Source organism: Streptomyces sp. CG 926 (assembly GCF_003148825.1).
Classification (GTDB): Bacteria; Actinomycetota; Actinomycetes; order Streptomycetales; family Streptomycetaceae; genus Streptomyces.
The window spans coordinates 57,672-114,163 of sequence record NZ_QGGZ01000009.1 but is presented as its reverse complement, the minus strand read 5'-3'; the positions used below and the strand labels follow the sequence as shown (position 1 = coordinate 114,163).

Genomic DNA, 56,492 nt, shown 5'->3' with positions numbered 1-56,492 from the left:
CATCGCCGACGTCCTCGACGCCCCCATGGACGCCTTCGTCAAGGCGGCCGCGTGATCGCCAAGGACGCCCGGCCGATGACCGACGCCGAGCGCCGGCGCCTCATCCGCCTCATCTTCGGCCCTCGGCCGACCCCCACCGACTGACCTCCGGACATGACTCGACCCCGCCGGGGACCAGCCGACGGGGCCGTCAGAGATGAGCTGCTGCATGACCATCGAAACATCCGCTTTGGATGCCCAGCAAGTACCCCCCTACGACGGAGACCGAGCCGCGTACTTCGCGGACCTCGGGTTCGGCGTGCTGCCCATGCCGACCAACCGCAAGAAGCCCACCTTCAAGGGTTGGCCGGACCTCGCGATGACCTCGGCCGAAGAGGTCGAGATCTACTGGCGCTCGTTCACTCCGGTCGGCTGGCAGAACATTGCGCTGACCCTGGCCGGGTGGGTTGTCGTGGACGTCGACCCGAAGAACGGCGGCACCGCGTCGCTGGCCAAGCTCGAAGACGAGTACGGGCCGCTTCCGTCGACCCGGACGCACCACACCGCGTCGGGTCCGGACAGCCTCCACTTCATCTACCGCGCCGAGTCGGCCCGGCCGCTCAAGGCAGCGCCGCTCAACCCGAGCCGGTTCCCCGGCATCGACATCAAGACCGGCCGGGGGTCGCTGATCGTCGCCCCGGGGTCGGTGATCGCCGGCCGGCGTTACGAGGTGGTCGACGGGCGAGAGCCCTCCGTGGCCCCTCCGTGGCTCTCGGAGATCCAGCAGGCCGCCCGGCCCCCGGCCACCACCCTCGTGGCGCCCCGTACCCCGTCCGTGGCTCCGGCCGGCCACTCCGGAGGCTCCGGTCTGGCCGCCCTCCGTGCGCTGCCCCCGGACCATCCCGGCCGTGACAACTCGTGGCTGTGCCAGGTCGCCGGGAAGCTCGCCCACCTGCACCGCAACGACCACTCCGCCTACCTCCGCGAGCTGCGCGCGATCGACGGCGAATCCGACACGCCCCACCCGGAGGAACGCTTCATGAAGACCGCCGAATCCATCTGGCAGCGCGAGCAGGCCAAGCCCGCATCGCCGGCCGACGAGATCATCTCGGACGGCCGATACGAGGCGAGCCACCTCGGCGAGGCGCGGCGGCTGCGCGACTGGTACGGGGCCGACCTCAGGTTCGTGATCGGTCGCGGCTGGCTCGGCTGGGATGGGCGGCGCTGGGTCCAGAGCAACTCGCTCGTCTACCGGTCGGTCCACGAGATGACCGACCGGATGATGATCGAGGCCAAGGCCGACCCGGACGAGGAGAGCCGATCCAAGCGCGTCAAATACGTGCGCAATCAGCAGGGCTCGGCCAACATCCGAGGAATCATCGAGCAGGCCGGCCACCTGGCGGACGTCCAGGTCTCGGGAGCGGTGTTCGATGCCGACCCTCACAAGCTGCTCGTCGGAAACGGCGTGGTCGACCTCAAGACCGGCGAGCTGCTGGCCAACCGGCGCGAGTACCTGATCACCAAGGGAACTCGGATCGACTATGACCCGAATGCCGCGTGCCCGAGGTGGGAGGAATTCCTCGTGTGGGCATTCGGTGGCGACGTCGAACTCGTCGACTACGTTCAGCGCATGGTGGGCGAGATTCTCATCGGCCACAACAACGGTCAGCGGGCCTATTTCCTGTACGGGCCCGGCGGTAACGGTAAATCGCAGCTGATCGAGGTCATCGGTGGAGTGGTCGGTGATTATTACACGCAGGCTCTCCCCGACCTGCTGACGGCACAGGCCGCCGCCACTCACAGCGAGGCAGAGGCTAATCTCGCCGGGTCGCGAATGGTGTCGATATCGGAAACCCGAAAGGGTCAGGTGCTGGACGAGTCGAGATTCAACCGGCTTTCCGGCGACAAGATCCAGCGGGCTTCCCACAAGGGCGAGAAGTCGTTCGAGTTCCCGACCACCTTCACGATGGTCATGTACGGCAACGTTCGGCCGACCATCCCGTTTACGGAAGGCGTCCGCCGACGCGTCAAGGTCATCAAGATGGATGCCAAGGTCGATCCGGCGAAGCGTGTGGACGACCTGTCGGGCCTGCTGCTTCGACAGGAAGGCCCGGCCATCTTGGCCTGGGCGGTCCGAGGCGCCATGCGGGCGGCGGCCGGTGAGCGGGCGGAAGACCCGCCGGTCGTGGCCAACGCGGTCAAGGCGTGGCAGCAGGAGAACAACCCCTTCGGCGAATTCGCCGCCGACTACCTGGTCGTCGACCAGGACAGCAAGGTCTCGAACGACGACCTCTGGACCACGTACGAGAACTGGCGCTGCCACGGCGGGCGCGATTTCGCGAAGAACGTGACGCAACTCGGCGACCGGCTCATGGAATGGGCGAGCGTCGAGCAGGTCGACGGAATCGAGCGCCCCAAGAACGCCATGAAGTTTGGTGGAGTGCGAAAGCGTGGCTTCAAGGGAATCCGAACCACTCTGCACACGGCCTGACCCAGAGGCAGGGGGGGGTACACAGTACACATCCGGTGCACGGTTTTTCCCGGTGAATTCCAAAAGAAATTTTTCTGGGATCTACCCCCGGAAGACTGTGTACGGACCGTGCACTGTGTACCCCCCTGGCCTTCGATAACGACGAGTTTCAAGCAATCACGACGAGTTAAGCCGCGGGAGGGTTCGAATGGAATTTTTCAAGGCGCACGCGGGGGCCGAGTTGGGATACCGGTGGTCGATGATCCGCAGGCATGGCCTGTACGACCCGGATTGGTGCCTGGCCAAGGTCACGGATGGATACGGGCATGGCCAACTCGACCAACTTCTCCGGGCCGAGTTCGCGCGGCCCGGTTTCAACTGCGTTCTGGAGTGGACGGTCATATTCAAATTCGACGCCCAGGCGGTGATCGACCGGTTCATCGAAATCGGACACGGGGAGCGGGTGGCCCTCAAGTTGCTGCCACCTGCGCCCCGGATCATGCGTCGGTCCTGAAGCCAGGACTTGCGTACACGTCAACTTGTCCCCCTGCTAATTATGCGCATGCGCACACGCATGGTGGGATTGAGATATGGACGGAGGGAGGATTCAGATGTTCATCGGGACGGCTCTGCGGAAGTTGCGCACTGAGCGAGAGATGAGCCAAACGGAACTGGGCGCAGAAATTCAGATGTCAGCGACAACGGTAAGTCGGTGGGAATCGGATCAGATGCGGCCGAATGTCGAATCACTGCTCAAGCTGGCGGCCTTCTTCGGGGTGCCGCTGGAGCAGCTGGCAAACGGGAGGGTGGCCCGGTGAGCGAGTCGCAGTTCATGAAGGCGGGCGCGGGGTGGTGGTCGGTCACCGACCGAATCGACCGGCTGAGGTGGTGGCAGATCGATGAGAACGGGGTCGCGGCCCTCGTGAAGAACGCGGATGGCCAGCTGCTCGAAGCCGCCGACGCCGACGTGTTCAAGCACTGCGGTGGCGCCGAGGACATCGCCAAGACGGCGTGGCTGCTGCGGCTGGCACAGCTGGTCGACACCGCCACGCCCGACCAGCTCGACCAGATCAGCAAGGCCCGACGCGTGGTGCTGGGGGAGGTCGGCGAGTAATGGCAAACGAGCCGGGCGAGATAAGCGAGGTCGAAGGGGACGGTGGCGGTGCCCCGGTACAGGGTCGCGCGTGGGAAGTGGTACGCCTCATTGGCCAGGGCCTTGGCCGAAATGAAATCGCCAAGCTGACCGGAGTTTCGACGGCGACCGTCACCCGCATTGCCAAGCGAAACGGCCTGACTTTCGACCGAACCCAGACTGAGAAGGCGCTCAAGGCTCGAATTTCAGACCTTAACCTTCGGCAAGCTGGTCTCGCCGAGGCCCTGGCTGATCGAGTGGCCGTGGCAATCGCGTATGCCGACGCGGCCGCCAACTATCGCGACTGGGCCTTTGCCTGGAAGGCCATCAGCGACGCCACCCAGGCTTACCGGCGAATGAAGCCCGAGCTGACCCAGGACGACGAGAACGAGAACGCCAAGTCGATGCTTGGCGACATGTTGGCGGGACTCAAGCTCGTCAATGCTGAATTGGAAGCCCGCGAAGCGCGCGGCGAAACACAGGAGGAAAACCCCCATGACGAATCGTGAATTCGGCGAGACCACCTACGGCCCGGCCACCCCCGAGGGCCCGAGCGTGGACGACCTGCGCCGGCACGGCCGGTCGACCCCCGGTTCCAGCTTCACCCACCGAGAGAAGGCCCGAGTCACCGACCACGCCGTCACGGCGGGCGAGGTGGTCAACGACGCCACGCGGGGCGAGGTCTCCGAGGCCGACATGGCCGAGTGGCTGGAGGCCGCGACCGCCCGCCAGCGAGAGAACGCGCCCGACCTCCGCAGCTTCGTGGAGCGACGCGACCCGATGACGGGCGAGGTGATCCGGACCTACATGGCCGACGGGCGGTCCGAGGCCATGGCGGAGCAGGACCGGGGCCGCCGCAGCCGGCCCCTGTAGCCCGCCCCGGGCTCCGGCGGTATCTCCCGCCGCATGCCGGGGCGCACAGGGCACCGAGCACCAGCCCGACGGCCCGAGGGCCCCGGCATGCGGCGGGAGGCCGGAGCCCGACCGGCACCCGCAATGGGTGTCAGCACCCCCACACCGCGCACCACCCGAGACATGGATCAGGGCCGCCCCGAACAAGCCAGCAAGCAGGCGGGGCGGCCCCTCACACAGACAAGGAAAACATGCCATGGACGCCATGGAGAAGGCCCGTCAGACACGCCGGACGATCATCGAGCAGCGCCGGCACGAGGCCGCCGCCAAGGTCACCGAGAAGGCCGGCAAGCGCGACCGCTTCAAGGCCACCGGCGCCACCGCCCTCATCAACGGCGTGGTGTTCGTCGTGAGTGCGTTGATGTTCTCGGCCGCCGCGTGGTCGGCGGGCCACTTGGTCGCCTCGATCCCGGGCGTTCCGCCGATGTACGCCTGGGGTGCGTTCAGCGCTGTGGAGGGCGCGTGGCTGGCGTGCGTGCTGCTGATGGTCAAGTGGCAGAACGACACCGACAACCTGTACCGCGTGAACAAGGCCGAGGCCCTCGCCCGGAAGGCGTATTGGGGGTCGCTCGCCCTCAACTTCGCCCACGGCTTCGTGCTGACCCGCTCCATCCTCACGGGCGCGTTGGCCGGCCTGGCGCTGTGCATCTTCCCGTACGCCTTCAAGGAGCTGTTCAGCGTCGCCATCACCAACCGGGTTGAGGAGCTGCGGCACATTGGCCTCGGCGAGGTGCTGGCCGAGCGCTACCAGCTGAGCGCCCTGGCCCGGTTCCACGAGGCCGACCAGGACCGAGCGGCCGAGCACGCACCCCGAGCAGCCACGAGCACCGAGCACGAGCACCCCGAGCAGCCGAGCACGCACCCCGAGCACGCTCGTCCGGTGCTCGCCCGGCCCGAGCAGCAGGCGAGCACACCCCTTCTGGCCGGGGACGAGCAGCGAGCAGCCACCCCGAGCATGGCCGAGCTGGCACGCGAGCAGCTCGCGAGCGGCACGAGCAGGCCGGACGTCGTGGCGAGCATCCTCCAGGCCATGCCGAACGCCAAGCCGGAATCCGTAAAGGCTGAGGTTCGCCGTCAGGCCAAGAAGCTCGAAGGCACCGGTCAGTACCTCTAAACACGTTGAGGGCCCCCGCACCCCGGTTCGTGATAACCGGTTGGACCGTCGGGGGCCCTCTGCAACGACGCGGCATGTCCTGTGCCTCGTCCGCCAATGCCCTAACGAAAAAGGAGATGGCACCCCCATGGAAGCATGTACTTTGGGGTGGCCGGAAGGGATGCCCTCATGGGCGCCAAGATATTCCGCCCGGAATTCAAGACTCGCGACGGCAAGAAGGTCTCGTTCGGCGCGAATTACACCCACAACACAAAGGCCAAGCGGCGGGCCGGCCTGACAAAAGCCGGCCGCCCCCGGCTGCTCACGGGCGCCCCGGAGGCCCCGGCCCGGCCGTTCCGGTTCTGGACGTCGCCCTGGCTGTTCTGCGCGAACACGGTGGCCTGCGGCGGGGCCTACGCCTACGCCCGGTTCGGCCCGGTCCTGGGCTCGCTGGCGCTGGCCGGAGGCCTGTACGTCGTCTACCGGGTGGCCCGTTGGGTCGTGGGCGAGGCGGCCCACTGGTCCGTGAAGACCCGGCAGATCCGGGGCGGGGCGGTGGCCAGGTCTGCCGGCGAGGGCCTGCTGCCCGTCGCCCAGATCCCTGCCGACACGGTGAATTACGGGGATCACCGCCGGTAATCGATAGGTGTGACACGAGGTGTGAGTGTGGTGCTGCCACACCCCCTCCCACGGGGTACGTGCCCAGGCACGGGGGGTGTGGGAGGGGGTGTGGCGCTATTCCTGCCACGCTCACACTGATTACGCGTGGTGATAATGGCCGGCGATTACGTGCCGTGAATTCAGGTGCGCGAAAAGGCTTGGTGACGCCCATATTCCGCACCAACTTGTGTCCGGCGCAAATCGGCTGATTTAATTTACCTCAGAATTCCGGACGGGCTGGAATTCGGGGATAAGGGGAGAATGAAATGGCCACCAAGATCACCAAGGGAATCCGGGTCATCACCAAGGACGGCCACGCGGGCACCGTCACCACGGACCCGGCCCTCACCCCGACCGGCCAGGTGGTCAAGGTCCAGTTCGACGACCCCTCGGTCGCGGCGGGCGGCGGCGCCGATTACAGCGTGACCGACCTCAAGCCGGCCCCGGCCGTGCCCGCCCGCTGCGAGTGCAGCCGGTACAGCGTCCTGGTCAACCTGCGCGACGAGGACGGCGACCTCACCTGGGACGAGGAGCTGACCACCGGCTGCACGGCCACCACGGCCCGGGTGTTCGCCCCCGGCCACGACGCCAAGCTCAAGTCGGCTCTGATCCGCTGGGGCGCCGAGGGCCACGAGGTGACCCGGGAGGGCGACGGCGTGAGCACCACCGCCGACGCGGCCACCCTGGCCTCCAAGTTCATCTTCGCCAACATGGTCGCCGCCGGGATCAAGCGCGCCGCCGCCAAGGCCGAGCGGGCGGGGGCCCGAGCCGCCAAGGTGCAGCCGGCGGCCGAGGTTACCGCCAAGGTCGGCCGCTGGGACCGGGTCGGCACCGTGCAGGGCGACACCTTCACCTACACCGACGCCAAGGGCGCCACCAAGACCACCAAGGTCTTCACCCTCATCTGACCCCGCCCAGCCAGCGGCCCGGCGGGGTGGAGCCCCCGCCGGGCCGGATCACCGACAGACAGGGATTCGATCGGCATGACCCAGCGAAACACAGACCTTCTCGCCGTCGCCATGGGAGTCGTAGACAGCGTGTCGCGGCCCATGCTGCGAGCGGTCGACTACCTCCGCGTCAGCACCGAAGAGCAGGCCAAGGGGTACGGCGTTGCCTACTCCGGCAAGAAGACCACGAGGTATATCGCCCGCAAGAGCTGGGACCACGTCGACACCTACACCGACGAGGGGGTGTCCGGGTCGCTGGAGGCCGCGCACCGACCCGGACTCAACCGGTTGATGACCAACGCCCGCCGGACGCCTCGACCTTTCGACATTGTGGTTGTGAATGAAGGTCGCGCCATCGGCCGCGTCGGCCGCGCGTTCTGGCGCTGGGTCTGGGAACTGGAGGACCTCGGGGTCTACGTTGGCGTAGTAGAGGACGACTACGACAACAGCACGTCCGAGGGCCGCAAGAAGATGCGCCGCGATGCCGACTACGCGGAGACCGAATACGAGGTCATCCGCAAGCGCACACAGGGCGGGTTGCAGGAGAAGGCCGAGGACGGCGGGTGGCCGGGCGGCACCCCTCCTTACGGCTACGAAATCGCCTGCCGGGGCCAGAAGGGTAAATCGCACCTCGTGCAGTGCGAGCGCGAGGTCATGATCCTGCGCGCCATGTGGGGGCTCGTGGTCGAGGACGGGATGAACACGAACGAGCTGGCCGAGCGGCTCAACGTCCTGGGTCTGCTCACCCGCTCGGGTGCTCCCTGGTCGGCCGCCAACGCTCGGGCAAAGCTCCTGTCGGAGTCCACGCTCAACGCCCGGGTGATCTTCCGGAACCCGAACCGTACGAAGGCCGGGCACGGCGCCAAGTTCGGCCGGAACGGCAAGCCCCTCAACGGTGACACCGTCATCATCGCCCTGGATCCGATCTTCACCCCCGACGAGGTGATTGCCCTCAACCAGGCCATGGGGCGGCTGGCGAACGGTAAGCCGAAGTCCGCTGCCCAGAGCTACCCCCTGTCCAAGCGGCTGTTCAACACGCACACCGGCTGCAACGCACACCACGTCGGTATGAAGCGCACCGGCCGCGCCGGCCGCTGGTACCGCTGTACCGGCTTGGCGGCCAAATACCCGGGCGGCCCGACCTGCGCTTGCAAGATGGTGGACGCCGACGCCGTGGAGGCGGCGGTCTGGGACGAGGTGGTCGAGTTGCTCGGCGACCCTGACCGGCTCAGGGCCATGGCGGCCGAGTGGGTCGGGATGACCGAGGGAGACCAAGGGCAGCACGCAGACCGCATCGCCGACTTCGACGGGCAGATCGCCAACCTTGACCGAGCCATCACGACCACGGTGAGGGAGTACGCCAAGGCGGGATTGCCCGCGTCGGCCGTCGCCGAGGTGACCGCCTCCCTTATAGACGAGCGGCGGCAGCTCACCGACCTGCGTAATGAGGCGGCGTCGTGGCTGGAGGAGACCGAGGCCACCGCCCAACGCGCCCGCGACCTCGAAGCCCTGGCCACCGTGGCGCGCACCCGGCTCGCCGACATGACCCCGGCCGAACAGTCTGAGGTGTTGGCGTTGCTCGACGTGCGTGTCACCATCACGGGCCCCGTGCCCAAGCCCAAGCTGGGGCTGGCGTGTTCCATGACCGAATGGTTCAAGGCGAACGGGCGCCTCGTCCCGCCGGCCCTGACCGACGAGGCATGGGCCCTGGTCGAACCCATCGTCAAGGCGTGGGAGCCGGCCAACCCGAACCGCAGGCTCGTCCCCGGCCGGCTGATGCTCGACGCCATGTTCTATAAGGCGCGCACCGGGGTGAGGTGGGCAGACCTGCCCGACCGGTTCGGCGGGTGGAACGGCATCCACACCCGTTATAAGACGTGGGCCAACGGCGGGGTGTGGGACCAGGTCATGGCGGCGCTCCCCGACACGGGCACGATTGTCCCCGCCCTCAACTTGGTGCCCCCGCTGCGGGTGGAAGGCCGCGTGGACCCCCGTGTCCTGGCGGGCGGGGCCGAAGCCGAGCCGGTACATGCGGAAACAGGCGTCCCCGGGCCCGCCACCAGCGGTCTCTCCGCCGGGGTGCACGAACTGCTGCGCGGCGAGGCCGCGCTCGTCACCGACGCGGCCGAGGTGGTCGAGCTGGTCGGGGCCATGGGCGAGCTGGCACCCGAGCGGCGAGGCCCGGTGCTCGCCCGGGACCTGCTCGACCCGGACACCACCCGAGTGCTCGAAGCGCTGCCCGCCGGTCGCCCGGCGGACGTGGCCGAGCTGGCACTTGCCTCCGGCACCGGCGTCGATGAAGTCATCGGCAGACTGTACGAACTTCACTCTCTGGGGTTCGTCGAACGGCAGGGCGACGGCTGGCAGTTGAGCAGACGAACGGCTGGATGAGGCACACAAACCGGAGCCGCCCGGCGAGGCGGTCGTTGACCTGGGGTGTTCCGGTGAAAGAGTGAAAGCGATGAGAGACGCGGTCTTCCCGGTGGTGGTCGCCGGGACCGAGCGCCAGGCGCCGGTCCCGGGTCGCCCGCGCGAGTCCGGGCGCCTCCCGGCCCCCGCGCCATCCCGTACTCTTCGCGCACCGCGACAATCCCGTCACGCTACGCTCCCAAGGAATCCGGCTCCGGCAAAGGCGAAGCATGCCCCAGCACACCTCAGGGTCCGACCGCGCTGCGGTGCCCCCCGCTGCCCGCGGCAGCGTGCGGTCCACCGCGCCCTCGTCCCTGGAGGTGCTGTGGCGCTCGTACAAGGAGTCGGGTGACGAGCGGCTGCGGGAGCAGCTGATCCTGCACTACTCGCCCCTGGTGAAGTACGTGGCCGGCCGCGTCAGCGTGGGCCTGCCGCCCAACGTGGAGCAGGCCGACTTCGTCTCCTCGGGGGTCTTCGGGCTGATCGACGCCATCGAGAAGTTCGACATCGAGCGGTCGATCAAGTTCGAGACGTACGCGATCACCCGGATCCGGGGCGCGATGATCGACGAGCTGCGGGCACTGGACTGGATCCCGCGCTCGGTCCGGCAGAAGGCGCGCGCCGTGGAACGGGCCTACGCCACGCTGGAGGCCCAGCTGCGGCGCACCCCGACGGAGAGCGAGGTCGCCGGGGAGATGGGGATCGCGGTCGAGGATCTCCACACCGTCTTCAGCCAGTTGTCGCTGGCCAACGTGGTCGCCCTGGAGGAGCTGCTGCACGTCGGCGGGGAGGGCGGCGACCGCCTCTCGCTGATGGACACCCTGGAGGACACCGCCGCCGACAACCCGGTGGCGGTCGCCGAGGACCGCGAGCTGCGGCGCCTGCTGGCGCGGGCCATCAACACGCTGCCCGAGCGGGAGAAGACCGTGGTGACCCTCTACTACTACGAGGGGCTCACGCTCGCCGAGATCGGCAATGTCCTCGGTGTCACCGAGAGCCGGGTCAGCCAGATCCACACCAAGTCCGTCCTGCAACTGCGCGCGAAGTTGGCAGATGTGGGGAGATGAGCTTGCGCTACCTCCGTAGAGTGGATGTGTGCCCAGGATTCGAGCGGCCTCCGTGGCCGAGCACCGGTCGATGCAGCGCGGCGCCCTCTTGGACGCCGCGCGATCCCTGCTGTCCGAGGGCGGGACGGAGGCGCTGACCTTCCCCGCCCTCGCGGAGCGGACCGGGCTCGCCCGGTCCTCCGTGTACGAGTACTTCCGCTCCCGCGCCGCCGTGGTCGAAGAGCTGTGCGCCGTGGATTTCCCCGTGTGGGCCGCCGAGATCGAAGCGGCGATGGAGCGGGCGGAGGCGCCGGAGGCGAAGATCGAGGCCTACGTGCGCAGCCAGTTGGGTCTTGTGGGCGACCGGCGCCACCGCGCGGTGGTGGCCATCTCGGCCGGCGAGCTCGACGCGGGCGCGCGGGAGAAGATCCGAGCGGCGCACGGCGGGCTCATCGCGATGATCGTCGAGGCGCTGAGCGCCCTGGGACACGCGGAGCCGCGGCTGGCCGCGATGCTGCTCCAGGGCGTCGTGGACGCGGCCGTGCGGCGGATCGAGCTCGGCGCGGCGGAGGACCCCACGGTCGTGACGGAGGCCGCCGTGGCCATGGCCCTGCGGGGCGTCCGGGGCTGAGCCCCCGCGCCTCACGCACCGCTCCCCGCCCCTGTGCCCCGGACCCCGCGCCTCACGTGCCGGTGGACTCGGTCGGGAGCAGCCTGGGGGTCGGGCGGGGGAGCAGGGTGAGCGGGTTGAGGTACACCTCGCCGGCCAGAAGCCCCCAGTGCAGGCAGGGCTCCGGGCAGTGCGAGCCCTCCGTCAGAACAGCCACCACCTGACCGGCCGTGACCTGCTCGCCCTCCGTGACCAGGGGCCGGACCGGCTCGTAGGTGGTGCGCAGCCCGTTCGGCAGGGTCAGCGAGAGCACTCCGCGCCCGGCGACGGGTCCGGCGTGGTGGACCCGGCCGGCCGCGACCGCCCGGAGCTCGGTGCCCACCGGCGCGGACAGGTCCACACCACGGTGACCGGCCGCGTAGGGGGTCGGCGGTGGATCCCACCAGCGAACCACCGACAGCGGGGCGGGCAGCGGGCGGACCCCGGGAAGGGCCGACTGGGCCAGGGCCAGGAGCAGGCTGAGCAGCAAGGTCGTCATGGATCCCAGCCTCCCGCGCGGGTCCGGACCGGTGCCCGGGCCTGTGGACGGCCGGCGCTCTGTGGACGACGGCGTCACCCGGCATACCGCCGGGTCCCGTACACTTCTTGTGGCGATCCGGGTCACCGGGTCGACTTCGCACGCCCCGGCGCCAGGCTGAAACAGCCAGGTGACAGCGTCTCTCGGTCCCTCATGGGGGCAGGGCGCGGTGGGGCGTCAGGAACCAAACCGAGAAACCAAGGAGATGGCCATGGCCGTCGTCACGATGCGGGAGCTGCTGGAAAGCGGCGTCCACTTCGGTCACCAGACCCGCCGTTGGAACCCGAAGATGAAGCGCTTCATCTTCACGGAGCGCAACGGCATCTACATCATCGACCTGCTGCAGTCGCTGTCGTACATCGACCGCGCCTACGAGTTCGTGAAGGAGACCGTCGCGCACGGTGGCTCCATCATGTTCGTCGGTACCAAGAAGCAGGCCCAGGAGGCCATCGCCGAGCAGGCGACGCGCGTTGGTATGCCGTACGTCAACCAGCGGTGGCTGGGTGGCATGCTCACCAACTTCTCCACCGTCTACAAGCGCCTTCAGCGTCTGAAGGAGCTTGAGGCGATCGACTTCGAGGACGTCGCCGCCTCGGGTCTCACCAAGAAGGAGCTCCTGGTCCTCTCCCGCGAGAAGACCAAGCTGGAGAAGACCCTCGGTGGTATCCGCGAGATGTCGAAGGTTCCCAGCGCCGTCTGGATCGTCGACACCAAGAAGGAGCACATCGCCGTCGGTGAGGCGCGCAAGCTCCACATCCCGGTCGTCGCGATCCTCGACACCAACTGCGACCCCGACGAGGTCGACTACAAGATCCCGGGCAACGACGACGCGATCCGTTCCGTCACCCTGCTCACCCGCGTGATCGCCGACGCCGTCGCCGAGGGCCTCATCGCCCGCTCCGGCGCTGCTACCGGTGACTCGAAGCCGGGCGAGAAGGCCGCCGCCGAGCCGCTCGCCGAGTGGGAGCGCGACCTGCTCGAGGGCGAGAAGAAGGCCGACGAGACCGAGGCCGCCCCGGCTGCCGAGGCTGTCGCCGAGGCCCCGGCCGCCGAGGCTCCGGCCACCGAGGCTGTCGAGGCCCCGGCCGCCGACGCCGAGCAGGCCTGACCCACTGAGAGCGCCCGGCGTTCACGCGCCGGGCACTCACAGCACGGACGATGACGGCGGTGGAGCCGCGCCTTGGGCGCGGCGCCTCCGCCGTTCACCCGTAGATCTACGACTTCGAGAGAGAATCACAGACTCATGGCGAACTACACCGCCGCTGACGTCAAGAAGCTCCGCGAGCTCACCGGCGTCGGCATGATGGACTGCAAGAACGCGCTGGTCGAGTCCGACGGCGACGTCGACAAGGCCATCGAGGCCCTCCGCATCAAGGGTCAGAAGGGCGTCGCCAAGCGCGAGGGCCGTTCTGCCGAGAACGGTGCCGTCGCCTCCCTCATCTCCGACGACAACACCTCCGGTGTCCTCGTCGAGCTGAAGTGCGAGACGGACTTCGTCGCCAAGGGCGACAAGTTCCAGGCGGTCACCAACGAGATCGCCGCGCACATCGCCGCGACCTCCCCGGCCGACATCGAGGCGCTGCTCGCGTCCGAGATCGAGCCCGGCAAGACCGTGCAGGCGTTCGTGGACGAGGCCAACGCCAACCTCGGCGAGAAGATCGTCCTGGACCGCTTCGCGCAGTTCACCGGTGGCTACGTCTCCGCGTACATGCACCGCACCATGCCCGACCTGCCGTTCCAGATCGGCGTCCTGGTCGAGCTGGACAAGGAGAACGCCGAGGTCGCCCGCGGCATCGCGCAGCACATCGCCGCGTTCTCCCCGCAGTGGCTGTCCGCCGAGGACGTTCCGGCCGAGAAGGTCGAGTCCGAGCGTCGCGTGGCCGAAGAGGTCACCCGCGCCGAGGGCAAGCCCGAGGCTGCCATCGCGAAGATCGTCGAAGGCCGCGTCAACGGCTTCTTCAAGGAGAACACCCTCCTTGGCCAGGCGTACGCCCTGGACAACAAGAAGTCGGTCCAGAAGGTTCTGGACGAGGCCGGCGTCACCCTGGTGCGCTTCTCGCGCATCAAGGTCGGCATCTGAGTCCGTCCGTACGCGACGGACACCGGACCCCGGTAGGGTCTGAAGCAGTCGCCCGCGCTCGCGCGAGACGACCGCAGATCTGACGAGGAGGCCATTGCCGTAGAGGGAACCGCAAGGACCCACCGGCAATGGCCTTCTTCGTATGTGCACGAGGAGATCTCCATGAATCAGGGCGTGGACCCCCACACCGCATCCGACGACAAGAGCGACCAGGACAAGAAGGGCCGCCGCTTCATGCTGAAGCTGTCGGGCGAGGCCTTCTCCGGTGGCGGAGGACTCGGCGTCGACCCCGACGTCGTCCACGCCATCGCGCGTGAGATCGCCGCGGTGGTCCGCGACGGCGCGGAGATCGCCGTCGTGATCGGCGGCGGCAACTTCTTCCGCGGCGCCGAACTCCAGCAGCGCGGCATGGACCGGGCCCGGTCCGACTACATGGGCATGCTCGGTACGGTCATGAACTGCCTCGCGCTCCAGGACTTCCTGGAGAAGGAGGGCATCGACTCCCGCGTGCAGACCGCCATCACGATGGGCCAGGTCGCGGAGCCGTACATCCCGCTGCGTGCCGTGCGGCACCTGGAGAAGGGCCGCGTCGTCATCTTCGGCGCCGGCATGGGCATGCCCTACTTCTCCACCGACACCACGGCCGCCCAGCGCGCCCTGGAGATCGACGCCGAAGCCCTGCTCATGGGCAAGAACGGTGTCGACGGGGTCTACGACTCCGACCCGAAGAAGAACCCGGACGCGGTGAAGTTCGACGCGCTGGAGTACAGCGAGGTCCTCTCCCGCGACCTCAAGGTCGCCGACGCCACCGCGATCACGCTCTGCCGCGACAACAAGCTGCCGATCCTCGTTTTCGAGCTCCTCGCCGAGGGCAATATCGCCCGCGCCGTCAAGGGTGAGAAGATCGGCACGCTCGTGAGCGACCAGGAAACTCGGGCTTAGCAGTCCGCTGCCGGACCGAGCGAGCCGCAGGCCGGCTCGCTCGGTCCGGCCCGCCCGCCCGCCTGAACCATCCATATCTGACATGCAGGAGCACGTGGTGACCGAAGAGATCCTCCTCGAGGCCGAGGAGAAGATGGAAAAGGCCGTCGTCGTCGCCAAGGAAGACTTCGCCGCGATTCGCACCGGCCGTGCGCACCCGGCGATGTTCAACAAGATCGTGGCGGAGTACTACGGCGCCATCACGCCCATCAACCAGCTCGCCTCCTTCTCGGTGCCCGAGCCGCGCATGGCGATCGTGACCCCGTTCGACAAGAGCGCCCTGCGCAACATCGAGCAGGCCATCCGCGACTCGGACCTCGGTGTCAACCCGAGCAACGACGGCAGCATCATCCGGGTGACCTTCCCCGAGCTGACGCAGGACCGCCGCAAGGAGTACATCAAGGTCGCGCGCACCAAGGCCGAGGACTCGAAGATCTCGCTCCGCGCCGTCCGTCGTAAGGCCAAGGACGCCCTTGACAAGCTGGTCAAGGACAAGGAGGCCGGCGAGGACGAGGTGCGCCGCGCGGAGAAGGAGCTCGACGACACCACCGCGAAGTACGTCGCGCAGGTGGACGAGCTCCTGAAGCACAAGGAAGCCGAGCTCCTCGAAGTCTGATGAACGACACTTCCTGGCAGCCGGAGCCGGTTCCGGCGGGTCCCGCATACGATGCGCAGGTGGGCCCGCACACTCGGCCCATGCCCATCGTGCCCGATGCCGCCGGCCGTGACTTCGACGACCGGGAAGCACGCGATCGGGGGGTCGCCGCCGACAGCGGCCCCCTCTTCCGCGCCGATACGCCGCCGCAGGAGCCCATGCCCAGCCCCCCGCCTCCGCATGCCCCGCAGCCGCAGGACGCCTCGCCCCCGCCGCCGAAGAAGCGCGCGGGCCGGGATCTGCGTGCCGCCATAGGCGTGGGCGTGGGTCTCGGCGCGGTGATCTTCGCTTCGCTGCTGATCGTCAAGGCCGTCTTCGTCGGCGTCATCGTCGTCGCGGTCGTCGTCGGCCTGTGGGAGCTCACCTCCCGACTGCAGGAACAGAAGGGCATCAGGGCCCCGCTGGTCCCGCTCGCGGTCGGTGGCGCCGCCATGGTCATCGCCGGATACGTCCGGGGGGCCGAGGGCGCCTGGGTCGCCATGGCCCTGACCGTGCTGGCGGTCCTGGTGTGGCGGATGACCGAACCGCCCGAGGACTACCTCAAGGACGTCACGGCGGGTGCCTTCGCGGCGTTCTACGTGCCCTTCCTTGCCACGTTCGTCGCGATGCTGCTCACCGCCGACGACGGTCCCCAGCGCGTGATCACCTTCCTGCTCCTGACCGTGGTCAGCGACACCGGGGCCTACGCGGTGGGCTGGCGCTTCGGCAAGACCAAGCTCGCGCCGCGCATCAGCCCCGGCAAGACCCGCGAGGGACTCTTCGGCGCGGTGGCCTTCGCGATGGTGGCCGGCGCGCTCTGCATGGAGTTCCTGATCGACGGCGGCGCCTGGTGGCAGGGCCTGCTGCTGGGCCTCGCGGTCGCGGTCAGCGCCACCCTGGGCGACCTGGGTGAGTCGATGATCAAGCGGGACCTGGGCATCAAGGACATGGGCACCCTGCTGCCGGGACACGGCGGCATCATGGACCGCCTGGACTCCCTGCTGCCGACGGCCCCCGTGGTGTGGCTGTTGCTGGCGGCCTTCGTCGGCACCGGCTGACCTGCGAAAAGGCGTCGCCGGCCGCCGGGCGGTTACTCTTGGAAGGCGCGCTGCTTCTGCGGCGCGCCTTTCGTCTTACAAGGAGTACCTGCCATGGCCCGCCCCGTTCCGGGAGAGCTCACCTTCGTCGCCCCTCGCGGGGCCAAGAAGCCGCCCCGGCACCTCGCCGACATGACCCCGGCCGAGCGCCGTGAGGCGGTCGCCGCGATCGGCGAGAAGCCGTTCCGGGCCAAGCAGCTCTCCCAGCACTACTTCGCCCGGTACGCGCACGACCCGGCCGAGTGGACCGACATCCCGGCGGCCTCGCGGGAGAAGCTCCAGCAGGAGCTGCTGCCGGACCTGATGAACGTCATCCGGCACATCTCCTGCGATGACGACACCACCCGCAAGACCCTGTGGAAGCTGCACGACGGCACGCTCGTCGAGTCCGTGCTCATGCGCTACCCCGACCGGGTCACCATGTGCATCTCCTCGCAGGCCGGCTGCGGCATGAACTGCCCGTTCTGCGCCACCGGCCAGGCGGGCCTGGACCGCAACCTGTCCACCGCCGAGATCGTGCACCAGATCGTCGACGGCATGCGCGCGCTGCGCGACGGCGAGGTCCCCGGTGGCCCGGCCCGGCTGTCGAACATCGTCTTCATGGGCATGGGTGAGCCGCTCGCCAACTACAACCGCGTGGTCGGCGCCATCCGCCGGCTCACCGACCCGGAGCCCGACGGCCTCGGTCTCTCGCAGCGCGGTATCACCGTCTCCACCGTCGGCCTGGTCCCGGCCATGCTGCGCTTCGCCGACGAGGGCTTCAAGTGCCGCCTCGCCGTCTCGCTGCACGCGCCCGACGACGAGCTGCGCGACACCCTGGTCCCCGTGAACACCCGCTGGAACGTCCGCGAGGTGCTCGGCGCCGCCTGGGAGTACGCCGAGAAGTCCGGCCGCCGGATCTCCATCGAGTACGCCCTGATCCGCGACATCAACGACCAGGCCTGGCGCGGTGACCTCCTGGGCAAGCTGCTCAAGGGCAAGCGCGTACACGTCAACCTGATCCCGCTGAACCCGACGCCGGGCTCCAAGTGGACCGCCTCGCGCCCCGAGGACGAGAAGGCCTTCGTGGAGGCCATCGCCCGCCACGGTGTGCCGGTGACCGTACGGGACACCCGGGGCCAGGAGATCGACGGCGCGTGCGGCCAGCTCGCCGCCTCGGAGCGCTAGATTCCGCCTCCGTTCGACGCTATTCGGCCACGGGGTACCCTGTGGCCGAACCAATTTCATATTCCGACAGGGGAGCGCCACAGCGCTGAGAGTGCGGTATCCGTCATCCGCAGACCCTCTGAACCTCGCCCCGGTCATTCGGGGTAGGAAGTTCGGTCACCACTCTTGCTGTTGCGCCCTGCCCGGCGTCCGCTCTCGCAGAGCGCCGGGCAGGGCCGCGTCTTCTCCTGGACATCCCAGGAGGAATTCACCGATGAGCACCACCAAGAAGATCGCGGGCGTCGCGCTCGCGGCCGCGCTGGGCGTCACCACGCTCAGCGCCTGCGGCGGCGGCGACACCAAGGACAAGCCCGCCGGCGCGAGCGACGCCCCGAAGTCCAAGACCGTCACGCTCGTCTCCCACGACTCCTTCAACGTGACCGACACGGTCCTCAAGGAGTTCGAACAGCAGAGCGGCTACACGGTCAAGGTACTGAAGTCCGGGGACGCGGGCGCGGCCCTGAACCAGGAGATCCTCACCAAGGGCTCGCCGCGCGGCGACGTCTTCTTCGGCGTGGACAACACCCTCCTCTCGCGCGCCCTCGACAACGGCATCTTCGCCCCGTACGAGGCCAAGGGCCTCGCCGACGTGAAGCCCGAGTACGTGCTCGACAAGGAGCACCGGGTCACCCCGATCGACTCCGGCGACATCTGCGTCAACTACGACAAGGCGTACTTCGCCGACAAGAAGATCGCCCCGCCGCAGACGCTGGACGACCTGACCAAGCCGGAGTACAAGAACCTGCTGGTGGTCGAGAACGCCGCGACCTCCTCGCCCGGCCTCGGCTTCCTGCTCGCCTCCGTCGGCAAGTACGGCGAGGACGGCTGGAAGGACTACTGGAGCAAGCTCAAGGCCAACGGCGTCGAGGTCGTCGACGGCTGGGAGCAGGCCTACAACGAGCGCTTCTCCGGCTCCGCGGGCGGCAAGAAGGCCAAGGGCGACCGCCCGCTGGTCGTCTCGTACGCCTCCAGCCCGCCGGTCGAGGTCCTGTACGGCGAGCCCCAGCCGGCCGAGGCCCCCACGGGCGTCTCCACCGGCACCTGCTTCCGTCAGATCGAGTTCGCGGGCCTGCTCAAGGGTGCCAAGAACGAGGAGGGCGGCAAGGCCCTCGTGGACTTCCTGGTCAGCAAGAAGTTCCAGGAGGACATGCCGCTCCAGATGTTCGTGAACCCGGTGACGAAGGACGCCGCCCTGCCGGAGCTGTTCACCAAGCACGGTGTGGTGATCGAGAAGCCCGAGAACGTGGCTCCCGAGACCATCGCCAAGAACCGTGAGCAGTGGGTCAAGGCATGGACCGCGCTCGTCGTGAAGTAAGCGGTACCAAGGAGCCGGGCGTGGCGTCGGGGGGCGCCGCGCCGGGCTCCGGCCCCCGCGAGGGGGCGCGGGCGACCGCCGTGCGGCTCGCCCTGATGGTCCTCCCCCTCGCCTTCTTCGGGCTGTTCTTCGCCTACCCCGTCGCCGCGATCGTCGGGCGCGGCCTGAAGACCGACGAGGGGTGGCAGTTCGGCCGGTTCGCGGAGGTGCTGGGCCGCCCCGACATCGCCGACGTGCTGTGGTTCACCACCTGGCAGGCATGCGCCTCCACCCTGCTCACCCTGGTGATCGCACTCCCCGCCGCCTACGTCTTCGCGCGCTTCGAGTTCCCGGGCAAGCAGCTGCTGCGCGCCGTGGTGACGGTGCCCTTCGTCCTGCCCACCGTGGTGGTCGGCACCGCCTTCCTCGCGCTGCTGGGGCGGGGCGGACTGCTGGACGAGCTGGTGGGCGTCCGGCTCGACACCACCGTCTGGGCGATCCTGCTCGCCCACGTCTTCTTCAACTACGCCGTCGTCGTCCGCACGGTCGGCGGGCTGTGGGCGCAGCTGGACCCGCGCCAGGAGGAGGCCGCCCGCGTGCTGGGCGCCGGCCGGTTCACCGCCTGGCGACGGGTGACGCTGCCCGCGCTGGCCCCGGCGGTGGCCGCCGCCTCGCTGATGGTGTTCCTGTTCACCTTCAGCTCCTTCGGCGTCGTCCTGATCCTTGGCGGACCCGCGTACTCCACCTTGGAGGTGGAGGTCTACCGGCAGACCGCGCAGCTCCTGGACCTGCCGACGGCGGCCGTCCTGACGATGGTGCAGTTCGCCGCGATCGGCGCGATCCTCGCCGTGCACGCCTGGACCGTGCGCAAGCGCGAGCGGGCGCTGCGGCTGGTGGACCCGGGCCGCACCACCCACCGCCCGCGCGGCTGGGCGCAGCGCACCCTGCTGGGCGGGGTGCTGCTGACCGTCGCGGTGCTGATCGTGCTGCCGCTGGGCGTGCTGGTCGAGCGGTCCTTCGACACCCCCGGCGGCTACGGCCTCGGCTACTACCGGGCGCTCCAGGACGCGGGCGCCGGTGGCGGGACCTTCCTGGTGGCGCCGCTGGAGGCGATCTGGAACTCCCTGCAGTACGCGCTCGCCGCCACCGCGATCGCCCTGCTCGTCGGCGGACTCGCGGCCGCGGCGCTCACCCGGCGCGGGGGTCGCTTCGTACGCGGCTTCGACGCGCTGTTGATGCTGCCGCTCGGGGTGTCCGCCGTGACCGTGGGCTTCGGCTTCCTGATCACCCTGGACGAGCCGCCGCTGGACCTGCGGACCTCGTGGATCCTGGTGCCGCTGGCGCAGGCCCTGGTGGGCGTGCCCTTCGTCGTACGGACCATGCTGCCGGTGCTGCGCGCGGTGGACGGGCGGCTGCGCGAGGCCGCCGCGGTGCTCGGCGCGTCGCCGCTGCGGGCCTGGCGGGAGGTGGACCTTCCGCTGGTGCGACGGGCGCTGCTGATCGCGGCCGGGTTCGCCTTCGCGGTATCGCTGGGGGAGTTCGGCGCGACCGTGTTCATCGCGCGGGCGGACCGGCCGACCCTGCCGGTGGCCGTGGCGCGGCTGCTGGGGCGGGCCGGAGAGCTGAACTACGGGCAGGCGATGGCCCTGAGCACGATCCTGATGCTGGTGTGCGCGGTGTCCCTGCTGCTGCTGGAGCGCCTGCGACCCGACAAGACCTCCGGAGAATTCTGATGACACTGCTTCAGCTGGAGGGGGTGTCGGTCCGCTTCGGTGAGCGCGCGGCCCAGTACGCCCTGGACGGCGTGGACCTCCAGGTCGCCGAGCACGAGGTCGTGTGCGTGCTGGGGCCGAGCGGCAGCGGCAAGTCCACGCTGCTGCGGGTCGTCGCCGGCCTCCAGCAGATGTCCGCCGGGCGGGTGCTGCTGGGCGGGGCCGACCAGTCCGGCGTCCCCGTGCACCGGCGGGGCGTGGGCCTGATGTTCCAGGACCACCAGCTCTTCCCGCACCGCGACGTCGGCGCGAACGTCTCCTTCGGGCTGAAGATGCGCGGAGCCGGAAAGGCGTCGTCCGCGGACCGGGTCGCGCAGCTGCTGGAACTGGTGGGGCTTCCCGGGGCCCAGGCCCGGGCGGTGGCCTCCCTGTCCGGTGGCGAGCAGCAGCGCGTCGCGCTGGCCCGTGCGCTGGCCCCTTCACCGAGGCTGCTGATGCTCGACGAACCGCTGGGGCAGCTGGACCGGGGGTTGCGCGAGCGGCTGGTGGTGGAGCTGCGGGGGCTGTTCTCCCGGCTGGGCACGACCGTACTGGCCGTCACGCACGACCAGGGCGAGGCCTTCGCCCTGGCCGACCGGGTGGTGGTCATGCGGGACGGCCGGATCGCGCAGATCGGGACCCCGTTGGAGGTGTGGCAGCGGCCCGCGTCGGAGTTCGTGGCGCGCTTCCTCGGCTTCGAGAACGTGGTCCCGGCCGTGGTCTCGGGGGACGCGGCCGCCACCGCGTGGGGCAAGGTTCCGGTACCGGCCGACACCCCGCAGGGGGAGCAGCGACTGCTGATCCGCCCGGCCGGGGTCGTGCTCCGCGCGGCGGGCCTGCGGTGCGAGGTGGTGTCCCGCACCTTCCGCGGCACACACGTCGCCCTGCAGCTGCGGCCGGAGGCGGGGCCGGTGCTGGAGGCCGAGTGCGATCTGGCGGGGGCACCGGCCGTGGGCGACCGGGTCGCGGTGACCTTCACCCCCGCCGAGGTGGTCGTCCTTCCGCCGGAGCCGTCCTAGGCGCGGATGCCGTCGCAGGCGATCTGCAGGTGGCGCGGGCCGCGCAGGACCGAGTTCTGGCGGTACTGCGGCGGGTCCTCCAGCAGCCGAGGGTTCTCCAGCCGGCGGGCCAGCTCGCTCAGCGCCAGCTGCGCCTCCTGCCGAGCCAGCGGCGCCCCGAAGCAGCTGTGGATGCCACTGCCCAGGCCGAGGTGCTGGATGTCCTTGCGGTCGGGGTCGAAGCGGTTGGGGTCCTCGAACCGCCTCGGGTCGCGGTTCCCGGAGGCGAGCATCAGCCACACGGACGCGCCCTTGGGGATCGTGACCCCGGCGACCTCGACGTCGGAGAGGGTGGTCCGCTGGGGCAGCAGCTGCACGGGCGGTTCGTAGCGCAGCAGTTCCTCGACGATCGGGACCGCCAGATCGGGGTCGTTGCGCAGCCGCTCCAGGACCTCCGGGAAGCGCAGCAGCGTCAGCATCCCGTTGGTGATCAGGTTGACCGTGGTCTCGTGGCCCGCGATCAGCAGCAGGGCGGAGGTGCTGAGCGCCTCCATGGTGGTCATCGCGCCGTCCGGGCCGTCGGCCGTCGCCAGCTGGGACAGCATGTCGTCGCCGGGGTTCTTGCGGCGCTCCTCGATCAGCCCGGCCAGGTACATGCCCAGCTCCATACGGGCGTCCATCGAGCCCTGGCCGCGCTGCGTGGGGTCCGCGTCCGGGTCCGGGTCCAGACTGGCGGCCAGGGTCTCGGCCCACACATGGAAGCGCGGCTCGTCCTCACGGGGGATGCCGAGCAGCCGGCAGATGACCGTGACCGGGAAGGGGTACGCGAACTGGTCGACCAGGTCGATCCGGTCCAGCTGCCCGGTCTCCCGGATGCCGTCGATCAGCCCGGTGACGAGGCCGCCGAGTTCGTCGCGCATGTCGTGCACCCGGTGGGGGGCGTGCGGCGGGCCGAACGGCCGGTTCGTCATCCGCCGCAGCCGGTCGTGGTCGGGCGGGTCGAGCTTGAGGAACGAGGGGGGCAGGGTCGCGCCCTCCTCGTCGGACTGCTCACCCAGCAGATCGTCCCCGGTCGCCTTCAGGTTCTTGGCGTCGGAGCTGATCCGCGGGTCGTGCAACAGGCTGTGGATCTCGTAGTACGTGCTGACGACGTACGGGCCGTCCCCGTCGTGGGACACCGGGGTCTTGCGGAGCTCCTCGTACAGCGGGTACGGATTCGCGCGGTTCGCGTAGTCGATGATCTCCCGCAGCAGGGCTTGTGACATGACAGGTCCTCGTGATCCTCGGGGAGGGCGCGGTACGGCGTGGCCGGTGGTGCGCGGGGGCGAAGGTCATCTTCCGGGGGTGAAGGTCATCTTCCGGTCGGCCGGCGAGTAACCGCTCAGCGTGATGGTCGGCCCGTGGGTGGGGACCGACGGGTCCGGGAAGTCGGCCGGCAGCGGCTTGGCCCCGTCGGTCCTGCGGTCCACCGTGGAGAACGGCGGCGGGAACGGGGCGGTGGCCTCGATCTGCTGCTCGTAGAACGGCAGCCACCGACAGTTGTCGAAGGTGACGGCGGCGATCAGACGCCCCTGGTACCCGTAGGCGGCCGCGAAGCGGCGCTCGGCGAGCGAGCCCTGCGTGATGAGGATCTCGGTGCCCATCGGCGGTACCCCGACCGACTTGATGTTCACGCCGAACTGCGAGGACCAGAACGCCGGAACCCACAGGTGGGGGCGGCGGTCGGCGCTCTCGCTGAGCATGTTGTGCGCGGCGGTGTCGGCCTGGGCGACGGCGTTGCCCCAGTGCTCCAGCGACAGGAACTGGTAGCCGAACAGCGCGTGCGGGGAACGTGCCACGTCACCCGCCACGTAGATGTCGTCGGTGACGATGCCTCGGACGTCGAAGGCCCGGCAGCCCGCGTCGCAGGCGATGCCCCGTGGACCCGCGCCCAGCCCGGAGCCGGCCAACCACTCGGTGTTGCGCTGCGCGCCCAGCGAGACGACCACCACCTCCGCCTCGATGGTCGACCCGTCGGAGAGGTGCGCGGCGCGGACCCGCCCGGAGGGGTCGCCCTCCAGCGAGGTCACCATGACTCCGGTCCGCAGGTCGACGCCGTTCTCGCGATGCATCTCGGCCGCCACCGCGCCGATCACCCCGCCCAGCGCACCGACCAGCGGAGCGTCGCCCCGTTCGGCGACGGTGACGTCCAAGCCGCGCTCGCGGCACGCGGAGGCGATCTCGGACCCGGTGAACCCGGCCCCGATCACCAGCACCCGGCGGGGACCGGCGGCCAAGGCCCGTTGCAGCCCTTCGCCGTCGTCGCGGGTGCGCAGGACGAAGACACCCTTGAGGGCGCCTTCCTCCGGGTTGGGCCACGGCCGGGCGCGGACTCCGGTGGCGATCAGCAACCGGTCGTACTCGACCTCGTCGCCGTTGCCGAGCTTGACCCGGCGGGCGGCCATGTCCAGGCCGGTGGCCGGGACCCCGAGGCGCCAGTCGGCATCGATCGCCCGGCGGCGGGGGAGTGCCGTGTGGTCGGCGACCGCGTTGCCCAACAGGACCTGCTTGGACAGCGGGGGACGGTCGTACGGCTCGTACGGTTCGTCGCCGATCAGCGTGAGCGAACCGGCGAAGCCCTTCTCGCGCATCGTCTCGGCGGCCCGCAGACCGGCCAGGGAGGCGCCGACGACGACGATGCGGCCGTCGCGCTTGAGGCGTTCCAACGCCCCGTCGTGTGTTCCTGCACCGGTCACTGGGCGCCTCCGGAACGAGATCCGGTGCCGGCCACGGCATCCGGGGTCACCATGTTCGCCATGTCCTCGTCCGTGATCTCCAGGAGGATGGCTTGCACCGGACAGGCGGCCACGGCGCGCAGGACGTCCTCGCGATGCGCCGGATCCGCCTCCGGGTTGTAGAGCAGCGACTCGTCGCCGTGCATGGCGAAGACATCGGGAGCGAGGAATGCGCACTGGGCGTATCCCTGGCAGCGGTTGAGGTCGACGACAAGCCTCATGACGGTTCTGCCTTTCCCTCGGGCGTTCCTCCCCGTCACCCCCCGGAGCCCCCCGGGTCCTCCCCGTCCCACCAGCATGCACGCGGCGCACACAGGCCGCCTGCCGGAGTGAGGATCCCCAGGTCAGGGGGGTTCGGTGGCGGTCGGAGGGTGGTGGGCGGTACCGCGCCGGACGCGCAGGACGTACAGGCTGAGGATCAGGGCCCAGACCGGGAACAGCATCTCGGACCAGGGCACTCCGGAACCGATCACGAGCAGGAGGAGGCCGACGACCGTGCCCAGCACGGCCAGTGGCTTCGGGAAGACGCCGAGCATCCGCCCGATGGTCGAGGTCGCGAGGACGAAGACGGCCGCCATCCGCATGGCGTAGGTCGCGAGGAGGGTGTAGGCGTAGTGGCGGCCGAAATCGGAGGGCGTTCCCTCGTTCAGCACGGTGCCCGCAGCCGCGGCGGAGGCGAACAGGGTGGCCACGAAGACGAATCCGCTGCCGAGGAACACGGTGGCCACGAACCGGTCCTCGGCCGCGCCCGTGTGCGCGCGCAGGGCGCCCATGAACCAGAGGAAGAAGATGCCCGCGAAGGGCACGATCTCCAGTGCCACTTGGACCGCCCAGCGCTTGTCCTGGTCCACGGGCAGGTCGGCGGTGTTGCCCGACGGGACGGCGATCCGCATCAGGACGATCGCCGCCCCGAGCAGTACGGCGAAGGCGATTCCGGCCATCCCGGCCGCGCGTGGCGTATCGAGCCGATCGGTCGTGGGACTCACGAACCCCTCACTCTCTCCCCCGGTCCAGCAAGCGGCAGACACCGCCGCGCCACCACCGGGGGCGGCCGACCGGGTGAGGGAACCCGGCCGGCCGGTGGGTCAGCCGACCGGCTCCGGCACCGGGGCGTCGGCTCCCTCGTCGGCCCCCTCGTGCTTGCCGTACCAGGCCACCGCCACCGCTCCGGCGACGGCCATCACGAAGCCGAGGACCGCGAGCCAGGCGAGTCCCGGGCGGGAGGCGTCGCCGAGCCACAGGACGCCGATCGCGCCCGGCAGGACCGTCTCGCCGACGACCAGGGCCGCCGTGGCGCCGTTCACCGAGCCGATCTGGAGGGCGACGGTGTGCAGGTACATGCCGCCGATGCCCGCCACCAGGATGGCGTAGAGCGCGGGGTCGGTCAGGAGGGCGGTGAGGTCGAACGGGTCCACGCCGTTCAGGATCCGGACGCCGACGCCGAGCGCGCCGAAGCCGAGACCCGACAGCAGGCCCGCCAGGATCGCGGCGCCGCCGCCGAGGAGGCGTACGGCCACGGTGCCGCCCACCATCAGCAGCACGGTGATGCCCAGCAGCCACCAGTGGGTGGACATCGGGGCGTGGTGGCCGCCCTCGTGGCCCGCGGCCGTGGCCAGCAGCACCAGGGCGGTGCAGACGACCCCGATCGAGGTCCACTCCTTACGGCTCAGCCGGATCCCGAGCATCTTCACGCTCAGCACGGCCGTGATCACCAGGTTGGCGCTGATGACCGTCTGCGACAGGAAGAGCGGCAGCAGGCGCGCGGCCAGCGCCCCGAGTCCGAAGCCCACGAAGTCCAGGATGGTGCCGACGATGAATTCCCAGGTCATCGCCGCTTTCGCGGTGGACGACAGGTTGGGTCCGCCGTGGGCGGTCACCCCCGCGGCGGTCGGGGACATGCGCGCGGCGCGGCGCGAGCCGACGGCTTGCAGCACGGATCCCGTGCCGTAGCAGATGGACGCCGCGACAGCGGTCAGCAGGCCTATGAGCACCAAGGGCTCCGTTCACGTCTGGCAGGTTTTGCGTACCTCTGCCAGACGTGAGAACGGGCCGGAAAGTTGCCTCCCGGGCTCAGCTCATCGACGCGAGGACGTCCGGGACCTCGTCCACCGAGTCGACGAGCGCGATCCGGGACTCCATCGCACGGCCGCGCGCCAGTGCCTGGAGCAGGGGCCAGGCCGGGAGGTGCTCGGTCCAGTGGGTCCGGCCGACCAGCACCATCGGGGCCGGCTCGCCCCGCGACTCGTAATAGTTCGGCGTGGCGTTGTCGAATATCTCCTGGACCGTGCCCGCCGCGCCGGGCAGGAAGACCACTCCCGCGTTCGAGCGGGCCAGCAGACCGTCCTCGCGGGTGGCGTTCGCGAAGTACTTCGCGATGTGTCCGGCGAAGGCGTTCGGCGGCTCGTGCCCGTAGAACCAGGTCGGGATGCCCACCGAGTCCCCGCCCGAGGGGAAGCGCTCGCGGACGGCGAAGGCCGCGCCCGCCCACTCCGACACCGACGGTGCGAAGGAGGGGGCCTTGGCCAGCACCTCCAGGGCCTCCGCGAGCGCCTCGTCCGGCGCGGGTGCCAGGTAGGCGCCGAGGTTGGCGGCCTCCATCGCGCCGGGGCCGCCGCCGGTGGCCACCGTCAGCCCGGACCGGGTCAGCGCCCGGCCCAGCTCGGCCGCACCGCGGTACCGCGTACCGCCGCGGGCCATCGCGTGGCCGCCCATCACGCCCACGACCCGGCGGCCCGCGAGGTGCTCGTCGAGGGCATCGGAGATGGCGTCGTCATGGACCGAGCGGAGCATCGAGGAGAAGACGTCGCCGTCGGACTTGGTCTCCTGGAACCAGGCGTACGCCTCGGCGTCCGGGGTGGCCTCGTACCCGTCGGGCAGCCCGGTGAAGAGCTCCTCCGGCGTGTAGAGCAGGCCCCGGTAGGGGTCGAACGGCAGGTCGGGTACGGGCGGGAAGACCAGCGCGCCGTCGGCGCGGACCTTCGCCGCCGCGTCGGGCTCCATCGCGCAGCCCAGGAACACGGCCGTCGAGGTGTCCGCGGAGAGCAGCGCGAAGGTCCGCTCCAGCAGGTTGACCGACTGGATCCGGTAGCCGCTGAGCGAGCCGCGCGCCACGACCTGATCGAATTCGGCGAGCGTCTCGATCTCGATGTCTGGGGTGACCATTCGGCCCACCCTAAGGGCTGCTCGGGTCAGCGGGTCAAGGCCAGCGACGTCAGCTGCGCCACACCCCAGCTGAGCGGTACGCAGACGGCCAGCAGCGCGGTGGCCCGCAGACTCGCGGCGCTGCGCAGGACGTTGGAGGGGGCGCCCAGGTCGAGCAGGGCCCTGCGTCCGGGCTCCCGGCTCCGTCGGGCCTCCACCACGGATGTGAGCAGGGTCGCCGCGGCGCACAGGGTCACCAGGGCGACGGCCGGCCAGGTCAGCGGGCCCAGCGGGACGGGCAGCCCGCCCCGGTCGCGCAGGGCGAACGCGGTCAGGGTGCCCGCGGCCACCGAGCAGAGCACGCCCAGCGGAGCACCGATCCGAGGGGCCTCCTCCTGGAGGGTCCGCCCGGCCAGCAGCCGCAGCGCTCCCGGCCGCACGGCCTGGACGAGGCTTCCACAGGCGTAGGCGAGCCCCGGTCCGGCGAGGGCGAGCCCGATCGCGGTCAGCGACCAGCCGATGAGCGTCCCGGCGTCGCCCCGGCCCGCGTACGCCGAGGCCGCGAGCCCGCAGGCGGTCAGCGCGATGCCCCAGGGCAGCCCGGTCCGGGGGGCCAGCGGCGGGTGCGGGCGCAGCGTGAGGGCGGTGGCGGCCGAGGCGATCACCGGGATCAGGGCCAGCAGGGTGAGGGCGGCGGCCACCGGCAGCGGCTGGTCCGCGTGGAGCAGCGTGGCCCCGGCCCCGTCGAAGGGCAGCCCCGCCAGTTCCCCGCGCAGGTGGAGGAAGACGGCCAGGGCCAAGGCGCTGCCCAGGGCGCAGGCGACGGCGGTGGAGATCGCGGCGGCCAGCATGAGCCGGACGGGCCCCAGCCCGGCGGCGTCGAGCCCCTCGCGGGGCCGGGTCGCGGGGTCGGCCCGGGCCACGACGACGGCGAAGTGGACGGTGACGGCCAGCGGGATCATGGCCCACAGCAGGCGAGGGAACGATCCGGCGGGCTGGGCCACGGCCCCGGCGAGTACATAGAGGAGCAGGAAGCCGGTTCCGGCCGAGGCCGCGGCGACGAGGAGCCGCCGCAGCTGGACGAGCGGACGGGAACCGCGGGCTAGGCGGAGAGCGAGCACGCGGCCTGGTCCTCCGTGGTGTCGGCGACGGGGGAGTCGGCGGCCGCGGCCCCCGCGAGGCGGCCGTCGAGCAGGGCGATCCGGCGGTCCGCGACGGCCGCGGTGGCCTCGTCGTGGGTGGCCAGCAGCACGGTGATGTCGTGGGAGCGGGCCGCGGTGGTCAACGTACGGAGCAGCAGGGCGCGCTCGGTGCGGTGCAACGGTGCCGTCGGCTCGTCGGCGAAGATCACCGCTGGCTCGTTGACCAGGGCCCGGGCGAGTGCGACCCGTTGGGATTCGGCGCGGGTCAGGGCGCCGGGGCGCTTGCGGGTGAGGCCGGCGATGTCGAGTCGGTCCAGCCACTCGCAGGCGGCCTTGCGGGCGCTGCGGTGGGATGCCCCGGCGAGCAGCAGGGGCAGGGCCGCGTTCTCCCAGACCTTCAGCTCGGGCAGCAGCTGGGGCTCGTGGCCGATCCAGCCGAACCGGTCGCGGCGCAGCCGTTCGCGAAGGACGGCGCCCATCGTGTGCACGGGGAGGCTGTTGAACCAGACCTCGCCCTGCTGGGGCCGTAGCTGCCCGGACAGGCAGCGGAGCAGGGTGGTCTTGCCGGAGCCGCGGGGGCCGGTCAGGGCGAGGATCTCACCCTGGCGGACACCGACGGAGACGTCGACGAGGGCGGGGGAGCCGTCGTGGGAGTAGTGAAGGGACCGAGCCCACAGGACGTCATTGTCAGGCGGGGCAATGTCCGGTGGAGCCACCATGGCGTACACCTCCGTCCGAGGGAACGAAGCGGAACCGGTCGAAGTCACTGGCGCCGCACTGAGATGTAAAGAGATGAACGTCTTGGATGGTGACAGCACACGGCCCGGACCCCCACGTTCTCACTCGAACGGGGGATCCGGGCCGTGTGGTCGGACCAGTGGAGCCGGAACTGTCTACGGCTCGGTTACAGCTTGGTCCATGCCTCGGTGAGCACCGAGCGCAGGATGCCTTCGATCTCGTCGAAGGTGCCCTGGTCGGCGATCAGCGGAGGCGCGAGCTGGATGACCGGGTCACCGCGGTCGTCGGCCCGGCAGTAGAGGCCGTTCTCGAAGAGCGCCTTGGAGAGGAAGCCGTAGAGCACGCGCTCCGTCTCCTCGTCGGTGAAGGACTCCTTGGTGTTCTTGTCCTTGACGAGCTCGATGCCGTAGAAGTAGCCGTTGCCGCGGACGTCGCCGACGATCGGCAGGTCGTGCAGCTTCTTCAGCGTCGAGAAGAAGGCACCCTCGTTGTCCAGCACGTGCTGGTTGAGGCCTTCCTTGTCGAAGATGTCGAGGTTGGCCAGCGCCACCGCCGACGAGACCGGGTGGCCGCCGAAGGTGTAGCCGTGCAGGAAGGTGTTGTCGCCCTTGTAGAAGGGCTCCGCGAGGCGGTCCGAGATGATGCAGGCGCCGATCGGGGAGTAGCCCGAGGTCATGCCCTTGGCGCAGGTGATCATGTCCGGCACGTAGTCGAACTTGTCGCAGGCGAACATCGTGCCCAGGCGGCCGAACGCGCAGATCGTCTCGTCGGAGACGAGCAGGACGTCGTACTCGTCGCAGATCTCGCGGACCCGCTGGAAGTACCCGGGCGGCGGCGGAAAGCAGCCGCCGGCGTTCTGGACCGGCTCGAGGAAGACGGCCGCGACGGTGTCGGCGCCCTCGAAGAGGATCTCCTGCTCGATCTGGTCGGCGCACCAGCGGCCGTAGGCCTCGGGGTCGTCGCCGTAGATCGGGGCGCGGTAGATGTTGGTGTTCGGCACCTTGTGCGCGCCGGGGACCAGCGGCTCGAAGGGGGCCTTCAGGGCCGGCAGGCCGGTGATCGACAGGGCGCCCTGCGGGGTGCCGTGGTAGGCGACCGCACGCGAGATGACCTTGTACTTGGTGTGCTTGCCCTGCAGCTTGAAGTACTGCTTGGCGAGCTTCCACGCGGTCTCGACGGCCTCGCCGCCACCGGTGGTGAAGAAGACCTTGTTCAGGTCGCCCGGGGCGTAGTGGGCGAGGCGCTCGGCGAGCTCGACGGCCTTGGGGTGCGCGTACGACCAGATCGGGAAGAACGCGAGTTCCTGGGCCTGCTTGTAGGCGACCTCGGCCAGTTCCTTGCGGCCGTGACCGGCGTTGACCACGAAGAGGCCGGCGAGCCCGTCGAGGTAGCGCTTGCCCTTGTCGTCCCAGATGTAGGTGCCCTCACCACGCACGATGGTGGGGACGGGGGAGTTCTCGTACGACGACATGCGGGTGAAGTGCATCCACAGGTGGTCGTACGCGGTCTTGGAGAGGTCCTGGCTCACGGGCTATCGAGTTCCCCACATGTAGGTCTGCTTCTTCAGCTTCAGATAAACGAAGCTTTCGGTTGATCGCACGCCGGGGAGCGTGCGGATCTTCTTGTTGATCGTTTCGAGCAGGTGGTCGTCGTCCTCGCAGACGATCTCCACCATCAGGTCGAACGACCCTGCGGTCATGACCACGTATTCGCACTCGGCCATGGCGGTCAGTGCGTCGGCCACCGGGTCGAGGTCGCCCTCGACGTTGATGCCGACCATGGCCTGGCGTCGCAGGCCCACGGTGAGCGGGTCGGTGACGGCGACGATCTGCATGACGCCCTGGTCGAGCAGTTTCTGCACCCGCTGGCGCACGGCCGCCTCGGAGAGGCCTACGGCCTTGCCGATCGACGCGTAGGGACGGCGACCGTCCTCCTGCAGTTGCTCGATGATCGCCAGGGACACAGCATCGACCGAAGGGGACGGTTGTCTGTTCCTGGAATCTGCGCTTCGACTGACCACGACCTCACTGTGCACGAGGGTCGTCTGTTCCGCAAGACGGAATCGATGAAATCCGTTGTTTGGCCACTCGGATCTCACTGATTTCGTAGGTGGTGGCCGCCGGGTCTGTCGAAAGCCTCCGCCGAGGGGCTAGGCTTTGGTAAACGTCTCAATCGTTGGACATGTGATCAGGAGTGTGGCTGTAGTGACCACCGAACTGCGTCGTCTGCGCAACTACATCGGCGGGGAGTTCAAGGACGCCGCCGACGGGCGGACCACCGAGGTGGTCAACCCGGCCACCGGCGAGGTGTACGCCACCGCCCCGCTCTCGGGCCAGGCCGATGTGGATGCCGCCATGGCCGCTGCCGCGGCCGCCTTCCCGGGCTGGCGCGACACCACCCCCGCGGAGCGCCAGAAGGCCCTGCTGAAGATCGCGGACGCCTTCGAGGCGCGCGCGGACGAGCTCGTCGCCGCCGAGTCGGAGAACACCGGCAAGCCGCTGGCCCTCACGGCCAGTGAGGAGCTGCCCCCGATGGTGGACCAGATCCGCTTCTTCGCGGGTGCCGCACGGCTCCTGGAGGGCCGCTCGGCCGGCGAGTACATGGAGGGGATGACCTCGATCATCCGCCGTGAGCCGGTCGGCGTCTGCGCGCAGGTCGCGCCGTGGAACTACCCGATGATGATGGCGGTGTGGAAGTTCGCCCCGGCCATCGCGGCGGGCAACACCGTCGTGCTCAAGCCGTCGGACACCACCCCGGCCTCCACCGTGCTGATGGCGGAGATCATCGACTCGGTGCTGCCCAAGGGTGTCTTCAACGTCATCTGCGGTGACCGCGAGACCGGCAAGGCCATGGTCGAGCACTCCACCCCGGCGATGGCCTCCATCACCGGCTCGGTGCGGGCCGGCATGCAGGTCGCCGAGAGCGCCTCCAAGGACGTCAAGCGCGTCCACCTGGAGCTCGGTGGCAAGGCCCCGGTCGTGGTCTTCGAGGACGCCGACATCGCCAAGGCCGTTGAGGACATCGCGGTCGCCGGCTACTTCAACGCCGGTCAGGACTGCACCGCCGCCACCCGCGTGCTCGTGCACGAGTCGATCCACGACGAGTTCGTGGCCGCGCTCGCCAAGGCCGCCACGGACACGAAGACCGGTCAGCCGGACGACGAGGACGTGCTGTACGGCCCGCTGAACAACCCGAACCAGCTCAAGCAGGTCGCGGGCTTCATCGAGCGCCTCCCCGCCCACGCCAAGGTCGAGGCGGGTGGCCACCAGGTCGGCGAGAAGGGCTACTTCTACGCCCCGACCGTGGTCTCCGGCCTCAAGCAGGACGACGAGATCATCCAGAACGAGGTCTTCGGCCCCGTCATCACCGTCCAGTCCTTCGCGAGCGAGGGTCAGGCCCTGGAGTACGCGAACGGCGTCGAGTTCGCCCTCGCCTCCTCCGTGTGGACCAAGGACCACGGCCGCGCGATGCGGATGTCCAAGAACCTCGACTTCGGCTGCGTGTGGATCAACACCCACATCCCGCTCGTCGCCGAGATGCCGCACGGTGGCTTCAAGAAGTCCGGCTACGGCAAGGACCTCTCCGCCTACGGCTTCGAGGACTACACGCGCATCAAGCACGTGATGACCTCGCTCGACGGCTGATCGGCCGCATCGATCACAGCACAGCGTTGACGGGGCGGGCAGTAGACAACATGTCTATTGCCCGCCCCCTCGCGTTCGCCGAGGCTGTGCCCATGCCTGAACTCGCCTTCTCCCGCCGTTCTGCGCTGTACGGCCTCGGTGCCGCAGGTCTGTCGGCCGCCCTCGCCGGCTGCGGTGTGCCCGCCGCCTACGTTCCCGAGGAGGGGCGCGAAGGTCCGGACCGTTCCGAACGCGACCGTAGCGTCGCCTTCTCCAACTGGCCGCTCTACATCGACACCGACGAGGAGGACGAGGAGCGCCGTCCGACGCTGGAGGCCTTCTCGGAGCGGACCGGTATCGAGGTCCGGTACACCGAGGAGATCAACGACAACGACGAGTTCTTCGGCAAGGTCAGTCCGGCCCTGATGAACCGGCAGGAGACCGGCCACGACCTGATCGTGGTCAGCGACTGGATGGCCGCCCGCTTCGTCCACCTGGGCTGGGCCCAGAAGCTGGACCGGTCGGCCCAGCCCAACGTGACCCGCCACCTCGACCCGCAACTGCGTTCCCCCGCCTTCGACGAGGGCCGGCTGCACACCGTCCCGTGGCAGTCGGGGATCACCGGGATCGCCTACAACCGCAAGGCCCTGGGGCAGGAGATCAAGTCGGTCAAGGACCTGTGGCAGCCGGACCTGGCGGGCAAGGTCACCCTCTTCTCCGGCCTCGACGAGTCCTTCGCCCTGCTGATGCAGGGCGACGGCGTGGACGTCACCCGTTGGACCGAGTCCGACTTCCACCGGATGTGCGACCAGGTCGAGAGCATGGTGAAGAAGAAGCACATCCGCCGCTTCACCGGCAACGACTACACCTCCGATCTGAGCAAGGGCGATGTCCTCGCCTGTCAGGCCTACTCCGGCGACGCCATCCAACTCCAGGCCGACAACCCGGACATCGAGTTCGTCGTCCCCGAGGAGGGGGCCGAACTCTGGGCGGAGAGCCTGCTCGTCCCCAACCTGGCCCGGCACAAGGCCAATGCCGAGGCCCTCATCGACCACTACTACGCCCCCGAGGTGGCCGCCGCCCTCGCCGCCTCCGTCAACTACGTCTGCCCCGTCCCCGCTGCCCGGGACGTCCTGGCCGCCTCCGACGACCCGGAGACCGCCGAACTCGCCGAGAACCCGCTGATCTTCCCGGACGACGACATGCGCAAGCGGCTGGTCGTGGCCAGGGACATCTCCTCGGCCGAGCGCCGGTCCCTCGCCAAGCGCTGGAACGCGATCGTCGGCCTCTGACCGAGCGTCGGACGGTGGCGTTGAACACGTTCAGTATTTTGGCTGAACGTGTTCAGAAATGGGCGTAGGCTTCCTTCCATGAGCGAGAGAAGCGCCCTTCAGCGGCGGATCCGTGCCTGGTTGACCCTGTTCCTGATCTGCCTGGTGCTCAGTGGCCTCACGGCCTTCCCCCTGGTCAGCGAGCTCCACTGGGCCAATGCCCTGATCGACCACGAATGGCTGCGCCGGGTGGGCGACGGACTGGAGCGGGCCGACGCCGACTACCCCTTCCTCCTCTACGGAACCGACTGGCTCGCCTTCGCCCACCTCGTCATCGCCGTCTTCTTCTACGGGGTCCACCGCGACCCGGTACGCAACATCTGGATCGTCGAGGCCGGCATGATCGCCTGCGCCGGAGTGATACCACTGGCCCTGATATGCGGCCCGATCCGGGGCATCCCCTTCTGGTGGAGCGTCATCGACATGTCGTTCGGCGTCTTCGGGGTGATCCCCCTGCTGGTGCTGCGCCGCATGATCAAGCGCCTTGAGGCCATGCCGGCCTGAGGGCTACCGGGCGAAGGCCGCCATCGCGATCCCCAGGGCCACCGGGTTCGTGTCCTGGCTCTTGGCGTCCGTGGAGTTGACCGAGTAGACCAAGGTGCGGGCCAGGTCCCGGGTCGCGCCCATACCGGTGGTGTACCCGTACCGGCTACCGGACTTGCCCCACACCACCGTGCCGTCCGGCAGAGCGAGCCTGGACAGGCCCGCGGTCATCGTGGCGTCCTTCCCGTCGACGAAGCTCTTCACCCGGGGCACCGTGAACATCTCTTCCAACTGCTCCGCCGGCACGACCCGCCCGCTGAACAGGGCCCCGGTGAACCGTTCCAGATCGGCCGTGGTCGAGATGATGTCCCCCGCCGCCCAGCGGTCCGAGGAGTTCCACTCGGTCACGTCCCGCAACTCCCGGGAGCCGTCCGTCCCGACCACCGCCTGGTACCCGCGGTTGTGCGGACCGGGGATCCCCGTCTGCGTCCGGGAGGGGAAGGAGGTCTGCCCCAGACCGAGCGGCCGCAGGATCCGCCGGCCGACCGCCTCCTCGTACGAGGTGCCCGTCACCTTCTCCACGAGCACGCCCAGCAGGGTGTAGTTGATGTTCAGATAGTGCTGGGCCGTGCCCGGGGTGAACTCCGCCTTCTTCGCCAGGGCGTCGGCCAGCTGGTCGTGCGGATCGGTCACGTCGAAGCGGTGCTCCCACTGCGCCTCGAACGAGTCGCCCGGGCCGTCCGCCGCCGGTATCCCGCTCGTGTGGTCGAGCAACTGCCGCACGGTGACCGCGCCGTAGGAATCGGGGACGGTCCCGGGCAGGTACCGCCGGACCGGCCCGTCCAGGTCCACCCGGCCCTCGGCCGCCAGCTGGAGCACCACCGCCGCGGTGAAGACCTTGGTCACCGACCCCGCCCGGAACCGCCCCTGCTCGACCGCCGCCCGCCCCGTGACGATGTCCGCGACGCCGGAACCGCCCCGCCAGCCACCACTCGTCCCGCCGACCCGGACCACCGCGGCGGTCGCGTTCTCGTCCGTCGGCCCGAGACCGGCGATCGCCCGTTCCAGCGCCGCGGCATTCGGCGGGGCGCAGAAGCGGGACGTGGGAGCCGCGGCCCCCGCCGGGACGGGAACCGCCGCCGCGTGTGCGACGACGGGCCCGGACGCGATGCCCAGAACCAGAGCGGCGGCGATCAGTGTGCGCGTGCGTGCCTTCATGTCGGAATCCCCCTGTGAGTTCACCGGGCCACCACGGCCTCGATGACTCAATGCTCCTGCTCACAGGGGTCGTTGCGGATCCCCGACAAGAGGGATCTTCACCGGTACGACAACTCACCGGCGAGAGGGATACGACACGCCGCCCCCTCACTCCCCCGAGGGAGCACCCGCCGCGATCAGGCCCGTCTCGTACGCGCAGATCACCGCCTGGATCCGGTCCCGCAGCCCAAGCTTCGCCAGCACGTTCCCCACATGCGACTTCACCGTGTGCTCGCTCACCACCAGCGCCGCCGCGATCTCCGCGTTCGAGCGCCCCCGACCCAGATGCAGCAAGGTCTCCCGCTCCCGCGCCGTCAGCACCCCCAGCCGCTCCGCCGACAGCTCGGGCCGTGCCGCCGCCCCCGTCACCGCCGTGTACTCCTCGATCAGCCGACGCGCCACCGAGGGCGCCAGCAGCGACTCGCCCGCCGCCACCACCCGTACCGCGTGCACCAGGTCGTCCCGCCGCACGTCCTTCAGCAGGAACCCGCTCGCCCCCGCGTGCAGCGCCTCGTACACGTACTCGTCCGAGTCGAAGGTCGTCAGCATCACCGTGCGGCACGCGCTCCCGGCGGAGATCTTCCGGCACGCCTCGATCCCGTCCAGCACCGGCATCCGGATGTCCAGCAGGGCCACGTCCGGCGCGAGCCGGGCCACCGCCTCCACCGCCGCCGCACCGTCCCCGACCTCCGCCACGACCTCGATGTCCTCCTGGGCGTCCAGGATCATCGCGAACCCGCTGCGCACCAGCTCCTGGTCATCGGCCACCACCACGCGGATCGTCAATTCCCCACCCCCAGCGGCGAGGTTACAAGCTCGACCCGCACCGAAAATCCCCGCCCGCCCGGTCCCGGACCGGTCCACGCCGTGCCACCGTGCGCCGCCGCCCGCTCGCGGATGCCGATCAGCCCGTGCCCGCCAGGGGCGCCACCGGGCCCCCGGCCGTCGTCCGTGACCGTCACCGTGAGCGTGCCCGGTCCGTGCACGAGCGTCACGTCCGCCGCCGCGGCCCCGGCGTGCTTGACCACGTTGGTCAGGGCTTCCTGCACCACCCGGTGCACGGTCGCCTCCAGCGCGGCCGGCAGTTCGCGCACCGCGCCGGTCCGTTCGTACGACACCCGCAGCCCGCCGGCCCGTACCCGGTCCACCAGCTCCGCCAGCCCGGCGATCCCCGGCTGCGGGCTCCGGGGGGCCGCTTCGTCGCTGCGCAGCACGCCCAGCATCGCGCGCAGCTGCGCCATCGCGTCCCGCCCCGTCTCCGCGATCGCCTCGAAGGCCGCCTCGGCCCGCTCCGGGGCCCTGCGCACGGCCACCGGTCCGGCCTCCGCCTGCACGATCATGATGCTGACCGCGTGCGAGAGGATGTCGTGCATCTCCCGCGCGATCCTGGCCCGTTCGCGTGCGGCAGCCTGCTCCGCCTCGATCCGGTTGACCCGCTCCAGCTCGACGGCGCGTGCCTCCACGGCCGCCGTGTACGCCTGCCGCGTGTGCTGGAGCCGTCCCAGGGCGTAGGCCGCCGCCGACACGAAGAGCGTGAACAGCAGCTCCCGCGCCGTCCCCGTCTCCCAGCGCATCGACAGCGCGACCACCGCCAGGGAGGCCAGCACCACCGCCGCCCGGACCCGCGAGGTGCACTGCACAGCGACCGTGTAGAAGGCGATGAGGCCCGCGTACGGCAGCGGCTGGCCCGGCCCGTCGACGGCGACCTGGTAGATCCCCCCGATGACCAGGATCGCCGCCAGTACACCCACGGGTGCCCGGCGACGCCAGGCCAGGGGCAGTACGGCAGCCGTGGTCATCGCGTACGAGGCCCAGGTCGCGGGAGGCAGATCGGGCGACCGCGGTACGACGAACGGCATCGTGACGGCCAACTGCACCAGCAGGGTCAGGCCCAGGTCCTGCCACCGCGGATCGGCGTCGCGGATGCCGTCGCGGAAGGCCCGTATCACCGCCCGAGCCCGGCCCGCACGGCCGCCAGCGCGTCCAGTCGGTTCGTGGTGATCGAGTCGACCCCCGCCGCGACGAGGCACTTCATCGTCCGCCTCGTGTCGGCGGTCCACGCCGACACCAGCAGGCCGTCCCGGTGGAGCGCGTCCACCAACTCCCGGCTCACCAGCCCGAAGCGGTAGTTGAGCCAGCGCGGCGCCATGGCGTCGATCAGCGCCCGCCGCGGCGGCGAGAGCGAGGTCCAGGTCAACGCGATCTCCGCGCCCGGATCGGCGGCCCGGACCGCCAGCATGGTGTTCGGTCCCGCGCAGTAGTACGTGCGCTCGCGCGCCCCGCACTCGCGGACCTCGCCCACGACGATGCGTACCGCCTCGGGCGTGGCGCCGGGCAGGTCGATCATCAGCCGGCCCGCCCCGGCGACCGTCAGGGCGTCGCGCAGCGTGGGGACTCCGCCCGCCGTCAGCCCCTTCAGCTGCGGGGCCGTGACGTCGTCGAGGCGTACGTCATGGCCCCACAGCCGCTGGAGCGTCTCGTCGTGGAGCAGGACCGGCACCCCGTCCCGGGTCAGCCGTACGTCGATCTCGACGGCGTCCGCCCCGCGCGCGAACGCGGACCGGATCGAGGCCAGGGTGTTCTCACGGACACGGTAGGGATCGCCGCGGTGGCCGACGGCAGTCAGAGTGCTCATGTCCCCATTCTCAGGGGAGCAGTTGTCGGGGCGGGGTCAGCGCGCGAGCCATTCGTCGGTGTACGTGTCGATCTCCGCGTTCAGCTCCGCCTTGCCGGCCGGGTCCAGGAAGGAGGCCTCGACGGCGTTCTTGGCGAGCTGGGCGAGCCCGCGCTCGTCGAGGTCGAGGAGGCGGGCGGCCACCGCGTACTCGTTGTTGAGGTCGGAGCCGAACATCGGCGGGTCGTCGCTGTTGATGGTGACGAGCACGCCCGCCGCGACCATCTCCTTGACCGGGTGCCGGTCGAGGTCGGTCACCGCGCGGGTGGCGATGTTGGAGGTCGGGCAGACCTCCAGCGCGATCCGGTGCTCGGCGAGGTACGCGAGCAGCTCCGGGTCCTGGGTGGCGCTGGTGCCGTGGCCGATGCGCTCGGCGCCGAGCTCGCGGATGGCGTCCCAGATCGTCTCCGGGCCGGTGGTCTCGCCGGCGTGCGGGACGCTACGCAGACCGGCGGCGCGGGCGGCGTCGAAGTACGGCTTGAACTGCGGGCGCGGGACGCCGATCTCGGGGCCGCCGAGGCCGAAGGAGACCAGGCCCTCGGGGCGCAGGTCGACGGCGAGCCGGGCGGTCTCGGCGGCGGCCTCCAGGCCGGCCTCGCCGGGGATGTCGAAGCACCAGCGCAGGATGACGCCGAGTTCGCTCTCGGCGGCCCGGCGGGCGTCCTCGATGGCCTCCATGAAGGCCTTCTCGTCGATGCCGCGGCGGGTGGAGGAGTACGGCGTGATGGTCAGCTCGGCGTAGCGGATGTTCTGCCGGGCCATGTCGCGGGCGACTTCGAAGGTGAGGGTGCGCACGTCGTCCGGGGTGCGGACCAGGTCGACCACCGACAGGTAGACCTCGATGAAGTGCGCGAAGTCGGTGAAGACGAAGTAGTCGGCGAGGGCCTCGGGGTCGGTGGGGACCTTCGAGTCGGGGTGCCGGGAGGCGAGCTCGGCCACGATGCGCGGGGATGCCGAGCCGACGTGGTGGACGTGGAGTTCGGCCTTGGGCAGCCCCGCGATGAAGGGGTGCAGGTCGGTCATGGGGGTGCCTCCGGGAGGACGCGGGTGCGGGCAGGTCGGGATTCATCGTAGGCACGCCCGTGACTGTCGGTGTCAGCGCTTAGCATGGCTGTACGAGAGGGGGGCGCCGTATGACCGACAGCAGTCCCGAGCCGCGAGACCCGTGGGCGCCGCCGGAGCGGCCGGCGGTCGAGCTGGGCAAGCCGCAGGACGGGCAGGGCACGCCGGGCGTGTCGGGCCCGCCGTCCGTGCACGATCAGCCGACGCTCGCCGGGATGCCGGGTGACCAGTTCACCCCGCCCACCTCGGCCCCGGCCCAGATACCGACGCCGACGCCGACGCCGACACCCATGCCGATGACCGGGCCGCCCGCGTCCGCGGCCTACGGGTATCCGGCCCAGCCCGGCTACGGGTACCCCGGCGACGCGGGCTACCCGGGGCAGCCCGGCCACCCCGGGCAGGCCGGCCACCCCGGGTATCCCGGATACCCGGGATACCCCGGCCAGGGTGCGTACCCGCCCTACGGGGTGCAGCGCAGCAACGGCTTCGGTATCGCCGCGCTCGTCCTCGGGATACTCGCGGTCATCGGTTGCATCACCAGCTTCTTCGCCGTGGCACTCGGCATAGCCGCGGTCGTCTTCGGCACCCTGGGCCGCGGCAAGGCGAGCCGTGGCGAGGCCGACAACGGCGGGATGGCCCTCGCCGGCATCATCTTGGGCGCGATCGGCATCCTGCTGGGCGCCCTGATGATCGCGGTCATGTTCATCGGACTCATGGACCGGGACGCCGAGGACGACTCGCCCTACGACAGCCCCTACGGCAACTCGCAGGTACGCGAGAAGGTCTGAGCGGTCCGAGCCTCAGGAGGCCCACGGCCAGTGGGCGTCCCGGCCGGACTCGATCAGGGACACCATCCGGAAGGCTCCGTCGGTGAGACCGCCGAAGGTGTGCCGGTTCGCGGTACCGGAGGGCGCGTGCCCCACCCGGTAGCCGGCCAGGTTCCAGGTGTAGACCGGAATCGTCGTCGGTACCTCGGCGGTCGGATCGCCGCCGTGGCCGTGCGCGGCCACCTGCTCGTCGGTGACGATCAACACCCGGTCGTGGCCCCGGTAGTGCTGCTTCACCGCCTCGGCCGTACAGGTCCCGCCGAGGTGCCCGAACCGCTCCAGCACCTTCAGCACCGACTCGCCGCGGTCGTGGCGGACCGCCGCGCTGGTCGTACCGAACTGCACCAGATCGGCCTGATCGGCCCGCAGCGCCAACGCCGTACCGAAAATGGCCGCGGCGTCCGCCCGGTTGAGCTCGGAGCGGTCCGACAGCCGGGACCACATCGACCCGGACCGGTCGACGAGGACCAGCGTCCGGCCCGGCAGCGCCGGTACGTCGGCCAACGAGTGGCCGAGCGCCTGCTCCAGCGGGTACGACCAGCGCAGCGAGGGCGCGTGCTGGTAGGCGGCCAGGTAGCGGAAGGGGAACTGCCGGGACCGGGCGACGACCTCCGGGTCGCAGATCCTCGCCGCGACCCGCGCGGCCACCGCGTCCGAGACCCCGGCCCGGTCGAAGTTGCGCAGGTTGCGCAGCAGCGCCATCACGCCCATGGACGGGATGACCGCCTCCCAGGCGGCCGCGTCCATCGGCCCCTGCAGCCAGCCGGCCAACGACTCCCAGGTCATGCCCGCAGCCTCCAGCCGCTCGGCCCCGTCCGGGGCGAGGACCACGGCACGCCGTTCGGCGACCGGCAGCTCCATCAGCGCCCGGTGCGCGACCAGGGTGCGGTTGCCCGCCGGGACCTGCGCCTCCTGCGGGTTGTGCCTGCGGTCCAGGGCGTGGCGGAACAGCTCGCCCTGCCACGGCTTGGCCGGGTCGGGGGAGGCGTGCACGAGGTTCAGGACGTCGCCGAAGCGGTAGCCCTTGGAGTCGGTGTCGTACTTCAGGAGCGAGGCGGCGCAGTAGAGCCGGCGTACCGCGTCGGCGATACCGCGCTTGACGGGCTTGGGCACGTTGCGCCCGTAGGTCGCCGTCCAGTACGCCAGCAGCTCACCGGGCTCGTCCGCGCGCCGCAGCACGGAGTCGACCACCTGACGGTTCGAAGGCCCCTCGGTGGCGCCCGCCTCCAGCCGCGCCTTCACGTACTCGGCCGCGCCGACGAGCGAGGCGGTCCGCATGTTCGCGTCCCCGCGGAGCCAGCCCAGCAGGCCGGCCGTCCACGCGGGATCCTCGACGGCGAGCGTGCGCACGAGCGCCGCGAACCGGTCGTCGCGCGCCCCACCACCCTCGTACGCGGTCCGCTGCGTCACGAAGTTGGCGACGGCGAGCAGGAACAGCTCGGAGCGCGGGTCGCGCAGGTGGCCCGGGCCGCCCTGAGCGGTGCGGGCGACTCCGGCGGACCGGACCGGCGAAGTGGGGCCGGCGGGCGCCGACTTGACGGCGCGCAGGTTGAAGCGAGACATGAGAATCCCCCCGAATTCGATGGAAGCGGGGGAGGCGTTGCGTGAGGGATGCCCGAGATCGGGAGTCGGCGGCGGACTTTATGCCCGACGAGCTACCTGGCTGCTCCACCGGCCCGTTCCCTTGCGGGTGACGAGCCGGGTGGGATTCGAACCCACGACCTCCGGGTCCCCAGAAGTAACCGTCGCCTGCGCACCGGGCATCCCCCACGCGGGCCTCCCGAGATCAAGGTGGCGGCGGCCTGTGGTTCTCTGCAAAAGAAGGAGCCGCAGCCTGCGCACCGGGAGGTGCGTGACGTAGGTGTCCAGAGAACAACGTCGGCGAGACCATGCGGTGCTCTACCAGCTGAGCTACACCGGCCGGAGCCGGCGACGGGATTCGAACCCGCGGCAGTCGAAGTAGGTCTCCCCTGCGCACCTGGACGAGCATCACGTTAGGGGGCCCGTCCTGGGCGCCGCCACGCATTTACCTCGGACCCGCGTACGTCAGACCCGCGCCGCCGAGAGCAGGGTGGGCACCATGACCTCGGGGCCGTCGACCGCGCGCGACAGCGGCACCCACACGAGCCCCACCATCCGCGGGCAGTCGCAACGGAGGTCCGCGTCGACGCCGAGGACCGGTTCGCCGGGCTCGACCTCCACGCGGAAGCACGAGGTCAGGCCCGACGGGTAGGGGGCTTCGTACGCGTACCGCACCCCCAGGGCGCGCAGGCCGGTCTCCTCGGCGACCTCCCGCCGGACCGCGTCCTCGGGCTCCTCGCCCGCCTCCAGGCCGCCACCCGGCAGCGTCCAGTACTCCGGCCCGTCATGCCGGCCCGTGGGGCCCAGGCCGCGCTCGCGCACCATCAGTACGCAGCCGTCCCGGACGATCACGGCGGCGACCCGGCGCCGCTCCGTCACGCCCCGTCCTGCCGGAGCCGCTCCCGGGCCTCCATCAGTGCGAAGCCCAGCAGGTTCAGCCCGCGCCAGCGTGCCGGGTCCAGGGCGCGCTCGTCGTCGGCCGCGAGTCCGATGCCCCAGATCCGGTCCATCGGGCTCGCCTCCACCAGCACCCGCTGCCCGGTACCCAGCAGGTACCCGCTCAGCGCCGGGTCCGAGCCGAACTTGTGCACGCTGCCCTCCACCACCAGGGCGAACCGCTCGCGCTCCCATATCTCGTTGTCGAAGCCGCGCACGAGGCGTCCGACCTTCTTCGCGGCCGCCGGGCTCTTCGCGTCCACCGCGGCCCGCTCCGCCTCGGCGTCGCCGAAGAGCCGGGCCTTGCCGGCCATCATCCAGTGCTCCGCGGTCGCATATCGGACGTCACCGACAGTGAAAGAAGCGGGCCACCACTGGCTCAGGCAGCTGGGACCGAGCCTGCCGTCCGGCTGCGGGCGGTGCCCCCAGAACGGCAGGTACTTCACCCGCTCACCACGGCTGACCTGCTTGATCAGTTCGTCGATCATCTCCATGCACGCGAGTCTGGCAGTCGCCACTGACACTTCGTACGGGATTTTCGGTGTGCCTCGACACATGGTCGACCGATTCCGTCGCGTAATCAAAGAGCAACAACGGAATCACTTGGCCGAGGGCATCACCTCTGCCAGGATCGGCACTCAATTCGAGCTGTAGCTCGAACTGTAGCTACGGAGAGCGTGAGAGCGTTATGGGCAACCGCTTCCAGGTCGAAGACCGCTTCGCAGGCGGCGCGCAGTACATCGACGGGCACCTGAGGCCCGGCACCTCCGGACAGTCACACACCGTGATCGACCCGGCCACCGGCGACGAGGTCCTGACCTACGAGCTCGCGAGCACCGCGGACGTCGACGACGCCGTCGCCGCCGCCAAGAGGGCCTTCCCGGGCTGGTCCGGCGCCACCCCGGGCGAGCGTTCGGACGCCCTGCACAAGCTGGCCGCCGTACTGGCCGAGCAGGCGGAGGACTTCGCGTACGCCGAGTCCCTCCAGTGCGGCAAGCCGATCAAGCTGTCCACGGAGTTCGACGTACCGGGGACCATCGACAACACGGCCTTCTTCGCGGGCGCCGCCCGGCACCTCCAGGGGCAGGCGGCCGCCGAGTACTCGGGCGACCACACCTCGTACGTACGCCGTGAGGCCATCGGGGTCGTCGGCTCGATCGCACCCTGGAACTATCCGCTCCAGATGGCCGCTTGGAAGATCCTTCCGGCGATCGCCGCGGGCAACACGATCGTCCTCAAGCCCGCCGAGCTGACCCCGCTGACCTCCCTGATGTTCGCTCAGGCGGCCAAGGAAGCGGGTCTGCCCGACGGCGTGATCAACATCGTCAACGGCGCCGGCCGGGAAGCAGGCGAGCACCTCGTGGGCCACCCCGACGTGGTGATGACCTCCTTCACCGGCTCCACCGCCGTCGGCAAGCGGGTCGCCGAGATCGCCACCGCCACCGTCAAGCGGCTCCACCTGGAGCTCGGCGGCAAGGCCCCCTTCCTCGTCTTCGACGACGCCGACCTGGAGGCGGCCGCGCACGGCGCCGTCGCCGCCTCCCTCATCAACACCGGCCAGGACTGCACCGCCGCCACCCGCGCCTACGTCCAGCGCCCCCTGCACGACGCCTTCGTCGCCCGGGTGGCCGAGCTGATGGAGAGCGTCCGCCTCGGGGACCCCTTCGCGCCCACCACCGACCTCGGCCCGCTGGTCTCGCACGCCCAGCGCGACCGGGTCGCCGGCTTCGTCGAGCGCGCCCGCGGCTACGCCACCGTCGTCACCGGCGGCGAGATCCCGGGCGGCGACCTGGCCGAGGGCGCGTACTACCGGCCCACCCTCATCGCCGGCGCGGCCCAGGACAGCGAGGTCGTCCAGTCCGAGATCTTCGGACCGGTCCTCGTCGTCCTGCCCTTCGACACCGACGACGAGGGGCTGGCGCTGGCCAACGACACCCCGTACGGACTCGCCGCCTCCGCCTGGAGCCGCGACCTCTACCGGGCGAACCGGGCCACCCGCGAGATCAAGGCGGGCTGCGTCTGGGTCAACGACCACATTCCGATCATCAGCGAGATGCCCCACGGGGGCTACAAGGCCAGCGGCTTCGGAAAGGACATGTCGACCTACTCCTTCGAGGAGTACACGCAGGTCAAGCACGTGATGTACGACAACACCGCGGTCGCCGAGAAGGACTGGCACCGCACGATCTTCGGGGACCGTCCGTAACCACCCGCGGCCGCCGCCGCATGGGCCCACCGCCTGACCAGCGGTACACCTCCCGAAAGGGCACAGCGCATGGAGCAGTTCGAGCCCGACCGCCTCTCGGCGGCGCAACTCGCCGCGATGCGGCGCAGCCTCACCAGCGGGCGCGGCGCCCTCACCCGCCGCTCGTTGCTGCGCGCCTCCGGAGTCGGAGCGCTCACCCTCGGAGGGCTGTCCGCACTCACCGCGTGCGGGATCCCGCCCGCCAAACGTGAGGGCGACGCGGCCGCGGCCTCCGACGACCGCTCGGCCCAGGAGAAGGAGATCAACTTCTCCAACTGGACCGAGTACATGGACACCAGCGAGGACGAGAAGAGCCGTCCCACGCTGGAGGAGTTCACCAAGCGGACCGGCATCAAGGTCAAGTACACCGAGGACATCAACGACAACGTCGAGTTCTTCGGCAAGATCCGCCCCCAGCTCGCGGCCGGCCAGGACACCGGCCGCGACCTGATCGTCGTCACCGACTGGTTGGCCGCCCGCATCATCCGCCTCGGCTGGGCACAGAAGCTGGACCCCGCGCACCTCCCGCACGCCTACGCCAACCTGATCCCGCAGTTCCGCAGCCCCGACTGGGACCCGGGCCGCTCCTACAGCTACCCCTGGACCGGCATCGACACCGTCATCGCCTACAACGAGAAGGCGACCGGCGGGAAGAAGGTCGACTCCGTCACCCAGCTGCTCGACGACCCCTCCCTCAAGGGCCGCGTCGGCTTCCTCACCGAGATGCGCGACACCGTCGGCATGACCCTGCTCGACCAGGGCAAGAACCCGGCGACCTTCACCACAGCAGACTTCGACGAGGCCGTCGGCCGGCTCCAGAAGGGCGTGGACAAGAACCAGATCCGCCGCTTCACCGGCAACGACTACACGTCCGACCTGGACAAGGGCGACCTCGCCGCCTGCCTCGCCTGGGCCGGGGACATCATCCAGCTCCAGGCCGGCAACCCGGACATCAAGTACGCCATCCCCGCCCCCGGATACATCACCTCCAGCGACAACCTGCTGGTCCCCGCCAAGGCCCGGCACAAGGCCAACGCGGAGAAGCTCATCGACTTCTACTACGAGCCCGAGATCGCCGCCCAGCTGGCCGCGTACATCAGCTACGTCTGCCCGGTCGAGGGCGTCAAGGACGAACTGGCCAAGATCGATCCCGCGCTCGCGGACAACCCCCTGATCGTCCCGGACAAGGCGATGGCCGCCAAGGCCCACGCCTTCCGCTCCCTCACCAGCGAGGAAGAGACGGCGTACGAGGAGAAGTTCGCCAAGCTCATCGGCGCCTGACGCACGCCTCGCGGCGAGCCGATCCCACCGGACCGCGACCCCGACCGCCGGACCCCTCCGGCGGCCCCGCCGGCCCCGCCGGCTCCGCCGAGCCTTCGCCCCCTTGCCCCACCCAACCCCGGGACCATCCATGACTGACAAGACCGCGGGCGGCGACGTCCGCCTCTCCGGGATCAGCAAGCACTACGGCACCTTCACCGCCGTGCACCCGCTGGATCTCACCATTCCCCAGGGCTCCTTCTTCGCCCTGCTCGGCGCCTCGGGCTGCGGGAAGACCACCACCCTGCGCATGATCGCCGGCCTGGAGGAGCCCTCCACCGGCACGGTGCACCTCGGCGACCGGGACGTCACCGACCTGCAGCCGTACAAGCGCCCGGTCAACACGGTCTTCCAGAGCTACGCGCTCTTCCCGCACCTGAGCATCTTCGAGAACGTCGCCTTCGGACTGCGCCGCCGCGGCGTCAAGTCGGTCAAGAAGCAGGTCGACGACATGCTGGAGCTGGTCCAGCTCGGCCAGTTCGCCCAGCGCAAGCCGCACCAGCTCTCAGGCGGCCAGCAGCAGCGCGTCGCCGTCGCCCGCGCCCTGATCAACCACCCACAGGTGCTGCTCCTCGACGAGCCGCTCGGCGCCCTCGACCTGAAGCTGCGCCGCCAGATGCAGCTGGAGCTCAAGCGGATCCAGACCGAGGTCGGCATCACCTTCGTGCACGTCACGCATGACCAGGAGGAGGCCATGACCATGGCCGACACGGTCGCCGTGATGAACGGCGGTCGCGTCGAGCAGTTGGGCGCCCCCGCCGAGTTGTACGAGAACCCGGGTACCACCTTCGTCGCCAACTTCCTCGGCACCTCGAACCTGATCGAGGCCACCGTGGAGACCGCCGGCACCGGAGCCGCCGCCGGCTCCGGGTCCGAGATAGTCGTCTCCGCCGCCGGCTCCACGCTGCGCCTGCCGGCCGCGCGATGTTCGACCACGCCCCGCACCGGCGGAAAGCTCCTGGTCGGCGTCCGCCCCGAGAAGATCTCCCTGGTCCACGCGGACGAGGAGGACACCATCGCGGCCGGCCGCAACAAGGTCCCGGGCCGGATCGCCGCCTCCTCCTTCATCGGCGTCTCCACCCAGTACGTCATCGACAGCCAGGTCTGCCCCGAGCTGGAGGTGTACGTCCAGAACATAGACAGGGACGCCCGCCTGGCACCGGGCGCCGAGGTGATCCTGCACTGGAGCCCGGAGCACACCTTCGGGCTGGACGCCGACCAGGACATCGACGCGGGCATCGAGACGGTCGAGGAGAGCGTGTGAGCGGCTCCGTGGTGGAGACGGCGCCGCCCCAGGCGCCCGCCCCCACCGAACCCCCGGTCCACAAGCCGTCCCTGCGCAAGCGGCTGATCCCGTACTGGCTGCTGCTCCCCGGCATCCTGTGGCTGCTGGTCTTCTTCGTCCTGCCGATGATCTACCAGGCCTCCACCTCGGTGCAGACCGGCTCCCTCGAAGAGGGCTTCCAGGTCACCTGGCACTTCGGGACCTACTGGGACGCCTTCACCGAGTACTACCCGCAGTTCCTGCGCTCCCTGCTCTACGCGGGCACCGCCACCGCGCTGTGCCTGCTCCTCGGCTACCCGCTGGCCTACCTGATCGCCTTCAAGGCGGGCCGCTGGCGCAACCTGCTGCTGGTCCTGGTCATCGCCCCGTTCTTCACCAGCTTCCTGATCCGCACCCTCGCCTGGAAGACGATCCTGGCCGACGGCGGACCGGTCGTCGGCGTCCTCAACAGCGTCGGCTTCCTCGACGTCACCAGCTGGCTGGGCATGACCGAGGGGGACCGGGTGCTGGCCACGCCGCTCGCGGTGGTCTGCGGTCTGACGTACAACTTCCTCCCCTTCATGATCCTGCCGCTGTACTCCTCGCTGGAGCGCATCGACACCCGGCTCCACGAAGCGGCCGGCGACCTGTACGCCCGCCCCGCCACGGTCTTCCGGAAGGTGACCTTCCCGCTCTCGATGCCGGGCGTGGTCTCCGGAACCCTGCTCACCTTCATCCCGGCGAGCGGCGACTACGTGAACGCCGAACTGCTCGGGTCCACGGACACCCGGATGATCGGCAGCGTCATCCAGTCGCAGTACCTGCGGATCCTCGACTACCCGACGGCGGCCGCGCTGTCCTTCATTCTCATGGCGATCGTGCTGATCATGGTCACCATCTACATCCGCCGAGCGGGGACGGAGGACCTGGTCTGATGCGTAATCCCCTCACCTGGCTCCGGCGCAACCTGGTCGTCATCGCGGGCCTCGGCACGCTCGCGTACATGATCCTGCCGAACGTCGTCGTGACCGTCTTCTCCTTCAACAATCCCACCGGGCGGTTCAACTACGCCTGGCAGGAGTTCTCCCTCGACGCGTGGAAGGACCCCTGCGGGGTCGCCGACATGTGCGGGTCGCTGTCCCTCTCGCTCCAGATCGCGCTGTGGTCCACCCTGGTGGCGACCGCGCTGGGCACCGCGATCGCCTTCGCGCTCGTGCGCTACCGCTTCCGGGCGCGCGGCGCGGTCAACTCGCTGATCTTCCTGCCCATGGCCATGCCCGAGATCGTGATGGCGGCCTCGCTGCTCGCGCTCTTCCTCAACATGGGCATCCAGCTGGGCTTCTGGACGATCCTGATAGCCCACATCATGTTCTGCCTCAGCTTCGTCGTCGCCGCCGTCAAGGCGCGTGTCCTGTCCATGGACCCACGGCTGGAGGAGGCCGCCCGCGACCTCTACGCCGGCCCGGTGCAGACCTTCGTACGGGTCACCCTGCCGATCGCGGCACCCGGTATCGCGGCGGGCGCGCTGCTCTCCTTCGCGCTCTCCTTCGACGACTTCATCATCACCAACTTCAACTCGGGCAACACCGTCACCTTCCCCATGTTCGTGTGGGGCTCGGCCCAGCGCGGTACGCCCGTGCAGATCAACGTCATCGGTACGGCGATGTTCGTCATCGCGGTGCTGGTGGTCCTGGCCGGCCAGATGGTCGGCAACCGCCGCAAGAAGGCACAACCGAAGTAATTCGGGAAAGCACGTCATCAGTTCCGTAGGGAGTTGGAAGACATGGCCCCAGTCGCCATGCGTAGTGTTGCGAAATCCCTTTCCGAAGCGAAGCCCGTCTCGTACTGGCTGGACGACCCCGGCAAGCCGGCCCCCGAGCCGGCGCTGACCTCCGACGAGCGCTGCGACCTGCTGGTCGTCGGCGGCGGCTACAGCGGACTGTGGACCGCGCTGATCGCCAAGGAGCGCGACCCCGGGCGGGACGTCGTACTGATCGAGAGCAAGGAGGCGGGCTGGGCCGCCTCCGGCCGCAACGGCGGATTCTGCGCCGCCTCCCTCACCCACGGCCTCAGCAACGGAATGGCCCGCTGGCCCGGCGAGCTGGCGAAGCTGGAGGAGATGGGCGCCCGCAACCTCGACGCCATCGAGGAGGCCGTCGCCCGCTACGGCATCGACTGCGACTTCGAACGGACCGGCGAGATCGACGTCGCCACCGAACCGCACCAGGTCGAGGAGCTGCGCGAACTGCACGAGGAGGCACTGCGCCTGGGCCTCGCGGACGGCTCGGAGTGGCTGGACGGCGAGGCGGTGCGCGCCGAGGTCGACTCGCCGACCTTCCTCGCCGGCCTCTGGGACCGCGAGGGCGTCGCCATGCTCAACCCGGCGAAGCTGGCCTGGGGCCTCAAGCGGGCCTGCCTGGAGCTCGGGGTGCGGATCTACGAGAACACCCGCGGCCTGAAGCTGGCCGCTGCCGGCTCCGGGATGACCGTGACGACCCCCTACGGCACGATCCTCGCGCGCCGGGTCGCCCTCGGCACGAACATCTTCCCCTCGCTGGTCCGCCGGGTCCGCCCGTTCACCGTGCCGGTCTACGACTACGCGCTGATGAGCGAGCCGCTCGACGAGACCCAACTGGCCGCGATCGGCTGGAAGCGGCGGCAGGGGCTCGGCGACAGCGCCAACCAGTTCCACTACTTCCGGATCACCCGCGACAACCGGATCCTGTGGGGCGGCTACGACGCGATCTATCCCTACCGGGGGAAGCTCGACTCCGAGTACGACCACCGCCCCGAGACCTACCTCAAGCTCGCGGAGCACTTCTTCACCGCCTTCCCGCAGTTGGAGGGCCTGAAGTTCAGTCACGCCTGGGGCGGCGCCATCGACACCTGCTCGCGCTTCTCCGCCTTCTTCGGCACCGCGCACTCCGGGAAGGTGGCCTACGCGGCCGGCTACACCGGGCTCGGCGTGGGCGCCACCCGGTTCGGGGCGGAGGTGATGCTCGACCTGCTGGACGGGCTCTCCACCGAGCGCACGAAGCTGGAGATGGTGAAGTCCAAGCCGATGCCGTTCCCGCCCGAGCCCTTCGCCTGGACCGGGATCGCGCTCACCAAGTGGTCGCTGGCCCGCGCGGACGCCCGGGGCGGACACCGGAACCTGTGGCTGAAGGCGATGGACAAGCTCGGCCTCGGCTTCGACAGCTAGCCGCGCCCGGCCGGCCGCGACCCCGGCGCAGCGCACGCCCCCGGCCGCACGCCCCGGCGCGGACCGCCCGTGACCGTGTGACCTGATTCACTACCATGGAGTAACGAAACCCGCGTCATACCCGAGCCCGGCCCCGCTCTCTCCAGGTGAGAACCCCTCACCTACAGGGAACGGAGGCCGGGCGATGACGATCCCGGGGGCCAAGACGGCGGTGGAATGGCTGGTATCGGCGGCGCCGGATCCGGACGCCTGCCGGTGGGAGTGGGAGCGCAACCCCCTCGGGGTCGCCCTGCTGCCCGCCGGCCGCCGCTGGGACGTGCTGATCCTGCCCGGGGAGTTGGGGCGGCCCACCCTCGACGTGCTCCGCCTGATCCTCGACCGGCCCGGGCCGGTGCTCGCCGACTTCGGGGCCACGCCGCGGAGCCACGCATCGATGCCGAGGCTCGGCTTCTTCGTGCCCGCGGGGACGGCGTCGCGGTGGCTCGGCACGGGTGTACGGGGTGCCGGGAGCGGGAGTTGGGTCGTCGTCCCGTATCCCGGCCGGGCGGCCGGCGGGGTCCGCTGGCTGGTGCTCCCGGACGGCGAGGGGACGCTCACCGACCCGGCGGTGCTGGAGCTCGCGATGCACGAGGCGGCCGCGTGCGTGCCGGCGAAGGTGGGCCGGAGGTCTTGACAAGGGTATTGGTCTGGACCATCTTGGGCGCCGCTGACCCCCTCCATCCCCCCATGCCCCGGAGGCAGTTGTGCGCAGAGCCCTACCCCTCCTCACGGCCGCCGCCCTCGCGGTGGCCGGCTTCCTCGCCGCGGGCCCGCCGGCCGCGGCGGCCGACGCCGACCTCGTACGCAACGGCGGCTTCGAGGCCGGCCTCGACGGCTGGAGCTGCTCGGGCGGCAGCGGAGCCGTCGTCGGCGCGCCCGTCCACGGCGGAGGTTCCGCCCTACGGGCCACTCCCGCCGGCCAGGACAACGCCCGCTGCTCCCAGACCGTCACCGTCGCGCCCGACTCCACGTACACGCTCGGCGCGTGGGTGCAGGGCGCGTACGTCTACCTCGGCGCGAGCGGCACCGGCACCACCGACGTGTCGACCTGGACGCAGACGCCCGGAGCGTGGAAGCAGCTGACGACCACCTTCCGCACCGGCCCGTCCACCACCTCGGTGACGGTCTGGACCCACGGCTGGTACGGCCAGAGCGCCCACCTCACCGACGACCTCACCCTGGTCGGCCCGGACCCCGGCGGCCCCGGCGGACCCCAGCTCCCGGCCGCCCCCACCGGCCTGAGCGTCTCCGCCACCTCGTCGACCTCGGTCGCGCTGACCTGGTCGGCGGTGCCCGACGCCACCTCGTACACCGTCCACCGGGACGGCGCGGCGCCGCTGTCCGTCACTTCGGCCTCGGCCACCGTGACCGGCCTCACCGCAGCCACCACCTACACCTTCCGGGTGAGCGCGGTGAACGCGGCGGGCGCCGGTCCGCAGAGCGCGCCCGCCTCGGCGACCACGCCCGGCGGTGGTGGGGGCGGCGGCGGTGGTCTGCCCGCGCACGCGCTCGTCGGCTACCTGCACACGAGCTTCGCCAACGGCTCCGGCTACGTCCGGATGGCCGACGTACCCGCCTCCTGGGACGTCATCAACCTCGCCTTCGGCGAACCCACTTCGGTGACCTCGGGCGACATCCGCTTCCGGCTCTGCCCGGTCGCGGAGTGCCCGAACGTCGAATCCGAGGCCGCGTTCAAGGCGGCCGTCAAGGCCAAGCAGGCGGCCGGCAAGAAGGTGCTGATCTCTATCGGGGGCCAGAACGGCCAGGTCCAGCTCGCGAGCACGGCCGCCCGGGACACCTTCGTCTCCTCCGTCAGCAAGATCATCGACGAGTACGGCCTCGACGGCCTGGACATCGACTTCGAGGGCCACTCCCTGTCCCTGGCCACCGGGGACACCGACTTCCGGGCGCCCACCACCCCGGTGGTCGTGAACCTCATCTCGGCCGTGAAGACCCTCAAGGCCAAGTACGGCCCGGACTTCGTCCTGACCATGGCCCCGGAGACCTTCTTCGTCCAGCTGGGCTACCAGTACTACGGCTCCGGCCCCTGGGGCGGCCAGGACCCGCGCGCCGGCGCGTACCTCCCGGTCATCCACGCCCTGCGCGACGACCTCACGCTCCTCCACGTCCAGGACTACAACTCGGGCTCGATCATGGGCCTCGACAACCAGTACCACTCCATGGGCGGCGCGGACTTCCACATCGCCATGACCGACATGCTGCTCACCGGCTTCCCGGTCGCCGGGAACACCGCGCGCGTTTTCCCCGCCCTGCGCCCGGACCAGGTCGCCATCGGCCTGCCGGCCACGACGAACGCGGGCAACGGTCACACCTCACCGGTCGAGGTGACCAAGGCGCTGAACTGCCTGACGAAGAAGACCGACTGCGGGAGCTACTCGACCCACGGCACCTGGCCGGCCCTGCGCGGCCTGATGACCTGGTCGATCAACTGGGACCGCTTCGGCGGCTGGGAGTTCAGCCGGAACTTCGACGCCTACTTCGGCGGCTGAGCCGGTCGGCCCTTCTCGCCCCGGCGGGCGCGGGCGGCCCACGCCACGCCGAGCAGCAGGGGAGTGCACATCAGCAGGCTGGCCAGTACGTCCAGCGGCCAGTGCCACCCCCGCAGGATCAGGCCGACGGCCGTCGCCCCCGTGAGGACCAGGGCGACGGCCGTCGGCCATGCCCGGCGGGTGTACGGGCGCACGAGCAGGGCCGCGCCGAGGTAGGCGACGGCCGCGGTGGCCGTGTGGCCCGAGGGGAAGTAACCGGTGGCCCAGGGCTCCAGCGGGCCGGGTCGTGCGGTCCACTCCTTGAACGGGATGACCAGGGCCGGCACCAGGGCCATCGCCAGGCCCGCGGCCCCGGCGGCCAGGGCCCGCCCGCGCCGGGCGGCGTAGGCCATGGCCAAGGCGAGCACGGGCACGGCGACCGGGATGTTGCCGAGGTCGGAGAGGCGCTCGGTGACCGAGTCCGGGACGGTGCGCACCAGCGCGCGGCTCAGCGCGTGATCCGGGGCCAGCAGCGGGCCGGAGACCAGCACCTGCCAGGTGACCAGGGAGAAGAGGAGGCCGCAGACCGCGGCGATCAGGAGAGGAGTGGCCAGCCGTCCCGGAACAGGGGGGATGGTTCCGGGACGGCCGCCCGGATCGGGTTGCCGGGCGCCCCGGGGGGTTTGGGGCGAACGGCCGTCCGATCGGTGAGGAGTGTGCGCGAACGCAGGCCCAGTACGGTGCTGGGGAAGCCCAGTACTGGTGTCGCCCCCGGTTTCCCTGGAGCGGGGTGTCTCACTCATCTGCAGAAACCGTACGGCAGCGAAAGGGGGACCGACAGCAGGAACGCGCTCCCGCCATCGGCCCCCCACAGCTTCTTCACAGCGTCCGCCCGTTACCGGCGGTAGGGGCCGGTCGCTGCGTGCGCACGTTCTAGCCGTTCGATCAGATGGCCGTGCCGATGGCCGCGAACGCGGCCTCGATGAGGTCCAGGCCCTCGTTCAGCAGGTCCTCGCCGATGACGATCGGCGGGAGGAAGCGGAGCACGTTGCCGTAGGTGCCACAGGTGAGGACGAGCAGGCCCTCCGCGTGGCAGGCCTTGGCGAGCGCGCCGGCCGCCTCCGGGAACGGGGTCTTGGAGACCGGGTCCTTGACCAGCTCGATCGCGATCATGGCGCCGCGGCCGCGGATGTCGCCGATGATGTCGTACTTCTCCTGCATGGCCGTCAGGCGGGCCTTCATGACGGACTCGATCTTCTTCGCCGCGGCGTTGAGGTCGAGCTCCTTCATGGTCTCGATGGAGCCGAGCGCACCGGCGCAGGCCACCGGGTTACCGCCGTAGGTGCCACCCAGGCCACCCGCGTGCGCGGCGTCCATGATCTCGGCGCGGCCCGTCACGGCGGCGAGCGGCAGACCGCCCGCGATGCCCTTGGCGGTGGTGATCAGGTCCGGGACGATGCCCTCGTCCTCGCACGCGAACCACTGGCCGGTGCGGCAGAAACCGGACTGGATCTCGTCGGCGACGAAGACGATGCCGTTGTCGTTGGCGAACTTCACGAGCGCGGGCAGGAAGCCCTTGGCCGGCTCGATGAAGCCGCCCTCGCCGAGGACCGGCTCGATGATGATCGCGGCGACGTTCTCGGCGCCGATCTGCTTGGTGATCTGGTCGATCGCCTGGGCGGCGGCCTCGGGGCCGCAGTTCTCGGCGCCGGTGGGCCAGCGGTAGCCGTAGGCGACCGGGACGCGGTAGACCTCGGGGGCGAACGGACCGAAGCCCTGCTTGTACGGCATGTTCTTCGCCGTCAGCGCCATGGTGAGGTTCGTACGGCCGTGGTAGCCGTGGTCGAAGACGACGACGGCCTGACGCTTGGTGTACGAACGGGCGATCTTGACGGCGTTCTCGACGGCCTCGGCGCCAGAGTTGAACAGGGCCGACTTCTTCGCGTGGGTGCCCGGGGTCAGCTCGGCGAGGGCCTCGCAGACCTCCACGTAGCCCTCGTACGGGGTGACCATGAAACAGGTGTGGGTGAAGTCGGCGAGCTGCGCGGAGGAGCGGCGCACGACGGCCTCGGCGGAGGCGCCGACCGAGGTCACGGCGATGCCGGAGCCGAAGTCGATCAGACGGTTGCCGTCGACGTCCTCGATGATGCCGCCGCCCGCGCGGGCCGTGAAGACGGGCAGCACGGAGCCCACGCCACCGGCCACGGTCTGCAGGCGGCGGGCCTGCAGCTCCTGCGACTTCGGGCCGGGGATCGCGGTGACGATCTTGCGCTCCTGCGGAACAGCGGTCATAGAGGGCTCCTGGGGGGTGTTTTCGGACGCACTTGTCTCTTTGTCCGCAGGCTAGGCCCGGGAGCGGTGGTCCTGCATGCTCCGTTCGGTAGTGATCACCGCGTGTCCTTGTCCGTGACGGCCATAGGAAGGACGCGGGCACGCGACTTGTGGACGGCACGGCGAAGAGGAGCGCGCGTACGGACCCACGGCCGGC

At 70.2% G+C, this 56,492-nt stretch carries 54 protein-coding genes and 2 pseudogenes (1 of these 56 only partly in view); 35 read left to right on the top strand and 21 right to left on the bottom strand.

Annotated elements, in window-relative coordinates:
- The 14 genes and pseudogenes from BCL76_RS23880 to BCL76_RS23820 all read left to right on the top strand — a co-directional run.
- Nucleotides 1-55, top strand: partial view of a helix-turn-helix domain-containing protein gene (locus BCL76_RS23880; RefSeq protein WP_109781478.1) — the 3' portion only. It extends 158 nt beyond the left edge of the window; 55 of the gene's 213 nt are visible here — the last part of the coding sequence; its start codon lies beyond the left edge, outside the window; its stop codon occupies nt 53-55.
- Between the two features lie 141 nt (nt 56-196).
- Complete coding sequence (locus BCL76_RS23875) at nt 197-2,470, top strand: phage/plasmid primase, P4 family (RefSeq protein ID WP_109781477.1); 2,274 nt, start codon at nt 197-199, stop codon at nt 2,468-2,470.
- A 187-nt stretch (nt 2,471-2,657) separates the two neighbouring features.
- Nucleotides 2,658-2,963: a hypothetical protein gene (locus BCL76_RS23870; protein ID WP_109781476.1), complete on the top strand. Its 306-nt coding sequence runs from the start codon at nt 2,658-2,660 to the stop codon at nt 2,961-2,963.
- A 76-nt stretch (nt 2,964-3,039) separates the two neighbouring features.
- Nucleotides 3,040-3,267, top strand: a complete 228-nt coding sequence (locus BCL76_RS40520) for a helix-turn-helix domain-containing protein (protein ID WP_109781475.1) — start codon at nt 3,040-3,042, stop codon at nt 3,265-3,267.
- Nucleotides 3,264-3,563 (top strand): hypothetical protein, encoded by a 300-nt coding sequence (locus tag BCL76_RS23860; protein ID WP_109781474.1) that lies wholly within the window; start codon nt 3,264-3,266, stop codon nt 3,561-3,563. Before BCL76_RS40520 ends, BCL76_RS23860 begins: the two co-directional genes overlap by 4 nt.
- Nucleotides 3,563-4,090 carry a Trp family transcriptional regulator gene (locus tag BCL76_RS23855; RefSeq protein ID WP_109781473.1) on the top strand — a complete coding sequence of 176 codons (528 nt, stop codon included), beginning with the start codon at nt 3,563-3,565 and terminating at the stop codon, nt 4,088-4,090. Before BCL76_RS23860 ends, BCL76_RS23855 begins: the two co-directional genes overlap by 1 nt.
- The gene (locus tag BCL76_RS23850; RefSeq protein ID WP_109781472.1) at nt 4,077-4,454 is read left to right on the top strand and encodes a hypothetical protein; all 378 of its coding nucleotides are present in this window, start codon (nt 4,077-4,079) and stop codon (nt 4,452-4,454) included. The genes BCL76_RS23855 and BCL76_RS23850 overlap by 14 nt, the downstream gene beginning before the upstream one ends.
- Before the next feature lie 235 nt (nt 4,455-4,689).
- A complete protein-coding gene (locus BCL76_RS23845) occupies nt 4,690-5,607 on the top strand; it encodes a hypothetical protein (protein ID WP_109781471.1) in 918 nt (305 codons plus the stop codon).
- A gap of 168 nt (nt 5,608-5,775) precedes the next feature.
- The gene (locus BCL76_RS23840; RefSeq protein WP_258309866.1) at nt 5,776-6,225 is read left to right on the top strand and encodes a hypothetical protein; all 450 of its coding nucleotides are present in this window, start codon (nt 5,776-5,778) and stop codon (nt 6,223-6,225) included.
- A 287-nt stretch (nt 6,226-6,512) separates the two neighbouring features.
- Nucleotides 6,513-7,154 (top strand): hypothetical protein, encoded by a 642-nt coding sequence (locus tag BCL76_RS23835; protein ID WP_181382691.1) that lies wholly within the window; start codon nt 6,513-6,515, stop codon nt 7,152-7,154.
- A gap of 75 nt (nt 7,155-7,229) precedes the next feature.
- Nucleotides 7,230-9,092: pseudogene (locus tag BCL76_RS23830) on the top strand (recombinase family protein); the annotation flags it as partial.
- A 141-nt stretch (nt 9,093-9,233) separates the two neighbouring features.
- A pseudogene (locus BCL76_RS39890) lies at nt 9,234-9,584 on the top strand (DNA-processing protein DprA); the annotation flags it as partial.
- A 248-nt stretch (nt 9,585-9,832) separates the two neighbouring features.
- Nucleotides 9,833-10,669, top strand: a complete 837-nt coding sequence (gene whiG, locus BCL76_RS23825) for an RNA polymerase sigma factor WhiG (protein WP_109781468.1) — start codon at nt 9,833-9,835, stop codon at nt 10,667-10,669.
- Between the two features lie 70 nt (nt 10,670-10,739).
- Nucleotides 10,740-11,279, top strand: a complete 540-nt coding sequence (locus tag BCL76_RS23820; protein ID WP_181382718.1) for a TetR/AcrR family transcriptional regulator — start codon at nt 10,740-10,742, stop codon at nt 11,277-11,279.
- A gap of 52 nt (nt 11,280-11,331) precedes the next feature.
- Here BCL76_RS23820 and BCL76_RS23815 read toward each other — a convergent pair whose 3' ends face one another.
- Nucleotides 11,332-11,796: a M23 family metallopeptidase gene (locus BCL76_RS23815; RefSeq protein ID WP_109781466.1), complete on the bottom strand. Its 465-nt coding sequence runs from the start codon at nt 11,794-11,796 to the stop codon at nt 11,332-11,334.
- 250 nt (nt 11,797-12,046) lie between these two features.
- On the opposite strand from BCL76_RS23815, the gene rpsB reads away from it, so the two are divergent.
- From rpsB to BCL76_RS23770, 9 genes are all read left to right on the top strand, one after another.
- On the top strand, nt 12,047-12,943 hold the full coding sequence (rpsB, locus tag BCL76_RS23810; protein WP_109781465.1) for a 30S ribosomal protein S2: 897 nt from the start codon (nt 12,047-12,049) through the stop codon (nt 12,941-12,943).
- Between the two features lie 135 nt (nt 12,944-13,078).
- Entirely contained in the window at nt 13,079-13,915 is an 837-nt protein-coding gene (gene tsf, locus BCL76_RS23805; RefSeq protein ID WP_030767128.1) for a translation elongation factor Ts, read from the top strand.
- A gap of 162 nt (nt 13,916-14,077) precedes the next feature.
- The gene (pyrH, locus tag BCL76_RS23800; RefSeq protein WP_030016384.1) at nt 14,078-14,857 is read left to right on the top strand and encodes a UMP kinase; all 780 of its coding nucleotides are present in this window, start codon (nt 14,078-14,080) and stop codon (nt 14,855-14,857) included.
- 97 nt (nt 14,858-14,954) lie between these two features.
- Complete coding sequence (gene frr / locus BCL76_RS23795; RefSeq protein ID WP_030016386.1) at nt 14,955-15,512, top strand: ribosome recycling factor; 558 nt, start codon at nt 14,955-14,957, stop codon at nt 15,510-15,512.
- On the top strand, nt 15,512-16,588 hold the full coding sequence (locus tag BCL76_RS23790; RefSeq protein ID WP_109781464.1) for a phosphatidate cytidylyltransferase: 1,077 nt from the start codon (nt 15,512-15,514) through the stop codon (nt 16,586-16,588). The genes frr and BCL76_RS23790 overlap by 1 nt, the downstream gene beginning before the upstream one ends.
- A gap of 93 nt (nt 16,589-16,681) precedes the next feature.
- The gene (gene rlmN, locus BCL76_RS23785) at nt 16,682-17,794 is read left to right on the top strand and encodes a 23S rRNA (adenine(2503)-C(2))-methyltransferase RlmN (RefSeq protein ID WP_109781463.1); all 1,113 of its coding nucleotides are present in this window, start codon (nt 16,682-16,684) and stop codon (nt 17,792-17,794) included.
- Nucleotides 17,795-18,047: 253 nt separating this feature from the next.
- Nucleotides 18,048-19,148, top strand: coding sequence for a thiamine ABC transporter substrate-binding protein (locus BCL76_RS23780; RefSeq protein WP_109781462.1), 1,101 nt, complete (start codon nt 18,048-18,050; stop codon nt 19,146-19,148).
- Between the two features lie 95 nt (nt 19,149-19,243).
- Nucleotides 19,244-20,860 (top strand): ABC transporter permease, encoded by a 1,617-nt coding sequence (locus BCL76_RS23775; RefSeq protein ID WP_109781653.1) that lies wholly within the window; start codon nt 19,244-19,246, stop codon nt 20,858-20,860.
- Entirely contained in the window at nt 20,860-21,897 is a 1,038-nt protein-coding gene (locus BCL76_RS23770; RefSeq protein ID WP_181382690.1) for an ABC transporter ATP-binding protein, read from the top strand. The genes BCL76_RS23775 and BCL76_RS23770 overlap by 1 nt, the downstream gene beginning before the upstream one ends.
- Here BCL76_RS23770 and BCL76_RS23765 read toward each other — a convergent pair.
- The 10 genes from BCL76_RS23765 to BCL76_RS23720 all read right to left on the bottom strand — a co-directional run bounded on the left by BCL76_RS23765 (nt 21,894) and on the right by BCL76_RS23720 (nt 31,706).
- Nucleotides 21,894-23,141: a cytochrome P450 gene (locus BCL76_RS23765; protein ID WP_109781461.1), complete on the bottom strand. Its 1,248-nt coding sequence runs from the start codon at nt 23,139-23,141 to the stop codon at nt 21,894-21,896. The genes BCL76_RS23770 and BCL76_RS23765 overlap by 4 nt on opposite strands.
- Before the next feature lie 66 nt (nt 23,142-23,207).
- Nucleotides 23,208-24,581, bottom strand: a complete 1,374-nt coding sequence (locus BCL76_RS23760; RefSeq protein ID WP_181382689.1) for an NAD(P)/FAD-dependent oxidoreductase — start codon at nt 24,579-24,581, stop codon at nt 23,208-23,210.
- Between the two features lie 26 nt (nt 24,582-24,607).
- Nucleotides 24,608-24,871: a ferredoxin gene (locus BCL76_RS23755; protein WP_109781459.1), complete on the bottom strand. Its 264-nt coding sequence runs from the start codon at nt 24,869-24,871 to the stop codon at nt 24,608-24,610.
- A gap of 123 nt (nt 24,872-24,994) precedes the next feature.
- Nucleotides 24,995-25,636: a hypothetical protein gene (locus BCL76_RS23750; RefSeq protein ID WP_109781458.1), complete on the bottom strand. Its 642-nt coding sequence runs from the start codon at nt 25,634-25,636 to the stop codon at nt 24,995-24,997.
- Nucleotides 25,637-25,735: 99 nt separating this feature from the next.
- Nucleotides 25,736-26,641, bottom strand: coding sequence for a hypothetical protein (locus BCL76_RS23745; RefSeq protein WP_109781457.1), 906 nt, complete (start codon nt 26,639-26,641; stop codon nt 25,736-25,738).
- A 79-nt stretch (nt 26,642-26,720) separates the two neighbouring features.
- On the bottom strand, nt 26,721-27,812 hold the full coding sequence (locus BCL76_RS23740) for an LOG family protein (RefSeq protein ID WP_109781456.1): 1,092 nt from the start codon (nt 27,810-27,812) through the stop codon (nt 26,721-26,723).
- Between the two features lie 26 nt (nt 27,813-27,838).
- Nucleotides 27,839-28,912, bottom strand: coding sequence for a hypothetical protein (locus BCL76_RS23735; protein ID WP_109781455.1), 1,074 nt, complete (start codon nt 28,910-28,912; stop codon nt 27,839-27,841).
- Nucleotides 28,894-29,661 carry an ABC transporter ATP-binding protein gene (locus BCL76_RS23730; RefSeq protein ID WP_109781454.1) on the bottom strand — a complete coding sequence of 256 codons (768 nt, stop codon included), beginning with the start codon at nt 29,659-29,661 and terminating at the stop codon, nt 28,894-28,896. Before BCL76_RS23730 ends, BCL76_RS23735 begins: the two co-directional genes overlap by 19 nt.
- A gap of 176 nt (nt 29,662-29,837) precedes the next feature.
- Nucleotides 29,838-31,199 (bottom strand): aspartate aminotransferase family protein, encoded by a 1,362-nt coding sequence (locus tag BCL76_RS23725; protein ID WP_109781453.1) that lies wholly within the window; start codon nt 31,197-31,199, stop codon nt 29,838-29,840.
- A 3-nt stretch (nt 31,200-31,202) separates the two neighbouring features.
- A complete protein-coding gene (locus tag BCL76_RS23720) occupies nt 31,203-31,706 on the bottom strand; it encodes an Lrp/AsnC family transcriptional regulator (RefSeq protein ID WP_007266859.1) in 504 nt (167 codons plus the stop codon).
- Nucleotides 31,707-31,875: 169 nt separating this feature from the next.
- Here BCL76_RS23720 and BCL76_RS23715 point away from each other — a divergent pair, with 169 nt between their 5' ends.
- The 3 genes from BCL76_RS23715 to BCL76_RS23705 all read left to right on the top strand — a co-directional run bounded on the left by BCL76_RS23715 (nt 31,876) and on the right by BCL76_RS23705 (nt 35,129).
- On the top strand, nt 31,876-33,315 hold the full coding sequence (locus BCL76_RS23715; RefSeq protein ID WP_030767086.1) for a gamma-aminobutyraldehyde dehydrogenase: 1,440 nt from the start codon (nt 31,876-31,878) through the stop codon (nt 33,313-33,315).
- A 92-nt stretch (nt 33,316-33,407) separates the two neighbouring features.
- Entirely contained in the window at nt 33,408-34,586 is a 1,179-nt protein-coding gene (locus tag BCL76_RS23710; protein WP_109781452.1) for a polyamine ABC transporter substrate-binding protein, read from the top strand.
- A gap of 78 nt (nt 34,587-34,664) precedes the next feature.
- Nucleotides 34,665-35,129 carry a hypothetical protein gene (locus BCL76_RS23705; protein ID WP_109781451.1) on the top strand — a complete coding sequence of 155 codons (465 nt, stop codon included), beginning with the start codon at nt 34,665-34,667 and terminating at the stop codon, nt 35,127-35,129.
- Between the two features lie 3 nt (nt 35,130-35,132).
- Here the strand turns inward: BCL76_RS23705 and BCL76_RS23700 are convergent, their stop codons facing one another.
- The 5 genes from BCL76_RS23700 to BCL76_RS23680 form a co-directional block, all read right to left on the bottom strand.
- Nucleotides 35,133-36,326: a serine hydrolase domain-containing protein gene (locus BCL76_RS23700; RefSeq protein WP_109781450.1), complete on the bottom strand. Its 1,194-nt coding sequence runs from the start codon at nt 36,324-36,326 to the stop codon at nt 35,133-35,135.
- A 147-nt stretch (nt 36,327-36,473) separates the two neighbouring features.
- Nucleotides 36,474-37,151 (bottom strand): response regulator transcription factor, encoded by a 678-nt coding sequence (locus BCL76_RS23695; RefSeq protein WP_109781449.1) that lies wholly within the window; start codon nt 37,149-37,151, stop codon nt 36,474-36,476.
- Nucleotides 37,148-38,224, bottom strand: coding sequence for a sensor histidine kinase (locus tag BCL76_RS23690; protein WP_109781651.1), 1,077 nt, complete (start codon nt 38,222-38,224; stop codon nt 37,148-37,150). The genes BCL76_RS23695 and BCL76_RS23690 overlap by 4 nt, the downstream gene beginning before the upstream one ends.
- A gap of 86 nt (nt 38,225-38,310) precedes the next feature.
- Nucleotides 38,311-39,000, bottom strand: coding sequence for a glycerophosphodiester phosphodiesterase (locus BCL76_RS23685; RefSeq protein ID WP_109781448.1), 690 nt, complete (start codon nt 38,998-39,000; stop codon nt 38,311-38,313).
- 36 nt (nt 39,001-39,036) lie between these two features.
- Nucleotides 39,037-40,062 carry an adenosine deaminase gene (locus BCL76_RS23680; protein WP_109781447.1) on the bottom strand — a complete coding sequence of 342 codons (1,026 nt, stop codon included), beginning with the start codon at nt 40,060-40,062 and terminating at the stop codon, nt 39,037-39,039.
- 110 nt (nt 40,063-40,172) lie between these two features.
- On the opposite strand from BCL76_RS23680, the gene BCL76_RS39095 reads away from it, so the two are divergent.
- Nucleotides 40,173-40,889, top strand: coding sequence for a DUF4190 domain-containing protein (locus BCL76_RS39095; RefSeq protein ID WP_109781446.1), 717 nt, complete (start codon nt 40,173-40,175; stop codon nt 40,887-40,889).
- Between the two features lie 12 nt (nt 40,890-40,901).
- On the opposite strand, the gene BCL76_RS23670 is transcribed toward BCL76_RS39095, so the two are convergent.
- The 3 genes from BCL76_RS23670 to BCL76_RS23660 form a co-directional block, all read right to left on the bottom strand.
- On the bottom strand, nt 40,902-42,491 hold the full coding sequence (locus tag BCL76_RS23670) for a TROVE domain-containing protein (protein WP_109781445.1): 1,590 nt from the start codon (nt 42,489-42,491) through the stop codon (nt 40,902-40,904).
- A 483-nt stretch (nt 42,492-42,974) separates the two neighbouring features.
- A complete protein-coding gene (locus BCL76_RS23665) occupies nt 42,975-43,388 on the bottom strand; it encodes an NUDIX domain-containing protein (protein WP_181382688.1) in 414 nt (137 codons plus the stop codon).
- Nucleotides 43,385-43,939: an NADAR family protein gene (locus BCL76_RS23660; protein ID WP_109781444.1), complete on the bottom strand. Its 555-nt coding sequence runs from the start codon at nt 43,937-43,939 to the stop codon at nt 43,385-43,387. The genes BCL76_RS23665 and BCL76_RS23660 overlap by 4 nt, the downstream gene beginning before the upstream one ends.
- A 194-nt stretch (nt 43,940-44,133) precedes the next feature.
- On the opposite strand from BCL76_RS23660, the gene BCL76_RS23655 reads away from it, so the two are divergent.
- The 8 genes from BCL76_RS23655 (at nt 44,134) to BCL76_RS23620 (ending at nt 54,025) form a co-directional block, all read left to right on the top strand.
- On the top strand, nt 44,134-45,651 hold the full coding sequence (locus BCL76_RS23655; protein WP_109781443.1) for a gamma-aminobutyraldehyde dehydrogenase: 1,518 nt from the start codon (nt 44,134-44,136) through the stop codon (nt 45,649-45,651).
- 69 nt (nt 45,652-45,720) lie between these two features.
- The gene (locus BCL76_RS23650) at nt 45,721-46,971 is read left to right on the top strand and encodes a polyamine ABC transporter substrate-binding protein (protein ID WP_109781442.1); all 1,251 of its coding nucleotides are present in this window, start codon (nt 45,721-45,723) and stop codon (nt 46,969-46,971) included.
- A gap of 130 nt (nt 46,972-47,101) precedes the next feature.
- Complete coding sequence (locus BCL76_RS23645) at nt 47,102-48,274, top strand: ABC transporter ATP-binding protein (RefSeq protein ID WP_109781441.1); 1,173 nt, start codon at nt 47,102-47,104, stop codon at nt 48,272-48,274.
- Nucleotides 48,271-49,209 carry an ABC transporter permease gene (locus tag BCL76_RS23640; protein WP_375137958.1) on the top strand — a complete coding sequence of 313 codons (939 nt, stop codon included), beginning with the start codon at nt 48,271-48,273 and terminating at the stop codon, nt 49,207-49,209. The genes BCL76_RS23645 and BCL76_RS23640 overlap by 4 nt, the downstream gene beginning before the upstream one ends.
- Entirely contained in the window at nt 49,209-50,015 is an 807-nt protein-coding gene (locus BCL76_RS23635; RefSeq protein ID WP_030718627.1) for an ABC transporter permease, read from the top strand. Before BCL76_RS23640 ends, BCL76_RS23635 begins: the two co-directional genes overlap by 1 nt.
- Before the next feature lie 42 nt (nt 50,016-50,057).
- Entirely contained in the window at nt 50,058-51,476 is a 1,419-nt protein-coding gene (locus BCL76_RS23630) for an NAD(P)/FAD-dependent oxidoreductase (RefSeq protein WP_109781440.1), read from the top strand.
- Between the two features lie 184 nt (nt 51,477-51,660).
- The gene (locus BCL76_RS23625) at nt 51,661-52,149 is read left to right on the top strand and encodes a hypothetical protein (RefSeq protein WP_181382687.1); all 489 of its coding nucleotides are present in this window, start codon (nt 51,661-51,663) and stop codon (nt 52,147-52,149) included.
- Between the two features lie 112 nt (nt 52,150-52,261).
- Complete coding sequence (locus tag BCL76_RS23620) at nt 52,262-54,025, top strand: chitinase (RefSeq protein WP_375137964.1); 1,764 nt, start codon at nt 52,262-52,264, stop codon at nt 54,023-54,025.
- Here the strand turns inward: BCL76_RS23620 and BCL76_RS23615 are convergent.
- Nucleotides 54,010-54,555: a phosphatase PAP2 family protein gene (locus BCL76_RS23615; protein ID WP_309136864.1), complete on the bottom strand. Its 546-nt coding sequence runs from the start codon at nt 54,553-54,555 to the stop codon at nt 54,010-54,012. The two genes, BCL76_RS23620 and BCL76_RS23615, sit on opposite strands and share 16 nt — an antisense overlap.
- A gap of 394 nt (nt 54,556-54,949) precedes the next feature.
- A complete protein-coding gene (gabT, locus tag BCL76_RS23610; RefSeq protein WP_109781437.1) occupies nt 54,950-56,296 on the bottom strand; it encodes a 4-aminobutyrate--2-oxoglutarate transaminase in 1,347 nt (448 codons plus the stop codon).
- Between the last annotated feature and the right edge of the window lie 196 nt (nt 56,297-56,492).

What these genes read in the sequence shown, in the direction of transcription:
- BCL76_RS23705 (WP_109781451.1), top strand. Translation starts at nt 34,665, where the DNA reads ATGAGCGAGAGAAGCGCCCTTCAGCGGCGGATCCGTGCCTGGTTGACC.
- BCL76_RS23645 (WP_109781441.1), top strand. Translation starts at nt 47,102, where the DNA reads ATGACTGACAAGACCGCGGGCGGCGACGTCCGCCTCTCCGGGATCAGC.
- BCL76_RS23770 (WP_181382690.1), top strand. Translation starts at nt 20,860, where the DNA reads ATGACACTGCTTCAGCTGGAGGGGGTGTCGGTCCGCTTCGGTGAGCGC.
- BCL76_RS23650 (WP_109781442.1), top strand. Translation starts at nt 45,721, where the DNA reads ATGGAGCAGTTCGAGCCCGACCGCCTCTCGGCGGCGCAACTCGCCGCG.
- gabT (WP_109781437.1), bottom strand. Translation starts at nt 56,296, where the DNA reads ATGACCGCTGTTCCGCAGGAGCGCAAGATCGTCACCGCGATCCCCGGC.
- BCL76_RS23815 (WP_109781466.1), bottom strand. Translation starts at nt 11,796, where the DNA reads ATGACGACCTTGCTGCTCAGCCTGCTCCTGGCCCTGGCCCAGTCGGCC.
- BCL76_RS23660 (WP_109781444.1), bottom strand. Translation starts at nt 43,939, where the DNA reads ATGGAGATGATCGACGAACTGATCAAGCAGGTCAGCCGTGGTGAGCGG.
- BCL76_RS23845 (WP_109781471.1), top strand. Translation starts at nt 4,690, where the DNA reads ATGGACGCCATGGAGAAGGCCCGTCAGACACGCCGGACGATCATCGAG.
- BCL76_RS23700 (WP_109781450.1), bottom strand. Translation starts at nt 36,326, where the DNA reads ATGAAGGCACGCACGCGCACACTGATCGCCGCCGCTCTGGTTCTGGGC.
- pyrH (WP_030016384.1), top strand. Translation starts at nt 14,078, where the DNA reads ATGAATCAGGGCGTGGACCCCCACACCGCATCCGACGACAAGAGCGAC.
- BCL76_RS23635 (WP_030718627.1), top strand. Translation starts at nt 49,209, where the DNA reads ATGCGTAATCCCCTCACCTGGCTCCGGCGCAACCTGGTCGTCATCGCG.
- BCL76_RS23840 (WP_258309866.1), top strand. Translation starts at nt 5,776, where the DNA reads ATGGGCGCCAAGATATTCCGCCCGGAATTCAAGACTCGCGACGGCAAG.
- rlmN (WP_109781463.1), top strand. Translation starts at nt 16,682, where the DNA reads ATGGCCCGCCCCGTTCCGGGAGAGCTCACCTTCGTCGCCCCTCGCGGG.
- BCL76_RS23670 (WP_109781445.1), bottom strand. Translation starts at nt 42,491, where the DNA reads ATGTCTCGCTTCAACCTGCGCGCCGTCAAGTCGGCGCCCGCCGGCCCC.
- rpsB (WP_109781465.1), top strand. Translation starts at nt 12,047, where the DNA reads ATGGCCGTCGTCACGATGCGGGAGCTGCTGGAAAGCGGCGTCCACTTC.
- BCL76_RS23630 (WP_109781440.1), top strand. Translation starts at nt 50,058, where the DNA reads ATGGCCCCAGTCGCCATGCGTAGTGTTGCGAAATCCCTTTCCGAAGCG.
- BCL76_RS23870 (WP_109781476.1), top strand. Translation starts at nt 2,658, where the DNA reads ATGGAATTTTTCAAGGCGCACGCGGGGGCCGAGTTGGGATACCGGTGG.
- BCL76_RS23875 (WP_109781477.1), top strand. Translation starts at nt 197, where the DNA reads ATGAGCTGCTGCATGACCATCGAAACATCCGCTTTGGATGCCCAGCAA.
- BCL76_RS23685 (WP_109781448.1), bottom strand. Translation starts at nt 39,000, where the DNA reads ATGAGCACTCTGACTGCCGTCGGCCACCGCGGCGATCCCTACCGTGTC.
- BCL76_RS23765 (WP_109781461.1), bottom strand. Translation starts at nt 23,141, where the DNA reads ATGTCACAAGCCCTGCTGCGGGAGATCATCGACTACGCGAACCGCGCG.
- BCL76_RS40520 (WP_109781475.1), top strand. Translation starts at nt 3,040, where the DNA reads ATGGACGGAGGGAGGATTCAGATGTTCATCGGGACGGCTCTGCGGAAG.
- BCL76_RS23680 (WP_109781447.1), bottom strand. Translation starts at nt 40,062, where the DNA reads ATGACCGACCTGCACCCCTTCATCGCGGGGCTGCCCAAGGCCGAACTC.
- BCL76_RS39095 (WP_109781446.1), top strand. Translation starts at nt 40,173, where the DNA reads ATGACCGACAGCAGTCCCGAGCCGCGAGACCCGTGGGCGCCGCCGGAG.
- BCL76_RS23655 (WP_109781443.1), top strand. Translation starts at nt 44,134, where the DNA reads ATGGGCAACCGCTTCCAGGTCGAAGACCGCTTCGCAGGCGGCGCGCAG.
- BCL76_RS23855 (WP_109781473.1), top strand. Translation starts at nt 3,563, where the DNA reads ATGGCAAACGAGCCGGGCGAGATAAGCGAGGTCGAAGGGGACGGTGGC.
- whiG (WP_109781468.1), top strand. Translation starts at nt 9,833, where the DNA reads ATGCCCCAGCACACCTCAGGGTCCGACCGCGCTGCGGTGCCCCCCGCT.
- BCL76_RS23835 (WP_181382691.1), top strand. Translation starts at nt 6,513, where the DNA reads ATGGCCACCAAGATCACCAAGGGAATCCGGGTCATCACCAAGGACGGC.
- BCL76_RS23690 (WP_109781651.1), bottom strand. Translation starts at nt 38,224, where the DNA reads ATGCCGTTCGTCGTACCGCGGTCGCCCGATCTGCCTCCCGCGACCTGG.
- tsf (WP_030767128.1), top strand. Translation starts at nt 13,079, where the DNA reads ATGGCGAACTACACCGCCGCTGACGTCAAGAAGCTCCGCGAGCTCACC.
- BCL76_RS23780 (WP_109781462.1), top strand. Translation starts at nt 18,048, where the DNA reads ATGAGCACCACCAAGAAGATCGCGGGCGTCGCGCTCGCGGCCGCGCTG.
- BCL76_RS23775 (WP_109781653.1), top strand. Translation starts at nt 19,244, where the DNA reads ATGGTCCTCCCCCTCGCCTTCTTCGGGCTGTTCTTCGCCTACCCCGTC.
- BCL76_RS23740 (WP_109781456.1), bottom strand. Translation starts at nt 27,812, where the DNA reads ATGGTCACCCCAGACATCGAGATCGAGACGCTCGCCGAATTCGATCAG.
- BCL76_RS23790 (WP_109781464.1), top strand. Translation starts at nt 15,512, where the DNA reads ATGAACGACACTTCCTGGCAGCCGGAGCCGGTTCCGGCGGGTCCCGCA.
- BCL76_RS23755 (WP_109781459.1), bottom strand. Translation starts at nt 24,871, where the DNA reads ATGAGGCTTGTCGTCGACCTCAACCGCTGCCAGGGATACGCCCAGTGC.
- BCL76_RS23820 (WP_181382718.1), top strand. Translation starts at nt 10,740, where the DNA reads ATGCAGCGCGGCGCCCTCTTGGACGCCGCGCGATCCCTGCTGTCCGAG.
- BCL76_RS23710 (WP_109781452.1), top strand. Translation starts at nt 33,408, where the DNA reads ATGCCTGAACTCGCCTTCTCCCGCCGTTCTGCGCTGTACGGCCTCGGT.
- BCL76_RS23625 (WP_181382687.1), top strand. Translation starts at nt 51,661, where the DNA reads ATGACGATCCCGGGGGCCAAGACGGCGGTGGAATGGCTGGTATCGGCG.
- BCL76_RS23850 (WP_109781472.1), top strand. Translation starts at nt 4,077, where the DNA reads ATGACGAATCGTGAATTCGGCGAGACCACCTACGGCCCGGCCACCCCC.